Source organism: Rhizomonospora bruguierae, assembly GCF_018397995.1.
In the GTDB taxonomy this organism is placed as follows: domain Bacteria; phylum Actinomycetota; class Actinomycetes; order Mycobacteriales; family Micromonosporaceae; genus Rhizomonospora; species Rhizomonospora bruguierae.
In genome coordinates this window covers 1-50,792 of sequence record NZ_BBQH01000044.1, presented here as the reverse complement: position 1 = coordinate 50,792, position 50,792 = coordinate 1, and the positions used below count along the sequence as shown (strand labels likewise).

Genomic DNA, 50,792 nt, shown 5'->3' with positions numbered 1-50,792 from the left:
GAGGCTAATCCGACGCGACCACACCGGCCGGTCATCGGCGGCGCGTTCCTGCCCTAGATCCATGCGCGCACAACCTTCCGTCCTTAGTCGGTGACATCAATTGGTGACAAGTGGCTGTCCCCACGGTGTGCCATCCAGCATCCCATCGGGGATGTCGATGTGGAGCTACGCTGACCGCAGGTGGGGGCCGGAGTAGAGGACGGCACCCCACCACCCAGTCCTCTACCTGGGATGGTGACCGGCAATGTCCCGCTCCGCCCTACCCACCGAAGCGACGATGGGGGATCGCCTGCGCCGCCTACGCAGCGAGCGCGGCATGACGCAGGAAGAACTTGCCCGGCACGCCGACGTGTCCGTGGACGTGGTGAAGAAGCTCGAACAGGGCCAGCGGGCCAGCGCCCGCCTCACCACGATGACCGCCCTCGCGAGCGCCTTGGACGTCAGCCTCTCCGAGTTGACCGACAAGCGGCCACGCCTCGACGGTGGTGGTGACCGCTTGGTCCTCGGGCTCCGCGACGCATTGCAGGACTCGACCCTGTTGCCCGGCATCGACCCCCAGCACGACGCGGGCGAGGCAACCCCACTGCCCGCCCTGACCCGGGCTGTAGACGCGGCGTGGCGGGACTACTGGTCCGGCAACTTCGTGGCGCTCGCCCGCACCCTGCCGGCCCTGCTTGGCGAGGCGAGGGTGAGCGCCAGCGCGAACGGGGCGGCGACGGCGGCCCTGGCGCAGACGTACCAGATCGCGGCGGACCTGCTCGTCCACCTCGGCCGCGACGACCTCGCCGCAGTGGGCGCCGAACGGGCCATCGCCGCAGCGGCGGGCGGTGAGGACGAACTTCAGTCGGCCACCCTTTACGGCACCTTCGCCTGGGTGATGCTGCACCAGGGCCGCCCCGCCGAGTCCGCTGCCCTTGCGACCCGGATCGCCGAACAGGTAGAACCGCGGATGGGCAGCGCGCCCCAGCAGCACATCATCGTGTGGGGTGGCCTGGTGGTCACGGCGATGGCATCGGCGGCTGCGGCGCAACAGGACGTTGATGAGTTGATCGGGTGGGCGCGTGCTGGTACGGCCCGACTCGGCTCCGACCGCCGCGGGTACCAGATCACCTTCGGGCCGACGCAGTTGGCAGTGCAGACCACCCACACGCGGGTGATGCTGGGCCAGCCTGACAAGGCGCTGGCGGCGGCGGACGGGGTGGACCGGTCCGATCTGCTCACGGTCGAGTACGGGCGGCACCTGGTGGATGTAGCGCAGGCTTACGCGGATATGCGGCGACACTCGCAGGCCGGTGAGGTGCTGCATCAGGCAAAGGATCTGGCGCCGGTGTGGTTTCGGCACCAGGGCCCGGCGCGGAGCTTGGTGGCCGATCTGGCGGAGCGGCAGACGCGGTTGTCGCCAATGCTGCGAGATCTTGTGCGGTCGTTGGACGCGCGCTGAAGCTCGCGTTGGTAGGACGTGCTGTCCTCTTTTGACACTCAAGGGCGGTGAAGGGGGACGCGTTGTCCCTGTTCTCTGACGCTGTGTGACGGGACTCTTACGCACACCGGTGCGCCGGTTCGGCTCCCATCCGTACCAGCACGCCGCATCCCGTTGCCGCCCTGGAGGACACGATGATGCACAAGCCGATACGCCGCTGGTGGGCGCCGTGGCGCCGGGTCTGCTCGTGTGGCCTGGAAGGCTTCCCCTGCGCCGTGGTGCTGATGCGCGAGCATCTGAACCGGAAGCCGTCGTGGTCGCAGCAGACGACCAGGCGGTACCCCACCGTGAACCCGCCCCCGGGCCAGTTGGACATGGACCCGCCGTTGATGACCCGGGGTGCGTGGTGGCGGGCGACCGGCCAGTGACGGCTCACCCCACGATCGTGCCGAGCCGGCGGCGGCCGAATACCTGCGGGTGCGCCCGCCCGCTGATCTGGGACACCCGGCAGAGGCTGTGGCGGCACGTCGGTGACCTGACGCCGTGCAGCCCTCCCGCGCCCTGATCCCCTGCTCCCATCCCCTCTTTCGATTCGTGGAGCCTTGATGCCCCCACATCCCCACCGTCCACCCTCGCTTGAGTGGCAGGTGTTCTACGGCAGCGACGCGGTCCGCGCCGGCCTGCTGACCGAGCACCAACTACGAAGCCAGGCATGGATACGGCTTCTGCAGAACGTGTACGCCGACGCGCGCCTACCCCGCGATCGCAAGCTGATGTGTCAGGCCGCCGCCCTGCGTCTGCCGACGGGCACCCTGGTCGCCGGACCGTCGGCGGCGGCGTTGCTGGGTGTGGAGAACGCTGCCTCGTTCTGTGACCCGGTGCATGTCATCGCGCCGGAGGAGGGACGGGTCAGCGCGCAACGTCAGGTCCGCGTCCGCGTCACGCAACTGAGCCCCGACGACGTCCAGCCCGGCGGCGACCCGCCGCACACCACCCCGGCCCGTACCGCCTGGGACGTGGCGACGTGGCTGCCCACCATTGACGCGGTGGCCATCGTGGACACGATGCTTCGTGGCGGGTTCGTGACCCGCCGGGACCTGGACCAGGTACTCGCCAGGCATCAGCGTAAGCGCGGCAGCCGGCAGGCTCGCCTCGTGTTCGAGATCGCCGACGGCATCCCCGTGGACCAGTTCGTGTCGTGCCTGCGTACGCGGCTGATGCTGGCCGGTCTCCCACGGCCGCAGTTGCGCTACCCGCTGCGATACTCCTCCGGCGTGGAAGTGGTGGCGGAGATGGCGTGGCCGGAGCAGCGGGTCACGCTTGAACTCACCATGCACGCGACGATGCTGCTGACCTCCAGAGGGTGGCTGGTTCTGTATGCGCCGCGGGGGAGGATCCGCCGCGACTTCCCCGCTGTACTCAAAGAGGTGCGCCAGGCGTTGACGCGGCGCGGCGCGCACCTGGAGGCATGGGACGCACCGCCGTAACAACCGCCGGTGACGACGAGGCCGATTGCAGGGGTGTGGGTTGCGGGATCCGGAGACGCGAAGTGCGCCTCCGGCGCGGTTGGTCAGGCGAAGACGGGGCGGAGGAAGAAGTAGGTGATGATGGCGAGGACGCCGGCGCCGGGGAACGTCAGGATCCAGGCCATGACGATGTTGCCGGCCACCCCCCAGCGCACCGCGGCCATCTTGCGGGTGGCGCCCACGCCCATGATCGCGGACGTGATCGTGTGCGTGGTGGAGATGGGCGCGCCGAGGACCAGGGCGTTGAAGTAGAGCACGCTGCTGGCCACCGCCTCGGCCGCGAAGCCCTGCGGCGGGTCCAGGTCGATGACCTTCCGGCCGAGGGTCCGGATGATGCGCCAGCCACCGGCGTAGGTGCCGGCGGCGAGGACGGCGGCCGAGGTCCAGAACACCCACCACGGGATGTGGGTATTGCTGCTCTGCAGGCCGCCGGTGTAGAGCGCCAGGACGATGATGCCCATGGTCTTGGCGGCGTCCTGCATGCCGTGGCCGACGGACATGGCGGCGGCCGACGCGGTCTGCGCCCAGCGGAAGCCGCGGTTGAGCCTGCTCGGGTTGCCCCGCCGAAAGATCCACATGACAGCGATCATCACGAGGCCGCCGAGCAGGAAGCCGACGATCGGCGAGAGCACCATCGGGATGATGACCTTGTCGAGAATGCCGTGCCAGAGCACCGTGCCGCCGTTGGCGAACAGGGTGGCGCCGACCAGGCCGCCGAACAGCGCGTGCGAGGACGAGGACGGGATCCCGAAGTACCAGGTGAGCAGATTCCAGCCGATCGCGCCGAGCACGCCGGAGAAGACCACGCCGAGGCTGGCCAGGCCGGTGGGGAGGCTGACCAGGCCGCTGCCGACCGTCCTGGCCACCTGCTCGCCGAAGTGGGTGCCCACGAAGTTGCCGAGGGCCGCCATGGCCAGCGCGGTGCGCGGGGTCAACGCCCGGGTGGAGACGCTGGTGGCGATCGCGTTCGCGGCATCGTGGAAGCCGTTGGTGTAGTCGAACGCCATCGCGGCGAGGATCACCGCGAGCGCGGCGAAGGTGGTGACGCTCACGCTGTCAGGACTCCTTGACAGCGATCGTCTCGACCGCGTTCGAGACGTGCTCGAAGGCGTCGCAGGCGGCCTCCAGCTCGTCCGCGACCTCCTTCATCTTCAGCACGGTGAGCGCGTCGTACTCGCCGGAGAAGAGCCGGACCAGCAGCATCCGGTACGCCCGGTCGCCGTCGTTCTCCAATCGATTGATCTCTACCCAGTAGTCGCTGAGGTCCTTGAGCGAGCGCAGCCGGGGCATCGCCTCGGCGGTCAGCTTGGCCTGCTGGTCGAGCACGTCGACCAGTTCGTGCATCTCCCGGGGGAGGGCGGGGAGCTTGGTCAGCCCGTAGAGGTAGACCAGGCTGCCGACGCCTTCGAGGTGGTCCATCACGTCGTCGAGCAGCGAGCCGAGCCGGTATATGTCCTCCCGGTCGAACGGCGTGATGAAGGTCGAGTTGATCTTCTTGAAGATCTCGTGGGTGATCGAGTCGCTGTCGTGCTCCACCTCGACCAGGCGCTCGCTGACCGCCTGCACATCGGCACCGGGCAGCGCGAGTTCCGTGAGCAGTTCGGTGCCTCGGACGAGGTTCTGCGCCGCCCGGGTGAACAGCTCGAAGAATGCCCCCTCGACGGGGCGGAACGAAAACTTCACGGTGACCTCGGTGTCGACGAGGGGACGGGACCAGGCGAATGCTAGGTAACGGCCCGTACCCGCTCACAGGCGAGTACCCCCGGTTGGGTGACGTTCATCTTCAGTTCATGCAGCGTTTACCGGACATGAGTTTGCCGTGATGGAGGGGCGACGTTCGGTAGCCACGACGAAGCTGGTTCGCCCGATATTCCCGTCCGCCCGGCGCACAGCGGCGCACCCGAGAGCATGAGGGGATCATCACCCGTCGACCTCGGTTCCGCCGCCGGTGCGCGGACGCCAGAATGGCCCGGTGGGCGACGAGTTCGAGGCGGAGCGCGACCACCTGATGGCCGTCGCGTACCGGATGCTGGGCAGCCGGGGCGAGGCGGAGGACGCCGTGCAGGAGGCCTGGCTGCGCTACGCGGGCGCCGACCGCGACGAGATCCGCGACCTGAGCGGCTGGCTGACCACCACCACCGCCCGCATCTGCCTGGACCAGTTGCGCTCGGCCCGCGTCCGCCGGGCGGCGTACGTCGGGCCGTGGCTGCCGGAGCCGTTGGTCACCCGGCTGCCGGGCGGGGCGCCCGACCCGGGCGAGCGGGCGGCCCGCGCCGACGAGGTGGGCCTGGCCCTGCTGGTCGTGCTGGAGCGGCTCACCCCCGAGCAGCGGGTCGCGTTCGTGCTGCACGACGTGTTCGCGGTGCCGTTCGAGGAGATCGCTACCGCGCTCGGCAGCACCCCCGCGGCGGCCCGCCAGCTCGCCACCCGGGCCCGCCGGGCGGTCGCGGCGGGGCGGGCCCGGCACACCGCCGACCTGGCCGAGCAGCGCCGGGTGCTGCGGGCGTTCGTGGCGGCGGCCGAATCCGGGGACCTGACCGGCCTGCTCGCCGTGCTCGCCCCGGACGTCGTGATGGTCGGCGACGGCGGCGGCCTCGCGCCGGCCGCCCGCAAGATCCTCACCGGCCCGGACCGGGTGGCGGCGCTCGTCCAGGGGCTGTTCCGGCTGGCCGGCACCCAGCTCGCGGAGGTGCACGCGGAGCTCGCCCTGGTCAACGGCGCGCTGGGCTTCATCGCCGACGCCCGCTACCCGGACGGCTCCGAGCAGCGCATGGTGCTGGCCTTCGCCGTCGCCGACGGCCGGATCACGGCCATCTACGACCAGCTCAACCCCGGCAAGCTGACGCGGGTGCCCCGGCCCGATCCCGCAGCCCCCTGGCCGCCCGCCTGAGCCCGGTCCCGCAGCCCGCCCGACCGGGCCTCGTGGGCTTCTTCGGACCCGCCCGCGGCCGGTGCCTCAGAGCGCGGCCCGGCGACTCGGGGCCGCAGCCTCTCGACCGTGGCCTGGTGGCTCGGCCGGGCCCGGGCTGGCCCAGGCGGGGCCAGGCTGGCTCGGCGGGGGCGGGCCGGCTCAGGCGGGGGCGGGCCGGCTCAGGCGGGGGCGACGGTGGCCAGCCACTGCCGGTACTGCGAGGCGAACGGCTGCGTGCCGTCGCCCAGCGCGGCGAACAGCCACTTCGCCGCGGCGTGCGCCGCCAGGACCAGCTCGGGCGGGTACCCGAACAGGCCCCGGTGCTCCTCGAACTCGTCCTCGTCCAGCAACTGGACCAGGCCGGTGTTCCGCCGGCGCACCACGTCCAGATCCAGGTCGACGAGGTGGACCTCCTCCTCGCCCAGCCAGCGGGCCGGCGTGGCGATGTCGCAGTACACCTCGCTGGTGCGCGGCGGCGGGTTGAACATGGCGGTCCACCACGCGTCGTGCGGGACCAGCAGCACGAACGGGATCTTCTCCACCGACGGCCGGCCGTGGTACACGGAGGCGGTGCCGGCGGGGACGCCGAGCCAGGTGCCCACCTCATCGGTGGACAGGCGCCGCGCCGGATAATCCCGGTGCTGCGCCCCGTCGTACTTGCGGTACTGGACCCGCACGACGTCGCTCGACATTCCCGCACTCTAACCAGTCACCCGGGGTCATCGCGCGGGCTGCCACTCCACCTGTGGACAAACTCGTAGGGTGTGGATAACCAGCACCCGGGCGGCGGGGACGGGTACGGTCGCTGGGTGACCGCCGCCCCTGCCGTCCCCGCCGCACCGCCGGCCCCGCGCCGGTCCCGCACCGGTAGCCCCGGTACCGATGATCTGCTCGCGGCGGCGGTCGGCGCGGTCCCCGGCGGGGTCGGGCGCCCCGGCCAGCAGGCCATGTCGGCGGCGATCGACCGGGCGGTGGCCGAGCACCGGCACCTGCTCGTGCAGGCGGGCACCGGCACCGGCAAGTCCCTGGCGTACCTGGCGCCCTCGCTCACCGTGGACGGTCCGGTGGTGGTCTCCACGGCCACGCTGGCGCTGCAGTCCCAGCTCGTCGACCACGACCTGCCCCGGCTGGCGGACGCGGCGGAGCCGCTGCTCGGCCGGCGGCCGACGTTCGCCGTCCTGAAGGGGCGGCACCACTACCTGTGTCTGGCCCGGCTGGAGGCCACCGCGGAGGATGAGCCGGAGGATGGCCTGTTCGAGGTGGCGCAGCGCCCGGCGGGCGGGGTCCGCTGGCTGGGCGAGGCGGGCCGGCTCGGCAAGCAGTTGCAGCGGCTGCGCGAGTGGGCGCTCGAGTCCGATACCGGCGACCGGGACGAGCTGGACCCGGGCGTGGACGACCAGGCGTGGCGGCTGGTCTCGATGCCCGCGCGGGAGTGCGTGGGCGCGCAGAAGTGCCCGTACGGCGCGGAGTGCTTCGCCGAGGCGTCCCGCGCCCGGGCCCGCGAGGCGGACATCGTCGTCACCAACCACAGCCTGCTCGCGGTGGACATGCTCGCCGGGCGGCACATCGTCCCGCCGCACAAGCTGCTGGTGGTGGACGAGGCGCACGAGCTGGCCGACCGGGTCTCGTCCGCGTCGCAGGCGGAGCTGGTCCCGGAGCTGATCGAGCGGGCGGCCCGGCGGGCCCGCACGCTCATCGAGGGGGAGTCCTACGAGGCGCTCATGGAGGCGGGCGACGCGCTCACCGTCGGGCTGGCCGGGGCGCCGCCCGGGCGGCTGGTGACCGGCCTGCCGGCGCCGCTGGCGGAGCCGTGCCGGCTGCTCGACGCCGCCACCCGGCAGGCGCTCACCCAGATCGGCGAGATCAAGGCCGACGACCCGGAGGCGGTCCGCAAGCAGCAGGCCAAGGCGGTGGTGGACGAGCTGTCCAAGACCTCCCAGCGGCTGCTGGCCGGCAACGACTCCGACGTGGCCTGGGTGGAGAAGCCGACCCACGGCGCGGGCGGCCGGCAGGCGCTCGTGGTGGCGCCGCTGTCCGTGGCCGGCACGCTCGCCACCCACCTGTACACCGAACGCACGGTCGTCGCCACGTCGGCCACGCTGGCGCTGGGCGGGCGCTTCGACACGGTTGCCCGGTCACTGGGGCTGCTGGAGGCGCCCGCGGGCGGCGACAGCGGGGCGGAGCCCACCACCCAGGGCCCGGACTGGGATTCCCTCGACGTGGGCTCGCCGTTCGACTACGCCCGCCAGGGCATCCTGTACGTGGCGGCGCACCTGCCCCGGCCGACCGCGTCGGGGCTCTCCGAGGCCGCCGCCGAGGAGCTGCTGACCCTGGTCACCGCGCTGGGCGGCGCCACGCTGGGGCTGTTCTCGTCCCGGCGGGCGGCGCAGCAGGCGGCGGACCTGCTCCGGGCGCGGGCCGACCTGCCCGTGCTGCTCCAGGGTGAGGAGGCGCTGCCGCTGCTGGTCCGCCGGTTCCGGGAGGAGCGGTCCAGCTGCCTGCTCGGCGTCATGTCGCTCTGGCAGGGGGTGGACGTGCCGGGTGAGGCCTGCCAACTCGTGGTCATCGACCGGCTGCCGTTCCCCCGCCCGGACGAGCCGCTGGCCGCCGCCCGGGCCGCCGCCGTGGACGTGGCCGGCGGCTCCGGCTTCGCCTCGGTCAGCGTGCCGATCGCGGCGGTCCGGCTGGCCCAGGGGGCCGGCCGGCTCATCCGCTCGCAGGGGGACCGCGGGGTCGTGGCGGTGCTGGATTCGCGGCTGGAGACGGCGCGCGGGTACGGGGCGTTCCTGCGCCAGTCGCTGCCGCCGTTCTGGTACACGACGCGCCGCGAGGTCGCCCTCGGCGCCCTCACCCGCCTGCGCGCCGCCTGACCGAGCGGTCTAGCCGGGCGGCTCGGCGGCGGCGACCACCGGATCGGGTGGCGGCTTGGCGGCGCCGGCGCGGGCCGCAAGACGGCGCACGCCCGTGTTGAGCACCGCCACCAGCGGGACGGCCACCAGCGCGCCGACGATCCCGGCCAGCACCACACCGGTCGTGATCGCCACGATCACCGCCAGCGGGTGGATCGCCACGGCCCGGCCCATGATGATCGGCTGGAGGACGTGCCCCTCCAACTGCTGCACCGCGATCACGGCGAGGAGCACCATCAGCGCGGTGACCCAGCCCTTGCCCACCAGCGCGATCAGCACCGCGACCACGCCCGAGACCGTGGCCCCGACGATCGGGATGAACGCGCCGATGAAGACGAGCGCGGCGAGCGGGAAGGCGAACGGCACCCGGAGGATCACCAGGGCCAGGCCGATGCCGACCGCGTCGATGAACGCCACCAGGACCGTGGCGCGCACGTACGACCCGAGGGTCACCCAGGAGGCGTAGCCGGCGACGTGGACGTGCTCGCGCGCCCCGCGGGGCAGCAACGTGACGATGAAGGACCAGATGCGCTTGCCGTCGCGGAGGAAGAAGAACGTCGCGAACAGCACGAGCAGCGCCCCGGTGAGCACCTCGAACACCGTGGCGGCGGTGGAGACCGCGCCGCTGGTCAGCGACTCGGTGTGCTCGTCCAGCCACCTCTGGGCGGCGGTGACCGCGCCGTCGAGTTGGTTGTCGGACATGTGCAGGGGGCCGTTGCGCAGCCAGTCCTGGATCTGTCGGATGCCCTTGGTGGTGTTGCTGGACAGGTCCGGCACGCCGGCGATGAGCTGATTGATCACCAGGGTGAGCGTGGCCACCACGGCGGCGATGCCGCCCACCAGGACCACGGCGGTGGCCAACGACCGGGGCACCCGGGCCCGGAACAGCACACCCACCGCGGGGGCCAGCAGGGCGGAAAGCAGCAGCGCGATGGTCAGCGGCACGACCACCAGCTGGAGCTGCCCGACCACCCGGATGATCGCCCAGCCGAGCAGGCCGAGGAGGATGATCCGCCAGGCCCACGCGGCGGCGATGCGCAGCCCGTGCGGCACGTCGGCGTCGTCCCGGCTGACGGTCGACTCCTGCATCACCACCTGGGGCGGTTCGGTCACGACGAAGTCGGAGCGGACATCGCCCGCCGGGGCGTCGCCCTCGGCTAGCTCCGCCCGCGCCTCCCGGACGGCCGTGCGGACGCGCGCGCCCTGCACCGCCCGGCGGAAGTTCGCCCGCATCTGCTCCAACCGGTTCAACCGCACCCCCTCGGCACTCGGTGTGAACGTTCCCCCACCGTAGCGGCCGGGGCCGCCCGGCACCCGCCGACTCCGGCCCTGAATCGTCCCCGAGTTTCCCTGCCCGCACGGCCGCCGGCGGCGGGAGGTACGGTCTGCCGGTGACCGCCGAAGCTTCCGTCGAGGCCGGGCTGCCGATCCGGCTGCTGCACGACCGTGTCCTGGTTCGGGTGGAGGGGCCCGAGGGCGAGCGCCGCTCCACGGCGGGCATTGTGATCCCGGCCACCGCCTCGGTGGGGCGCCGCCTGTCCTGGGCGACCGCGGTCGGCGTCGGGCCGAACGTGCGGTCCATCGTGGCCGGTGACCGGGTGCTCTTCGACCCGGACGACCGCTCCGAGGTGGAGCTACACGGCCGTGAATACGTGCTGCTGCGGGAGCGGGACCTGCACGCGGTCGCCGCGCGGCGGGTGGAGGCCGAGGCGACCGGCCTCTACCTGTAGGCCATCGGGTACGGCGGCGGTGGGGGCGGCGCGGGCGGCAGCGGCACCGGGATCGGCACGACCGGCTCCGCGGGCGGCGGCATGCTGCGGCGGCTGCCGTCGGGGAATGTGATGTGGTATTGGGTGCCGTCCCACAGCGCGTTCGGGGCGGCCGGGTCGCGGCCGACGAACGCCGCGCGGCTGGCGGCGATGCCCGCCAGCAGGGTGCGTTCCTCGGTGCCGATCCGGGCCAACTCGGCCGGGTTCCGGTCCAGGCCGCGTTCGAGGCCGTCGCGGAGCACGGCGAGGCGGGTCGCGGCGGTCTGGTAGTGCCGCATGGCGCGCAGACCGGGCTCCCCGGCGACCCGGCGGGCCCACCTGCGGGCGGAGTGCCGGCGGGCCAGGCTACCCAGCGCCGCCACCTCGGGCGGTGAGAACCAGCCGAGCCGGACGTACCGGGGCAGCATCCGCTCGGTGAGCCGCCCCTCCCGGGCCCGCACCCAGATCGCCAGCCCGATCATGCCCAGGAACACCGGCACCATCAGCCCGATGAACCCGTACAGGAAGAACAGGCCCTCGCCGGTGATGGCGGACAGGGTCGGCATGAGGTTCCAGGTGGCGTGCAGCAGCATCGCCAGCAGCAGCCCACCGATCGGCGCGAAGATCTGCACGGAGCGCCGGGGCGAGCGCAGCGCGATGCCGAGCCCGATGCCGGTCATCGAGGTGAACAGCGGGTGCGCGAAGCCGGTGAGCAGGATCCGGCCGATGAAGATCACAACGAGGCTCTGCGCGCCGCTGGCCGGGCCGTACTTCTCCACGCCGGTGGCGTAGCCGTGGCCGCCCAGGTACAGGATGTTCTCCACCATGGCGAAGCCGACCGCGGACAGGCCGCAGTAGACCAGGCCGTCGGTGATGCCGCTGACCTCCCGGCGGCGGAAGAACACCAGCAGCAGCGCCGGGCCGAGGGCCTTCATCGTCTCCTCGATCACCGGCGCCACGCCGACCGCGACGAAGTTCTCCGACCAGCCGAACCGGTCGAACAGGTAGGCGGCGCCGGTGTTGACGGCCAGCGCCGCCCCGGTGGCGACGCACGCCCCCCAGAAGAACGTCAGTGCCAGGAACCCGGCCGGCTCCGGGCCGTACCGGTCCAGCCAGAGGTAGCAGGTGACCAGCACCGGTACCGGCAGCACCGCGGCGACCAGGCCGATCACCAGCGCCTGCCAGCCGATGTTGAAGCCGAGGTACAGCAGCAGGGTGATCGCGGAGAGGGTGATCACCACCACGAACGCCGCGAACCCGATGGTCCGCCCCACGTTCCTGCGCGGTCGGGACTCCTGCTGCGGCACCGGAACCGGCTCGGTCATGCGGTCAGCCTAGTCAGGGGCGGCCCCGTGCGTCGGTCCCTGGCCGCTATGCTGTCGGCAGGTCACGAGCGCCAGCGTGAAGCCCCGGCTTGCTGGCCGGCAACCCTTCGGTCGCGATGGGGTGCCCCGGGTGAGGACCGGGCCCGCGCCGCGGTGGCACGGGCAAGCGCCGACCCGGAGGTGTCCGTTGACCACCCCTCTCAGCCACCCCACCGGTCCTGCCACCACGGTGGTCGCCCGGCCCGAGCCGCCGACCGTGCTCGGCATCCCCGGCGAGATCAACCTGGATTACGCGGCCAGCGCGCCGTGCGCGACCGCCGCCGCCGACGCCGTGGCCGAACTGCTGCCCTGGTACGCGAGCGTGCACCGGGGCGCGGGGGCGCTGTCGCGGCGCTGCACGCTGGCGTACGAGCGGGCCCGGCAGGCGGTCGGGGACTTCCTCGGCTGCACCGCCGAGCACGAGGTGATCTTCACCCGGAACACCACCGACGCGCTGAACCTGCTGGCCCGCGCGCTGCCCGCCGGTACCGGCGTGGTCACGTTCGCCGGGGAGCACCACGCCAACCTGCTCCCCTGGCCGAACCCGGTGCGCCTGCCGGTGCCCTCGTCGCCCGACGCCGCGCTCCGCTCCCTGGCGGCGGCCCTGCGGGAACTGCGCCGCGGCGCGGACCCGTCCCGCCCGCTGCTGGTGGCGGTGACCGGCGCCGGCAACGTGACCGGCGAGTTGTACCCGGTCGCCGACCTGGCCGCGGTGGCCCACCGGCACGGCGCCCGGCTGGCCCTGGACGCCGCCCAACTGGCCCCGCACGCCCCGGTCCACCTGGGGGATCTCGGCGCCGACTACGTCGCCCTCTCCGGTCACAAGCTGTACGCACCGTTCGGCGCCGGGGTGCTCGCCGGCCGCTCCGACTGGCTGGACGCGGCCGAGCCGTACCTGGCCGGCGGGGGCGCGACCCGCCACGTCGGCGCCGCGACCCACGACGTGCGCTGGGCCGGCGGGCCGGCCCGCCACGAGGCCGGCACCCCGAACCTGCTCGGCGCGGTGGCGCTCGGTGCGGTCTGCGAGACCCTCGCGGCGGCCGACCGGGCGGCCCTGCACGCTCACGAGCAGGCGCTGCTCAGCCGGCTCCGCGCCGGGCTGGCGGCCATCGAGGGCGTGGCGGAACTGCGGCAGTTCGACGCCGGCGCGCAGCGCGTGGGCATTGTCTCGTTCGCGCTGGCGCCCGCCACAACGGCACCCGGGAAGACAGCGCCCCCGAAGACCGCGCCCGGGAAGACCGCGGGCGGAAGGGCCGCAGCCGGGGCGACGGCGCCCGCCGGCCGGGACGCCGCCGAGGTGACCGCCGCGCTGGCCCGCGACCACGGCATCGGCGTGCGGGACGGGCTGTTCTGCGCGCACCCGCTCGCCCGGCGGCTGCTCGACGAGGCGGCGGCGCGCGCCGGTTGGCCCGCGGCGCCGGCCAGCGCCATCCGGGCCAGCATCGGCCTCGGCAGCACGGCCGAGCACGTCGACCGGCTGATCGCCGCCCTCCGGGAGATCATGGCGGCATGATCGGTGGGTGGCTGGCCGCGACCGCGGGCGCGGGTGCGACCGCCCCGGAGGTGACCCTCGCGGTCGCCGGGCAGTCCCTGCTCGACCGGTGGGCGGAGCCGCACCGGCACTACCACGACACCGCGCACCTGGCCGCCGTGCTGGCCATAGTGGACCGGCACGCGGCAGCGGCCCCGGACCCGGACGCGGTCCGGCTCGCCGCCTGGTGCCACGACGCCGTGTACGACCCGGCAGCGGCGGGCGACGCCAACGAGCGGGCGAGCGCCGCGCTCGCCGGGCACCTGCTCGCCCGGCTGGGCGTGCCGGTGCGGGTGGTGGCCGAGGTGCGCCGCCTGGTCCTGCTCACCGCCGGTCACGCCGCCGCGCCCGGCGACACCGGCGGCGCGCTGCTCTGCGACGCCGACCTGTCGATCCTGGCCGCCGAGCCGGCCGCGTACGACCGGTACGCGGCGGCGATCCGGCGCGAATACGCGCACGTGCCGCCGGAGGCGTACCGGACGGGCCGGGCGGCCGTGCTGCGCCGCCTGCTCGACCTGCCCGCCCTCTACCGGCTGCCCGATCTGCACGCGGCCTGGGAGGGCGCCGCGCGGGACAACATCGAGCGGGAACTGGCCACGCTGGCCGGGTCGGGCTGACGGGCGCCCGTCGCACCACCGGCGACGGGGCGTGCCAGGTGCTTCGGGCGGCGCAGGCCGGCGGCGCGGAGCCGGCGGGCGATCTCCCGGGTCGGCACCACCGTGGCGCCCAGCCACACGGCCGCCGGGAACCGCTCCGCCGGGATGTCGTAGTGGTCCCGCTCGAACCCGCGCCGGGGCGCGCCGAGCAGCTCCGCGAACGCGTGCAGTTCCGTCAGCGACACGTCACTGATCAGGTGCGACCACAGCCGGCCGCGGGCGGGCCAGGCCGGCGGATCGACATACAGCATGGTGGCCAGGGTAACCGGCGGTTAGGTTCTGACCCATGACGATCGCCACCGCGCTCGCCGCTGCCCTCCCCGAGGGCACCGTGCTGACCGACCCCGACCTGCTCGCCGGGTACCGCCGGGACGAGGCGGACCTGGTCCCGGCCGGCACGCCGGTCGCCGTGGTCCGGCCGCGCAGCACGGCGGAGGTCGCCACGGCGGTGCGGGTCGCGGCCGGGCACGGCGTCCCCGTGGTGCCGCAGGGTGCCCGTACCGGGCTGGCCGGCGCGGCGAACGCCGTGGAGGGCTGCGTTGTCATCGCCATGACCGGCATGGACCGGATCCTCGCCATCGACCCGGTGAACCGGACCGCCGTGGTGCAGCCCGGCGTGGTCAACGCCGTCCTGGCCAAGGCGGTCGCCGCCGAGGGCCTGCGCTACCCGCCGGACCCCGGCTCCTGGGAGTCCTGCACGATCGGCGGCAACGTCGCCACCAACGCCGGCGGCATGTGCTGCGTGAAGTACGGCGTGACCACCGAGTACGTGCTCGGCCTGGAGGTCGTGCTGGCGACCGGCGAGGTGCTGCGCACCGGCCGGCGCACCGCGAAGGGGGTCGCCGGTTACGACCTGACCCGGCTGTTCGTCGGCTCGGAGGGCACCCTCGGGATCATCACCGAGGTCACCGTGGCGCTCCGCCCGCCGGCCGAGGCGGCGCTCACCGCGGTCGCCGTCTTCCCGACCACGGCCGCCGCCGGCGCGGCCGTCGCCGCCATCGCCGGCGAGGGGCTCAGCCCCAGCCTGCTCGAACTGCTGGACGCCACCCACCTCGCCGCCATCGAGGCGTACCGGCCGATGGGGCTGCGCACGGACGCCCGGGCGCTGCTGCTGGCCGCGGCGGACACCGGTACCCGCGCGGCGGATGACCTGGCGGCGATCGCGGCGCTGTGCGAGCGCTCCGGCGCCGACGAGGTGTTCGCCGCGACCGACGTGACCGAGGCGGCGGCGCTGCTGGAGGCACGGCGCCTGGCCCACCCCGCGATGGAGAAGCTGGCGCTGGAGTCGTTCCCCGGCGGCAACGGCGGCCTGATCATCGACGACGTGGCCGTGCCCCGCGCCCGCCTGGCGGAACTGCTCGACGGCGTGGACCGGATCGCCGCCGAGCACGGCGTGGCGATCGGCGTGGTCGGCCACGCCGGCGACGGCAACATGCACCCGAACATCGTGGTGGACCGCGCCGACCCGGCCAGCCTGGAGCGGGGCCGGCGCGCGTTCGACGCGATCATGCGGCTCGGCCTGGACCTCGGCGGCACCTGCACCGGCGAGCACGGCGTGGGGCTGCTCAAGCGCGAGTGGCTGGCCCGCGAGGTCGGACCGGTCGGCATGCGCGTGCAGCACGCGATCAAGCAGGCGCTGGACCCGGCGAACCTGCTGAACCCGGGCAAGATCCTGTAGCGGCGCCCACGCGCCACCGCACGCACCCCGCGCGGTGCCGGGGTGTCAGGCGGCGGCGGGGTCGGTGGCGAAGCCGCGCACGTCGGGGGCACCGAGGCGGGCGGCGTCGGCGGTGAGGTCGTCCGGCATCCGTTGCGACTCCCGCTCCGCGGCCACCCGGGCCAGGTAGTGCTGCACCTCGCGGTCGCGGGTGGCCGCGTCCCAGCCGAGCACCTTGCCCAGCACCTCGGCCGCGTGCCGAGCCGACTCGGCGCCCCGGTGCGCGGTCTCGATGGAGATGCGGGTGCGGCGGGTCAGCACGTCCTCCAGGTGCAGGGCGCCCTCGGCGCTGGCCGCGTAGGCCAGTTCCACCGCCAGGTACTCGGGCGCCCCGGTGACGGCGAGCGCCAGGCTCGGGTCGGCGCGCATCATCTCCAGCAGGTGCACGGTCAGCGTGCCGTACCGCTCCAGCAGGTGCTCCACCGCGCCGCCGGAGACGCCGTGCCGGCGGGCCAGGTCGGCGCGGTCCCGCCAGGCGGCCGCGTACCCGTCCGCGCCCAGCAGCGGCAACTGCCCGGTACGCGAGGGCGGCACCCCGCCGCCCAGCCGGCGGGCGGCCCGGTCCACCACGTCCGCCGCCATCACCCGGTATGTCGTGTACTTGCCGCCCGCGACGAGCATGAGCCCGAGCATCGGCTCGACCACGGCGTGCTCGCGGGACAGCTTCGAGGTGGTCTCCTGCTCGCCGGACAGCAGCGGGCGCAGGCCGGCGTAGACGCCCTCGATGTCGTCCGTGCTCAGCGGCCGGTCCAGCACGGTGTTGACCTGGGCCAGCAGGTACGCGATGTCGCTGGCCGAGGCCGCCGGGTGGGCCCGGTCGAGGCGCCAGTCGGTGTCGGTGGTGCCGATGATCCAGTGCCCGCCCCAGGGGATCACGAACAGCACCGAGCTGGGCGTGCGCAGGATGAGCCCGACCTCGCCGGTGATCGCCGACCGGGGCACCACCAGGTGCACCCCCTTGGAGGCGCGCACCCGCAGGCCGGGCCGGCCGCCCTTGTCGCCGAGCAGCGCGGAGATGTCGTTGCTCCACACGCCGGTCGCCGCGATCACCGTGCGCGCCTTCACCTCGAACTCGGCGTCCGGGTCACCCGGCCGGGCCTCCATGTCCCGGACCCGGACGCCGGTCACCTCGCGCGCCTGGCGGGTGAGGCCGACGACCCGGGCGCTGGTCACCACGGCGGCGCCGAGGCTGGCCGCCGTGCGGGCCAGGGTCACCACGAGCCGGGCGTCGTCGACCTGGCCGTCGTAGTACTCGATGGCCCCGGCGAGCGTGTCGGCCCGGAGGCTGGGGAACAGCCGGCGGGCGCCGTGCCGGCTCAGGTGCCGGTGCGTGGGCATGCCCCGCCGACCGCCGAACACACCCGCGAAGGCGTCGTACGCGGCGACGCCGGCGCCGTAGTACAGCCGGTGCCAGGCCCGCGCGGGCATCGGCGCCGCCGCCAGCGGTACCAGGAACGGCACCGGGCGGACCAGGTGCGGCGCCAGCCGGGTGGCCAGCAGACCCCGCTCGGTCAGCGCCTCGTGCACCAGGGAGAACTCCAGCTGCTCCAGGTACCGCAGGCCGCCGTGGATGAGCTTGCTGGACCTGCTGGACGTGCCGGCCGCCAGATCGCGCGCCTCGATCAGGGCGACCTTCAGCCCCCGGGACGCGGCGTCCAGGGCCGCGCCGGCCCCGGTGACGCCACCACCGATGACGAGCACGTCGAACCGCTCACCGCGCAGCCGGCGCAGGTCGGCGGCGCGCCGGACCGGCGATAGCTGCCCGGCGGTGTACCGGGAAACCGCTGGGTCACGCACCCCCATACGGTAACCACTACTGTGCGGGGATGAGCCGCCCAGCCGTCGAGGCGACACCGCGCGGCGGCGCCGGCGCGGTCGTGGCCACAGTCTTCGTGGCGCTGTGGGTGGTCGGAGTGACCGTGGTCACCCAGGTCGCCGGCTGGTTCGTCGAGCAGGCCCGGCTGGTCTCCGGCCTGCCCCACCCGAGCACGCAGTGGCTGTTCGTCGCGGCCATCCCGGCCGTGCTGGCCGGCGCGCCGGCGGCGCTGCTCGCCTCGGTACCGCGCTCGTCGGCGGTCCGGGCGGCCGGGCGGGCCTGGCTGTGCGCGGCGGTGGCCGGTGGGCTGCTCGGCGCCTGGCGGGCGGTGCCGGCCGTCCAGCACGAGTGGTACCTGGCCGGTCTGGCCGCCACCGCGGCCGTCATGGCCAGCCTCCTGGCCCGCCGCGGCCGCGCCCACGCCCACCACCCCAGCGCCCGCACCCCCAACGCCCAGAGCGACAGCAGCCCCAGCGCCAACGCACCGGCCGACAGCGAACCCAGCGCCGGCACCAGGCCCGGCAGCGCCCGCAGCGCCAGCGCACCCGCCGACGCGGGCCGGCCGGCATCGGCGGCCGGGTGGTTCGCGGTCGCCGCCGGCCTGGTCGTGCTGCTGCCGTGGCTGTGGATCGGCGCGCTCGGCGGCCTGGCGGAGACGCTGCTCGCCGCCCTCGCCGCCGCCTCGGTCGGGTGGCTCGCCGCGCGCGTCCTCGACGAGCGGCTCTGGGCGCCGTACCGGCGCGGCCGGGCGCGGTTGATCCTGCTGGGCGGGCTGGTGGCGGGCGTCGCGCTGGTCCCGCTCGCGGCCGGGACGGGCGGCCCCGGCGCGCACCTGGCGGCGCTGCTCGTCCTGCCGCCGCTCGGCTTCGCCGCCGCCGCGCTGCACCCCCTCGCCACCCACCAGGACACCGCTCGCCAGCACACCGCTAGCCAGGGCGCCGCTAGCCAGGGCGCCGGCTCCGGCGGCACCGCGACGGGCGGCGCCCCGACCGACGACGCCGCGACCGGCTACCTTCCGGCCGGCTCGGATGCCGCGATGGAAGCCACCCGACCGCCGTGGCCCAGCGCGCCGGTCGGGTGGCTCGTCGGGGTGGTGGCGTTCGGTCCCCTCGCCTTCGTCGACCCGGAGGAGGTCACGCTGCTGCTCGCGGGCGGCGCCGACACGCCGGTCTGGGTCGGCGGAGCGGCTCTCGCGTCGCTGCTGCTCGCGGTCCTCGTGGCGCTCGTGTACGGGCTGGCGCTCGCCCGGCGCCGCTTCCGCACCGGCATCGCCGCCGCCGTGACCGTGGTGGTCGCGCTCGCCGGCGGCACCGTGTACGCGACCGCGGGCCAGCCGGGCCTGCACGGCGAGCGCCTGTTCGTGGTGATGCGGGAGCAGGCGGACCTGAGCGACATCACCGCGGGCGGCCGCACCGGGCAGGCCGGCCGGGACGCCCGCGCCCGCGAGGTGTACCAGCGGCTGACCGAGCACGCCCGGCGCACCCAGGCCGGGCTGCGCGCCGAACTGGACCGTCTACGCCTGCCGTACACGCCGTACTACCTGGTCAACGGCGTCGAGGTACATGCCGGCGGCCCGGTGCTGCGGACGCTGCTGGGCCGCCGGTCCGATGTGGACCGGGTACTCCTGGACCAGCGCCCGCGCCCGCTGCCGGAGCCGCCGGCCCCGATGCGCGGCCACGACCCGCCGCCCACGTCCCCGATGTGGAACCTGACCCTGCTGCGCGCACCACAGGCGTGGGCGGCGGGCGCGACCGGCGCGGGCATCGTGGTGGGCAGCTCCGACTCGGGCGTGGACGGCGCGCACCCCGCCCTCGCCGCCGGCTTCCGGGGCGGCCAGGACTCCTGGTACGACCCGTGGAACGGCACCCGGTCGCCGGTGGACGTCAACGGGCACGGGACGCACACGCTGGCCAGCGCGGTCGGCCACGCGAACGTGGGGGTGGCGCCCGGCGCCCGCTGGACCGGCTGCGTCAACCTCGCCCGCAACCTCGGCAACCCGGCGCGTTATCTGGACTGCCTCCAGTTCATGCTGGCGCCGTTCCCGCCCGGCGCCGACCCGTTCACCGCCGGGCGCCCGGAGCGGGCACCGCACGTGCTCACCAACTCGTGGGGCTGCGCCACGGTCGAGGGGTGCGACGCGCAGGCGCTGCTGCCGGCGGTCCACGCGATCGCCGCCGCGGGCATCTTCTTCGTCGTCGCCGCCGGCAACACCGGACCGTACTGCGGCTCCATCGCCGAACCGCCGGCCGGCTACCCGGACGCCTTCACCGTGGGCGCCGTCGACCGGAGCGGCACGGTCGCCGCGTTCTCCAGTCGCGGGCCGGTACCGGGCGCCAGCAAGCCGGACGTGGTCGCGCCCGGGTCGCAGGTGCTCTCCGCCCTCCCCGGCGGCGGCTACGGCACCCTGAGCGGCACGTCCATGGCCGCGCCGCACGTCGCCGGCCTGGTGGCCCTGCTCTGGTCGAAGAACCCGGAGCTGATCGGGGACCTGTTCCGCACCCGCCGGCTGATCCAGGACAGCACCCGGCCCGCCCGGCCCTCCTACCGCTCGCGTAACCCGGCCGACGCCTGCGGCACCCCGGCGAACATCACCGGCGCCGGCATCCCGGATGCGGACGCGTCGACCCGCGCGGCGATGTCCGTTGGTTAGTTGACCCGGTGGAGCCGGCCGGCGCCGATCCGCGTCCCGCAGCGGAAGCGGCGGTAAACCGACTATTCGGGTGGACCGCGGGAACCAGTCCCCCATGGTCATGCAGATGTCGCGGGCGGTGCAGGACGTGGTCCGCGTCTCGGCGGCCGCGGCGCTCGGCGGTTTCCTGTTCGGGTACGACACCGGCGTCGTCAACGGCAGCGTGCCGGCGATCAGCAGAGCCTTCGCGATCCACCCGGGGACGCTCGGTTTCGTGATCGCCGCGGCGCTGCTCGGCGCCGCCGTGGGCGCCTGGTTCGCGGGTCCGTTCGCGGACCGGGTGGGGCGGCGGCGGGTCATGCTGCTCGGCGGGCTGCTGTTCGCGGTCGGTTCGATCGGCGCGGCGCTGGCGCTGGGGCCGCTGACCCTGACCTACTGGCGGGTGATCCAGGGGCTCGGGTTCGGCGCGACGAGTGTGATGGCGGCGGCCTACATCGCGGAGATAGCCCCGGCCCACCTGCGGGGCCGGCTCGGCACGATGATGCAACTGGCCATCGTCGCCGGGATCGCGCTGTCGCTGCTGATCAGCCTCGTGATCAGCGAGGCCGCCGGGCTGCCGCACAACCCGGGCCGCTGGCGCTGGCTGTACGCCTTCGAGGCGATACCGGGGCTGGTCTTCGCGTACCTGTCGACCCGCATCCCGGAGTCCCCCAGATACCTGGTGGAACAGGGCCGCGACAACGAGGCGCGCGCGGTCCTGGACCGGTTCGAGGGCGGTGACGTGGATGCCCGCGTCGAGCAGATCCGGCGGTCGAGCCAGGGTGGCGGCGACCGGGTGTCGGACGACGTGCGCGAACTGCGCGGTCCCCGGCTCGGCCTGCAACCGGTGATCTGGGTCGGCATCCTGCTGGCCGCGTTCCAGCAACTCGTCGGCATCAACGTGGTGTTCTACTACTCGACCACCGTCTGGGAGACCGTCGGGTTCCGGCCCGGCCAGGCGCTGTTCACCAGCTTCATCACCGGGTTGCTGAACCTCGCCGCGACGGTGGTCGCCGTGCTGCTCATCGACCGGGTGGGGCGGCGCCCGCTGCTGCTGGCCGGCTCCACCGGGATGGCGGTGACCCTGCTCGTGCTGGCGCTCACCTTCCGCGGGCACGTCGAGGGGCAGCCCACCCGGCTCGGCCCGGTGGCCGGCGGCATCGCGCTGATCGCGTTCAACCTGTTCGTGGTGTCGTTCGCGGTGAGCTGGGGACCGGTCATGTGGGTCCTGCTCGGCGAGATGTTCCCGAACCGGATCCGCGCGATCGCCCTCGCCGTCGCGACCGGCGTCAACTGGGTGGCGAACTGGCTGATCTCCGCCACGTTCCCGGCGCTGGCCTCGGCCGGGCTGCCGGTGGCGTACGGGATCTTCACGGCGTTCGCGATCCTGTCGCTGCTGTTCGTGCTCCGCTCCGTGCGGGAAACCCGGGGCCTGCAGCTAGAGCAGATGTGACGGGTCGTCCATGGTGGCCAGGGACGGACCGCGCCGCGGCCGGGCTGCCCGCGCCGCGGCCTCCGACTCGCGGAGCACCCGCACCGCGTTGTGCCACGTCAGCCCCGCCAGGTCGGCGTCGGACCAGCCGCGCCCGGCCAGTTCGGCGAGCAACGCCGGGTACCCGGAGACGTCCGGCAGCCCGTCCGGTGTGGTGACGACGCCGTCGAAGTCGCCGCCCAGGCCGACCGCGTCCACGCCGGCCACCGCGCGGACGTGCTCCACGTGGTCCGCCACGTCGGCGACCCCGCACGGCGGGCGCGGGTTCGCGGCCACCCACGCCGCCTGCGCGGTCGCGTAGGCGGCGCTGTCCTCCGGGTACCGGGCGACCAGCCGTTCCTCCTCGGTGGCCAGTTCGCCCATCCAGGAGCGGCACGCCTCGGTCAGGAAGCCGGGCACGAAGGTCACCATGACCACGCCGCCGCTGTCCCGGACCCGCCGCAGTACGTCGTCGGGCACGTTACGGGGGTGGTCGCAGAGCGCCCGGGCGCTGGAGTGCGAGAAGAACGCCGGCGCGGTGGACGTGTCCAGGGCGGCGTGCATGGTCGCGGGCGCCACGTGGGACAGGTCCACGAGCATGCCGAGCCGGTTCATCTCGCGGACCACCTCGTGCCCGAACGGGGAGAGCCCGCCCACGGCGGGGGCGTCGGTGGCGCTGTCGGCCCAGGGTGTGTTGCGGATGTGGGTAAGCGTCATGTACCGGGCGCCGAGTTCGTACATCATCCGCAGCGCGCCGAGCGACCCGGCGATGCTGTGCCCGCCCTCCATCCCGATCAGGCTGGCCAGCCGCCCGGACCGGTGCGCCGCCTCGACCTCGTCCGCCGTGGTGGCCAGGACCAGCCGGTCCGGGTGGGTGGCGACCCAGCGCCGCACGAAGTCGATCTGTTCGAGGGTGGCCGCGACCGCGTGGTCGCCGAGCCGGTGGCTGACGAACACCGACCAGAACTGTCCGCCCACCCCGCCGGCCGCGAGCCGGGCCAGGTCGGTGTGCAGCCCCGGGACCTCCTCCCGGCGGTACCGGGTGCGGGTGCGCAGCGCCCACGGCAGGTCGTTGTGGCCGTCCAGGACGGGTGCCCGGGCGAGCAGGTCACGGATGCGGTCGGTGCTCATGATCGGTCAGGGTAGTCCGGACGGCGGCAGGCGGGACATCGCGGCCGATACTCCCGTTCCGCCCCGCGCCGGCCCCGGCGGACCCTAGCGTGACCCTCGAAGGGAGGGGCCATGGCGAAGCAGGAACGCGTCGACGATTCCCCGACGAGGCAGCGGTCCCGGTTCGACGACGAGGGCGTGGCCGAGGCCGCCGCGGAAGCCATCCGGGAGGACGACGTGGACATCGACGAGCGGCTGGATGCGAAGCTGCGCGGCGAGCGCGGGGGCGGGACCGACGGCGAGCGGCGCGACCGGTTCCGGCGCTGACGTTCGGGGCGAAGGCGAAGGGGCGGACCGCGTCGCGGCCCGCCCCTTCGGTCGTCCTGGGAGGGGTTGGATCAGAAGTCCATGTCCCCGCCGCCCGGCGCACCGGCCGGGGCCTTCTCCTTCTCCGGCTTGTCCGCCACCACGGCCTCCGTGGTGAGGAACAGGGCCGCGATCGAGGCCGCGTTCTGCAGCGCCGACCGGGTCACCTTGGCCGGGTCGATGATGCCCGTGGCCAGCAGGTCCACGTACTCGCCGTTCGCGGCGTTGAGGCCGTGCCCCGGCTCGAGGCCGCGGACCTTCTCCACCACGACGCCGCCCTCGAGGCCGGCGTTCACGGCGATCTGGCGCAGCGGCGCGTCCAGCGCGACCTTGACGATCGTGGCACCGGTGGCCTCGTCGCCGGCCAGGTCGAGCTTGTCGAACGCGGTCTTGCCGGCCTGCACCAGCGCCACGCCACCGCCGGGGACGATGCCCTCCTCGACGGCGGCCCGGGCGTTGCGCACCGCGTCCTCGATGCGGTGCTTGCGCTCCTTCAGCTCGACCTCGGTGGCCGCGCCGACCTTGATGACCGCGACGCCGCCGGCCAGCTTGGCCAGCCGCTCCTGCAGCTTCTCGCGGTCGTAGTCGGAGTCGCTCTTCTCGATCTCGGCCCGGATCTGGTTCACCCGGCCCTGGATCTGGTCGGCGTCACCGGAGCCGTCGACGATGGTGGTCTCGTTCTGGGTGATGACCACCTTGCGGGCCTTGCCCAGCATGTCGAGGCCGACGGCGTCCAGCTTGAGGCCGACCTCCTCGCTGATGACCTGGCCACCGGTCAGGATCGCGATGTCCTGCAGCATGGCCTTGCGGCGGTCGCCGAAGCCCGGCGCCTTGACCGCGACCGACTTGAAGGTGCCGCGCACCTTGTTGACGATCAGGGTCGCCAGCGCCTCGCCCTCGACATCCTCGGCGATGATCACCAGCGGCTTGCCACTCTGCATGACCTTCTCCAGCACCGGGAGCAGGTCCTTGACCGCCGAGATCTTGCTGTTGGCGATCAGCAGGTACGGCTCGTCGAAGACGGCCTCCATGCGCTCCGGGTCGGTCATGAAGTACGCGGAGATGTAGCCCTTGTCGAAGCGCATACCCTCGGTGAGCTCCAGCTCCAGGCCGAAGGTGTTGCTCTCCTCGACGGTGATGACGCCTTCCTTGCCGACCTTGTCCATCGCCTCGGCGATGATCTCGCCGACCGACGGGTCCGCGGCCGAGATGGAGGCGGTGGAGGCGATCTGCTCCTTGGTCTCCACGTCCTTGGCGAGCTTGGCGAGTTCCTCCGCGACGTTCGCCACGGCCGCCTCGATGCCCCGCTTCAGGGCCATCGGGTTCGCGCCCGCCGCGACGTTGCGCAGACCCTCGCGGACCAGCGCCTGGGCCAGGACGGTCGCCGTGGTCGTGCCGTCACCGGCGACGTCGTCGGTCTTCTTCGCGACCTCCTTGACCAGCTCGGCACCGATCTTCTCGTACGGGTCCTCGAGCTCGATCTCCTTGGCGATGCTCACACCATCGTTGGTGATGGTGGGCGCACCCCACTTCTTCTCGAGCACGACGTTGCGGCCCTTCGGGCCCAGCGTCACCTTGACGGCGTCGGCGAGGGTGTTCATGCCCCGCTCGAGACCGCGGCGCGCCTCCTCGTCGAACGCGATAATTTTGGCCATACGGCGTTGTCCTCCTGGACACTCACGGCCACCCGCGCCTGTCTGACGACGGGCGTGCCGCCTGCTTGACGCACCTTCGGACGCCGTCCGCGCTCACGGACGCCGCCCGCCGGCCGGGCCGGATAAGCCCGCGACGACCGGCCACAGCAGCGCACCGTCACCGGCACGCGGCGGTGGCCCCACCGCCCCGACCATTGGCACTCACGGGCTGCGAGTGCCAATAACTTGTTTAGCACTCTGGCAGGGCGAGTGCAAGCGCGTGGGCCGGGCGCCACCCACCCGGGGGCGGGTCGCGACGGCGGGATTCACGGGAGGGGCAACGGGAAATGACAAGGCGCCGACCCTCACCGCGGTGAGGACCGGCGCCAGTGGTGCGAAGGAGCGAGGGGTGGGTATGGGTGGTCCCGCTCAGGCGATCACGCGCACCTGTTCCGCCTGCGGACCCTTCTGACCCTGCGCGATCTCGAACTCCACGCGCTGTCCGTCGTCCAGCGCCTTGTACCCGTCCATCTGGATGGCGGAGAAGTGGACGAAGACGTCCTGCCCCCCGTCCACCGCGATGAACCCGTAGCCCTTTTCGCTGTTGAACCACTTGACGGTGCCCTGTGCCACGGTGCACTTCCTCACTTCGAGCTGTGCCGACCCCCGGCCGGTGCGTTTACGCGGCCGGGGCCGCCGCCCCACCGGTCACTTTCGCAACAGTGGGTCACGTCGACCGAATTCGCACGCTACACGAGGCGTGCGGCCCGCGCACTACCCTAAAACGGACAGGAAGGCCGGGTTCGGGCACGGAAAAAGGAGCGAATAACCCTTAACGGAATGTGCATCGTTGCACGGAGCGTGATCAAATTCGGGTACCTCTGGGTACTGATCGGCACGGCCGGCCAACCCGCGCCGGGTGTGCCAGCATGACCCCCGTGGTACCGACAACCGTCGTCCGCCGGGTCCAGCCGCAGGACGCGGCCCGGATGCGCGCCCTGCGGATCGAGATGCTCGCCGACGCCCCGCTGGCCTTCCTGGAAACCGTCGCCGAGGCCGCCGCCCGCCCGCACGCCGAGTACGCCGCGCGGATCGCCCAGGTCTCCCGGGGCGGCTTCACGGCGCAGTTCGTGGCAGAGGTGGACGGCTGCCTGGTCGGTCACGCCGGCGGGGTCGCGTCGCCCGAGCACCCCGACACCACGATCATCTTCGCCGTGTACATCCAGCCCGCCCACCGCGGTACCGGGGTGCTCAAGGCCCTGGTGGACGCGGTGGCGCACTGGTCGCGCGCCGCCGGCCGCGCCACCCTCCTGCTGGAGGTCGTGGTGGGCAACGACCGGGCGGTGCGCGCGTACCGCAAGCTCGGCTTCGCCGAGAACGGGGTGCACCAACCGCACCCGCGCATCCCGACGCTGCTCGAACTCCAGATGACCCGCCCCGCGTAGGCGGGCGTCAGGCGGTCGCCGGCGCGTGGCGCCGGGACTGGACGATGCGGAACCGGTTGGCCACGTAGGCACCGTCGGTCAGGGCGGCGTTCGCGGCCGGGTTGGCGCCGCTGGCGTGGAAGTCGGAGAACGCCGCGGACTGGTTCACGAACACCCCGCCGGTCAGGTTGCACGACAGGTGCACGCCGACCGCCAGCGCGGCCTCCTCGACCGCGGCCAGCACCTGCGGGTCGGTGGCGTAGACCGAGGCGGTCAGGGCGCCCCGCTCGCCGACGGTGGCCCGGAAGATCTCCAGGCTCCGCGCGGTCGACCCGGTGGCGATCACGAACGAGATCGGCCCGAACCACTCCCGGCCGTAGGTCTGCGCGGCGTCCGCGTCGAGCTTCACGATCAGCGGGGTACGCACCAGGGCGTCGGCGTACTCCGGGTGGGTGACCGCGCGGGACGCCAGCACCACCTCGCCCTCGCCGGCGGCCCGCGCCAGCCGCTCCAGCACCCCGTCGTTGACGATCGCGCCGGTGAGCTCGACGCCCCGGGCCGGGTCCGCGGTGAGCCGGCCGACCGCGGCCGCGATGCCCCCGGCCACCTCGGCGAAGCTCTTGTGCCCCTGGTCGGTCTCGATCCCGTCCGCCGGCACCAGCACGTTCTGCGGCGTGGTGCACATCTGTCCGCTGTAGAGGGTCAGGGAGAAGCCGATGTTCCGGCACATCCCGGCGAAGTCGTCCGTGCCGTCCACGATGACCGTGTTCACGCCGGCCTTCTCGGTGTAGACGGTCGCCTGCCGGGCGTTGGCCTCCAGCCAGTCCCCGTACTCGGTCGAGCCGGTGAAGTCCACGATCCGCACCTCGGGCCGGGTGGCCAGGCTGGACGCCAGCGCCTCGCCGGGCGCCTCGGCGGCCAACTGGATCAGGTCCGCCTCGAAGCCCGCCTCGGCCAGCACCTGCCGGGCGTACCGGACGCTGATCGCCAGCGGCAGCACGGCCCGCGGGTGCGGCTTGACGACGACCGGGTTGCCGGTCGCGAGGCTGGCGAACAGGCCCGGGTACGAGTTCCAGGTCGGGAACGTGGTGCAGCCGACGACGAGCGCCACCCCGCGCGGGACGACGTGGAACGTCTTCACCATGCGCAGCGGCTCGCCCCTGCCGGCCGGCTTCTCCCACGCGGCGGTGCCCGGGTGCCGGGTCTGCTCCGCGTACGCGTAGGCGACCGCCTCCAGGGCCCGGTCCAGCGCGTGCGCGCCGCCGGCCTGGAAGGCCATCACGAACGCCTGGCCGGTGGTGAACTGGACGGCGTTGGCCAACTCGAAGATGTGCGCGTGCAGCCGGGCGAGGATCTCCAGGCAGACGCCCGCGCGGGTGGCCGGCCCCGCGTCCCGCCAGGCGGGCAGGGCGGCGGTCGCGGCGGCGATCAACCGGTCGGGGTCGGCCCGGGGGTACCGGACGCCCAGCGGCACGCCGAACGGGCTCGCCTCGGTGGCGACCGGCTCGCCGGTGCCGGGCTGGTCCAGCGGGAAGTCGGTGCCGAGGTACGCCTCGTACGCCGCGCGCCCCTCGGCGGCGGCGTGCTCGCCGTAGACCCGGGGGCTCGGCGACTCGGGGTACGCGGACCAGAAGTCGCGCTCGGCGATGGCCTTCAGCGCCCGGGCCAGGGTGTCGGCATGCCGGGCGTACAGCGGGTGCGGGGTCTCCGTCATGCGCCCATCATGCCGGACCCCCCGCCCACCGCTCAGGGCCGATCGCCGGACGGCCGGTCGCCGCGGGGTCCATCGCTCAGAGGTCGATCTGCCAGTTGTTCCAGGCGTCGACCGCCCGGAAGCCGAGCACCTCGTTGATCGAGATCATGTGCTTGTTGCTGGCCGCGTTCCAGGTGTTGATCGCCACGAACTCCGGCTCGTGGGCCAGCGCGTGGTACAGGTTCTCGATCTTCACGATCGTGCCGAGCCGGTGGCCGCGGTGGTCCGGATCGACGATGGTGATCCACTGGTAGCCGTGCGTGCGACGGTCCTGGGCGCGCCCGATCGTAGTCCAGGCGGCCAGCCGGCCGGTGGCGTCGTGCCGCACCCCGGCGTGGTACGCCGTGCGCCGGTGCCGGGCGAGCGCGGCCTCGTTCGCCCGCACCCGGGAGGCGTCCACCTTCTGCGGCTCCCAGGCCAGGTCGCCCATCGGCGCGTCCTGGATCAGCCGGCCGTCCAGGTAGGCCACGTCGGCGACGAGATCCTCCGGCGTGGCGCCGCGCCACCGCACCAGCGAGTACCCCTTCGCCCGGGACCAGGCCCGCGTGAGCAGATCGTCGAGGACGGCCCGGTCGATGGCGGTGACGTCCAGCCGGCGGCGCACCTCGGCGAGCGCCATGCTGAAGCCCGCCGCCTTGGCGAACGCGGCGCCGGCGCCGGCCCGCCCGGGACCGCCCGGCAACTGTTCGACCGCCATCCCGGCCAGGTGCTTGCGGCCCAGCGCGCGGGCCCGGTCGAGGAGCGCGGCAAGCAGCGCCCGGCCGGCACCGCGGCGGCGGTGCGCCGGGTCCACCTCGATCTCGGCCTCGGCGATGGTCAGGTTGTCCAGCACCGGCAGGTCCAGCTTCGCGTAGCCGAGGACGGTGCCCGCCGCGTCGCGGGCCACGAAATGCTCCCGGTCATTGCCGGGCCAGGGCTCGCGGAGGTTCAGCGAGAAGCTGTGCTGGTCCGGTGGGGGGAGGTCCGGCAGGTCCGCCGCGGTCACCGCGGCGCTGATCTCCCACAGCCGATCGGCGAGCGCGGCGTCGCCGGTGTCCAGGGGCGTGACGGTGATACTCATGCCCGCCAGGGTCCACTCCGGCGGCGCGGCACCGCGACCGAATTACCCCGGAAGAATTGGTCGGGAGGACGCTCCGCACAGCGCCTCCGGCGCTGGGTCGTAGGGCGCCCGAGTGGAGATTGTTGCCAAGCTCGGCCGGGGTCCTTAACGGCGATGCGTCCTCCCGCACGGAGCATCTTGCGCGGCCGACGCGCGGTGGTCAAGTCACGGATTGTCCGAAACTCGACCGTCGGCTCGGTATCGATTACTCAGAGCAACGATCACGGTTCTCGATCAACGCCCGCACCGGGCCGGTGACGCGGCGCACACCCGCCCGCCCGAGCGGATGCGCGCCCCACGAAGCGACCACGCACAGTGATGCGACCCGCCGAAAATTTAAGGGAATTCTCAGCCGAGCAGGCCCGCCTCGCGCGCGTCGCGCAGCGACGCCTTGATTCGGTGCGTGGGCCCGACCAGGCCATCCACCGCCTCCAGCGTCTTGAGCCCCTCGCCGGTGTTGAACACGACCGTCTCGGCGGACGGATCCAGCTTGCCGCTCGCCACCAGCTTGCCGAGGACCGCGGTGGTCACCCCGCCGGCCGTCTCGGCGAAGATCCCGGTGGTCGACGCCAGCAGCCGGATCGCCGCCTGGATCTCGTCGTCGTCGGCGTAGTCCATCCAGCCGCCGGTGCGCCGCACCGCCTCCAACGCGTACAGCCCGGCCGCCGGGTCACCGATGTTGAGGCTCTTGGCGATGCCGGTCGGCCGGACCGGGGTGATCACGTCGGTGCCCGCGTGCAGCGCCACGGCGATCGGATTGCACCCCGCCGACTGGGCGCCGAACACCCGCCAGCCGCCGGCCGGCGCCTCCGCCAGTCCGATCTCGACCAGCTCGGCGAACGCCTTGTCCACCTTCGTCAGCAGCTCACCGCTGGCCATCGGGATCACCACCTGCGCCGGGATCCGCCAGCCGAGCTGCTCGGCCACCTCGTAGCCGAGGGTCTTGGAGCCCTCCGCGTAGTACGGCCGCACGTTCACGTTGACGAACGCGGTGTCCTCGAACTCGTCGGTCTCCACCAGCTCACCGCAGAGCCGGTTCACGTCGTCGTACGAGCCGTCGATCGCCACCAGGTCCCCGCCGTACACCGCGCTTGTGATGATCTTCCCCGGCTCCAGGTCGGACGGGATGAACACGACCGAGGGAACCCCCGCGTGGGCGGCGTGCGCGGCCACCGAGTTGGCCAGGTTCCCGGTCGAGGCGCAGCCGAAGCGGGCGAAGCCCATCCCCTTGGCCGCGGTCAGCGCCACGGACACGACCCGGTCCTTGAACGAGTGCGTCGGGTTGGCGCTGTCGTCCTTGACATAGAGCGGACCGGTGAGCCCCAGCGCGGCGGCGAGCCGGTCCGCCCGCAGCAGCGGGGTGAGCCCCGGGTTCAACGTGACCCGCGATGCCGGGTCCTGGCCGACCGGCAGCAGCCCCGCATACCGCCAGATGTTCGCCGGACCCGCCTCGATCCGCTCCCGGGTGACCCGCCGCAGCGCGTCCACGTCGTAGCCGATCTCGAGCGGGCCGAAACACTCGTAACAGGCGTGCTGGGCGACGAGCGGGTACTGGGCGCCGCAGCCGCGACAGACCAGGTGGCGGGCGGGGCTGTCGATGGCGGGGGTCGGATCGGCGGTGATCGTCATAGCGACGTCCTCTCTCATCTTTCCCGGGCCGCGGGCCGCGCCTGGGACGGAATTGGCACCTGCCTGCCGCCGCTCGCCGTCGAGTGCGGGGTGGTTGCCGGGGCTTCATCGGGCCGTTCCCTCTGCCCCTCTGGATGAGGTATTCAGTTGTTTCTCGCCGACCACTCTACGGGCCGGCGCGGATCATGTCCCCGATCCTTCCCAAGGTGTGAACCGGCCCACTGGGCACAGCGTCAGGAGACGATGTCCTTGCGGAGGAAGCGCCACCAGGCGAGGGACCAGAAGACGGCCGCGTAGGCGATGCCGGAGATGGCGCCCTTGACCACGTCATCCAGCTGCACGGGCGTGCTGAGCAGCCCGAGCCAGGCCGACGAGAAGTGGGTCGGCAGGAGGTTGCGCAGCACCCCCAGCGCGGTGATCTGGTCCAGGATGCTGGACAGGATCGACAGCAGCACCGCGCCGCCGACGGCGCCCAGCGGCGCGTCGGTGGCCACCGAGAGCAGGAACGCCAGGCCGGCCACGACCAGCAGACCCACGGCGAGGTACCCGAGGACCGCCAGCAGCCGCAGCACCCCCTGCCCCGGGGAGAGGTCGGCGGCGATGGTGCTGCGCAACGGGTGCCAGCCGTACCGGAGGGTGCCGACCGTGAGCGCGGTGCCGGCGAGCAGCAGCAGGGAGAGGGCGGAGTAGCCCAGGGCCACGACGAGTTTGACGCCGAGCAGCCGGGAGCGGGGCACCGGGATCGCCAGCAGGTACCGCAGGCTGCCCCAGCTCGCCTCGCTGGCCACCGTGTCACCGCAGAACAGCGCCACCACGACGACCAGCAGGAACGAGGCGCTGACGAAGATGGTGAACAGGGTGAAGTTCAGCCCGCCGGTGGTGGCCAGGTCGACCATGCTGCCGAACTCGCCGCCGCCGTTGGTGTCGTCCCCGCCGTTGCCGAACTGGAAGGCGGCCAGCACGATCAGCGGGAGCAGGACCATGAAGCCCAGCGCCACCTGGGTGCGGCGCCGGGAGAGCTGGCGCCGCCACTCGGCACGCACCGACAGGGTCGCGCCCGGCCGGTAGCCGGCCGCCGCGCCCGTGGCGCCCGGCCGGCGCCCCGCCGCCACGTCCGTCGCGCTCATCGGTCACCACTCCCCCGCGAAGACTCGCCGACCAGGGCCAGGAAGGCGTCCTCCAGGCGGCGCCGGGGCACCACCCGGTCCACCCCGACGCCGGCGCGGACCAGCTCCGCGACCAGTTCGCTGCGCGGCGTGCCGTTCACGTCCACCACCAGGCCGGCGCCGTCCGCGGCCACCGAGCGCACGCCCAGCCGGTCCAGGACCGCGGCGGCCGCGTCCACGTCGGACACGTCCAGCTGGACGCTCGGCGACTCGCCGACGATCTGGTCGACCGGCCCGGCGGCGACCACCTCGCCCTTGTGCACCACGACCACGTCCGTGCAGGTCTGCTCCACCTCCGCGAGCAGGTGACTGGAGACCAGGACGGCCCGCCCGTCGGTGGCGTACCGGCGCAGGACGCGGCGCATCTCGGCGATCTGCGGCGGGTCCAGTCCGTCGGTGGGCTCGTCGAGCACCAACAGTTCCGGCAGGCCGAGCATGGCCTGGGCGATCGCGAGCCGCTGCCGCATGCCGTGGCTGTAGGTGCGCACCTTCCGGTGGACCGACTCGCCGAGGCCGGCGATCTCCAGCGCCTCGGGGAACCGGGCGTCCCCGGCCGCCCGACCGGTGCTGCGCCAGTACATCCGCAGGTTCTCCAGGCCGGTGAGGTGCGGCAGGAAGCCGGGCCCCTCGACCAGGGCCCCGATCCGGGAGAGCACCGGCGCGCCCGGGGTGAGCCGGTGACCGAAGACCAGCGCGTCGCCGGCCGTCGGCCGGGTGAGGCCCATGAGCACCCGCAGGGTGGTGGTCTTGCCGGCACCGTTCGGCCCGAGCAGGCCCACCACCTGGCCGCGCCGGACCTCGAAGTCCACCCGGGACACCGCGACGAAGCCGTCCGCGTACGCCTTGCGCAGGCCGCGCACGACCAGCGGGACGTCCGCGTACGCGTCGTCGACGCGGGTCCGGGGGGCGCGGCGCCGGCGGCGCGCGACGAACAGCACCACCGCGAGCCCGACCGCCAGCGCCACCACCAGCCCCAGCAGGACCCAGCGCCAGACCGCCGCCGGGGACGCGATCGGCGTACCGGAGATCGTGGGTACCGTGAGCCGCCCGTCGCCCAGCGCCACCGTGTACACGGTCGGCTCGACCGGCCCGGCGTACGCCTGGTCCGCGGTGGCGACCGTGACCCGCAACCGGTGCCCCGCCTCGATCCGCCGGACGACCCCGGGCAGCGTGACCGTGACGGGGCCGGCCTCGGCGATGTCGGCCGGCAGGCCGGTCAGCCGGACCGGGGCCACCTGGCCGCCGGGCAGGCTGGCGGTGCCGTCCGGGGCCACGTCGTACAGCTTCAGGAACAGCACCGCGGAGCCGGTCGGCGAGGCGGCACGGATCGACACCCGCGGCGCGCCGGCGATCTCCAGCGGGCGTTCGACCGGCGCGGAGACGAAGTCGGCGTGCTGGCCGGGCACGTCCCGGACCACGCCGTTGACGAACGAGGACAGCGCGCCGGCGAGCGGGATCGAGGACAGCGCCGCCGGGGTGCCGGCGGGCGGGTTCGCGGCGGGCTGCGGCGGCCCGCTCAGCTCCACGATGGTGGTACCGCTGCCGGCGAGGCCCGGGTACCGGTCGGTCTGGTAGCCGTTGGTGACGTAGCCGCGGTCGAGCGCGTCGAAGCCGCTGATCCGGGACCAGGTGAAACCGGTCGACGGCACCGGCCCCTCGCCCTTGAGGTAGTGGTCGAGCCACTGCGCGGTGAGGAACTTCAGCCGGTCCTGGTCGGTCTGCGGGCCGGCGCCGCCGTCGTGGCCGCCGGTGAACCAGGCGACCCGCACCGGCGTGCCGTGTGCGGCGATCCCGGCCGCGTTGGCGTCCGCCTCGGTCAGCGGAAACAGTGAGTCCGCCAGGCCCTGGATCAGCAGCGTCGGCGCGGTGATCCGGTCCAGCACCGTGGCCGGGCTGGACCGGCGCAGCAGGTCGACCCCCGCGGGGGTGCCGCGGCCGGTGGTGGCGATCGACAGGTACGCCCGGCAGACATCCTCGGCGAAGCGCCCGCAGGTGGGGTCCACGCCGTCGGGCGCCCCGATGCCGCCCGGCCCGGGACCCGTCGCGCCCGAGCCGGAGCCGGCGATGCCGGTCTGGCCGCCGGGGCCGGCGCTGCCGCTGCCGAAGAACAGGCCGGCCCACGCCCGCTTGAACACGCCGTCCACCGGGGCGCCGCCGCCCGCGTCCGGCAGGAAGGCCCGGGACAGGTCGTTCCACGTGATCATCGGAACGATCGCGTCGACCCGCCGGTCCAGGCCGGCGAGCATGAGCGCCAGGCCGCCGCCGTACGAGCCGCCGACCACGCCCACCCGCGGGTCGCCGGGGCCGTCCTGGCGCACCTCCGGGCGGGTCGCCAGCCAGTCCAGCAGGCGCTGGGCGTCGCGCACCTCGTAGTCCGGCGCGTTCAGGTGGATCTTGTCGCCGCTGCGGCCGAAGCCCCGCGCGGTCCAGGTCAGCACCGCGTAGCCGCGGTCGGCGAGCGTCTTCGCGTCCTCGCCCACCGTCTCCTTGGTACCGCCGAAGCCGTGCGCCAGCAGCACCGCGGGCACCGGCCGGCCGGACTTGGGCGCGTAGTACCGGGTATCCAACCGGACCGGGGTGTTCCCGTCCGGACCGGAGCGCACCGTCAGCATCGCATCGCTCACCCGGTACGACGCGGGCCTCGGGACGAGGACGACGGCGAGGGCGGCGATCAGGACGAGCGCGACGGCACCGGCGCCGGCGGCGCGGCGGCGGGTCATCCTCGGCAGGGCGCGGCGCAACCGCGCCACCAGCGCAGTGGCCACGCCGCCACGCTACGGGGCGTCACCTGAGCGGTGTCTGAGAGGCCGGCGCTTGCGCCCGGGGTCGCCGCTCTGGCATACGCTCGTCCGCGTGGTTGACCCGCGACCCGCGCTGACGCTCACCGCCAGCCTCCGCCCGGCCGCCCTGGACGCCCGCCGGGGCATCGTCCGCCTGCACCCCGAGGTGCTCGCCGCGCTCGGGCTGAACCCGGGCGACCCGGTACGGCTGACCGGCCGGCGCACCACCGCCGGCATCGCGGCCCGGGCCGGCGAGGGCAGCAGCCGCGCCCTGCTCTACGCCGACGACCTGATCCTCGGCAACCTCGGCGTCCGCGACGGCGGCGAGGTGGTGGTGACCCCGGCCCCGGTGACCGCCGCGCGGCGGGTCACCCTGGACGGTCCCGCCGAGGTGGTGGCGCTGGTCTCGCCGGAGACGCTCCGGCTGGCCCTGCTCGGCAAGGTGGTGACCGTCGAGGACGACGTCTCCCTGCTCCCGCAGGACGTGCTGCCCGACTCGGCGATCCGGGCGCTGGTCGAGGCGGCGCGCCGCAGCCTGGCCAACACCGTCGGGTACGCGTGGACCAGCACCCTGCTGACCGTGACGGAGGCGGAGCCGGCGGAGGCGGCGCTGGTCACGACCGACACCGTGGTCGGGTGGCGGGGCGGGTACGCCACCCGCGCGCCCGGCGAGCCCGTCGGCACCGCCCCGCCGGCCCGGACGACGCCGGGCGGGTCGATGCCGGCGTTGACGCCCGGTCCGGCGTTGACGCCCGGTCCGGCGCCGGCGCCCGTCGAGGCACCCGAGACGCCGGTGCCCAGCATCGACGATCTTCCGGGGCTGCGGAACGAGGCGCGGCAGCTCACCGAGCTGCTCGACCTCGGGTACAACCACCGGGAGGTGCTCACCCAGCTCGGCACCTCGGTCTCTCTCGGCGTGCTGATCAGCGGTCCGGCCGGCTCCGGCAAGTCGATCCTGGTCCGCTCCGTCGCCGCCGTCGTGGACGCCGAGGTGGTGGCGCTGTGGGGCCCCGAGATCGCCGCGCTCGCCAACGACGCCGCCGCCGCGCGCCTGCGCGCCGCCGCCGACCGCGCCCGCGCCGGCGGACCCACCGTCCTGCTCGTCTCCGACGTCGAGGCGCTCGCCCCGCGCGAGGAACCCGGGCCGCTCGGCACCGTCTTCCGCCAACTCGTCCGGGACCTCGTGCGGGTCGGCATCGCCGTCGCCTGCACCACCAGCCGCCCCGAGGCGGTGGACCCCGCCCTGCGCGCCCCGGAGCTGCTGGCCACCCAGCTCACCGTCCCGCTGCCGGACGCCGCCCTGCGCCGGGAGCAGCTGGCCGTGCTCACCCGCGGCATGCCGCTGGCCGAGGACGTGCGCCTGGAGGACATCGCCGGGCGCGCCCCCGGCTTCGTCGCCGCCGACCTCGCCGCGCTCACCCGGGAGGCGGGCGTGCGCGCCGCGCTGCGCCAGATGGCCGAGCCCGAGGACACCCCGGCCGTGGTCATGGCCGACTTCGACGAGGCGCTGGAGGTGGTCCGCCCCACCACGATGGCGGAATCCACCCTGGAACTGGCCGCCGTCACCCTCGACGACGTGGGCGACATGACCGAGGTGAAGCAGGTGCTCACCGAGTCGGTGCTGTGGCCGCTCACCTACCCCGACACGTTCGCCCGGCTCGGCATCCAGCCCCCGCGCGGCGTCCTGCTCTACGGCCCGCCCGGCTGCGGCAAGACGTACCTGGTCAAGGCCGTCGCCGGGACCGGTAGGGCGAACGTGCTCTCGGTCAAGGGCGCGGAGCTGCTCAGCAAGTGGGTCGGCGAGAGCGAGCGCGCCGTCCGGGAACTGTTCCGGCGCGCCCGCGAGGCCGCACCCACCCTCGTCTTCCTCGACGAGGTGGACGCGCTCGCCCCGATGCGCGGCCAGGCCAGCGACGGCGGCACCACCGACCGGGTGGTCGCCTCGCTGCTGACCGAACTGGACGGTGTCGAGGCGCTGCGCAACGTGGTCGTGGTCGCCGCCACCAACCGCCCCGACCTGGTGGATCCCGCCCTGCTGCGCCCCGGCCGCCTGGAACGCCTGGTGTATGTGCCGCCGCCGGACGCCGAGGCGCGCACGGAGATCCTGCGCGCCGCCGCCCGCAGCGTGCCGCTCGCGCCGGATGTGGACCTCGCCGCGCTCGCCGCCGAGCTGGGCAACTTCTCGGCCGCCGACTGCGCCGCCCTGGTCCGCGAGGCGGCCCTGGCCGCGATGCGCGAATCCCTGGACGCGGCGACCGTCACCGCCGGGCACGTGGCGGCGGCCCGCGCCCGGGTCCGGCCCTCCCTCGACCCGATCCAGGTGGCGTACCTGGCCACCTACGCCGAGAAGCACACGCCGTAGCGGGAGCCGGGTGGTCTCTACTCCCCCGGCCGCTGGGCCGGGGCGCCACGCGAGCGGGACCGGAGCCGGCGCAGGCGGCGCACCGTCACCGCGTCCTCCACGAGCGCCGCCGGCTTGTCCAGCAACGCGTTGAGCAGCTGGTAGTACCGGGTGGCGGAGAGATCGAAGCGCTCCCGGATCGCCTGATCCTTGGCGCCGGCCCGCCGCCACCACCGCCCCTCGAACGCGAGCATCTCCCGCTCCCGTTCGGTGAGCGGCGGTGGCCCGGCCGGCGGCGCCGGCGGCTCCGCCCTGCCCGCCGCCGGCTCGACCTCGTCAACGCGAGACTCGTCGATATCTGATTGGTCGATATCGGACTGGTCGATCTCAGGCATGGCGGACCCGCTCCGCGGTCATTAGCACGTCAGTACGAAGCGAGCCTACCCTACGCGACGTCCCGCCGCCGCATCGTCCATAGTGTCGCCAGCAGCACCAGCGCGGTGCCGGCCGCGAAGACGATCGCCGAGTGCTGCCAGGTGATCGTGAACTCCTTCGGCACGCAGCCGTTGACCGGGTCGAACGCGCAGGACTGGACGTCGATCAGGGTCCACTTCTTGTTGAACCAGGCCAGCGCGTACGAGGACAGGATCCAGCGGCCCGGGAACGGCACGCCGATGACGCTCGTGGCGATGCGCAGCCCGGCCTCGCTGATGACGCCGACCGCGACCGCGGCACCGAGCGCCATCGCGGTGTGCCGGCCGAGCGAGGCCAGGCCGAAGCCCACGGTGGTGACGGCGAGGACCAGCCCGAGTCCCCGGGCGCCGTCCAGCGCGAAGGAGCGCCAGACGCCCGGCGTCATGCCGCCGAGGGTGCCGTCGTACCGGCCGATCAGCCAGAACGCGACCGTCCACAGCGCGCCGAGCAGCAGCCCGGTCGCGAGCACGCCGGTGAGCACCGCGCCCAGCTTGGTAAGCAGCACGGTCAGCCGCTTGGGCCGCCACAGCAGCAGGTTCGTCATGCCGCCGCTGCTCCACTCGGCGCCGACGAAGGACGCGGCGACCAGGTACGCGGCCAACGCGAGGATGCCGGCGAACACCGCGATGAAGATCGGGAACAGCTCCCGGAAGTCCAACTCGAACGGCAGGTAGTGCTCCACACTGAACCACTCGCGCTGGGGCGGGGTGATCTCCGCGCAGTCGGTCGGCATGCCCTGCTGCTGCGAGGTACCCGCCTCCTTCGCCGCCTCGCATCGCGCGACGAACTGCCGGTGGTACCCCATCTGCTCCTGGTAGTCAGCCTCGGCGGCGACCTCCGCCTTGGCCTTCGCCGCCGGCCCGCTCTTCTGGCTGGACGCCGTCATTGCGACGACGATCGCGCCGAGGCCGAGGATCAGCAGCACCAGGACGAACCGGGTGAGCCGGCGCTTGCCGAGCCGCCGCAGCTCCGCCAGATAGAGACTCACGCGTGCCCTCCCACAACGACGGATTCGTCGACCTGCCGGGCCTGGCCGGCCACCGGCGCGGTGCCGGTCAGTTCCAGGAAGACGCTTTCGAGGTCCACGGTGATCGGCGCCAGCTCGCTGACGTAGAGGCCGCGATCGGCGAGCGTGCGGGTGATCCAGGCCGGCCGCTCGGCCGCGACGAGCAGGTGGTCCGGGAGGCTGGTGACCTGGCCGCCCGCCTCGGTGAGCGCCGCCGCCGCCCGGGGCAGGTCGTCGGCCGCCTCCAGCCGCACCCGCACCGACGCGGCGCTGTGCGCGCGGAGCACCTCCTCGACCGGGCCGGCGGCGACCCGCCGGCCGAGCGAGATGATCGTGACGGAGTCGCAAATCTGCTGGATCTCGCCGAGGATGTGGCTGGACAGCAACACGGTCATGCCGTCGGCCGCCAGCGAGCGCATGAGGTCGCGCATCTCCCGGATGCCGCCCGGGTCCAGCCCGTTCGCCGGCTCGTCGAGGATCAGCAGCTCGGGGCGCTTGAGCAGGGCGGAGGCGACGGCCACCCGCTGCTTCATGCCGAGCGAGTAGGTGCGGATCCGGTCCTTGGCGCGGTCGCGCAGACCGACCAGCTCCAGCACCTCACCGACCCTGGTCCGCGGCACGTCACCCGCGTCCGCGAGCAGGCTGAGGGTGTCGCGGGCGGAGAAGTGCGGGAAAAACTGCGGGCTCTCGACGATCGCGCCGACCCGGCCGGCCACCTCGGCCAGCCGCTCCGGCACCGGCTGGCCGAGCAGGCGCATCTCGCCGCCGTCCGGCCGGATCAGGCCGAGCAGGGTGCGCAGCGTGGTGGTCTTGCCCGAGCCGTTGGGGCCGAGGAAGCCGTGCACCTCGCCGGCCGCCACGGTCATGTCGAAGCCGGCGAGCGCCTGGCGGCGGCCGCGCCGCAGCGTGCGGTAGGTCTTGCTAAGATCCCTTATCTCCAGGACGGCGGTCACGCGCGCACCCTACCCGGTATGCATCCCGCCGTGGGGGCGCCACCCCTAGGCGACGATGACACTCAGCCCGGCGGCGCGCAGGGCGGCGAGCGTGGCCGGGTCGGCGCCGGAGTCGGTGACCAGCGTCTCAACCCGATCGATCGGGCAGATCCGGGCGAACGCGTGACCGCCCAGCTTGGACCCGTCCGCGATGATCACGACGCGGCGGGCCCGGGCGACCATCAGCGCGTTCATCGCCGCCTCGCCCTCGTGGTGCGCGGCGGCGCCGAGGTGCACGTCCAGCGCGTCGACGCCGAGCAGCGTGATGTCCAGGGTCACCTCGCGCAGCAGGGCGCCGCCCAGCGGCCCGACCAGTTCGAACGACTGCGGCCGGACCACCCCACCGGCCACCACGATCTTCATCCGGGACCGGACCAGCAGTTCGTTCGCGATGTTCAGCGCGTTCGTGACGACGGTGAGCTGGGCGCCCTCGGCACCGGTGTTGAGGTCGGGGCGTACCGCCAGGGCGCGGGCCACCTCGGTCATCGTGGTGCCGCCGTTGAGCCCGACCACCATTCCGGGTTCGACCAGGGCGGCGGCGGCCGCCCCTATGCGCTGCTTCTCCGCCGAGTGCTTGGCGGTCTTGTACCGCAGGGGCAGGTCGTACGAGACGCCGTTGGCGACCGCGCCGCCCCGGGTCCGGGTGATCATCTGCTGCTGGGCGAGCTGATCGAAGTCCCGGCGGATGGTCGCCTGGGAGACGTTCAGCCGGTTCGCCGCGTCCTCCACGCTGATCCGCCCGGTCTCGGTCAGCAGCTCCAGCAGCGAGTTCCAGCGCGCGTACCGGTCCATCGCCACCCTCCGATCGCACAAATTCTGAGCGAATGCGTGCACAGTAATGCGTAAAAAGCCCCCTGGCAAAAGCCGGGGCTGCGCGAAACCGGGGCGGCGAGCCGGTACGGTTGACCAGTCCGCGCGCCGCCTTGCACAATTGCGCGCGAAAGTCCTGCCAAGTAAGCGCATATGCGCAGCCGATCGGGAGGGCCCTGGCATCGTGACCGTGGTCGTGGCCCTGGACGTGGGCGGCACCGGCATCAAGGCGGCCCTGGTCCGTCCGCCCGGCGAGATCGTCCGGCTGGAGCGGCACGCCACCGGCGCGCGGCGCGGCCCCGAGGCGGTCATCGAGACGATCCTCGCCGTCGCCGGCGGGCTGGCCGACACCGCCCGCGCCGCCGGCGAGACCCCGCTGGCGGTCGGCCTCGCGGTCCCCGGGGTGGTGGACGAGGCCAACGGCACGGCGGTGTGGTCGGCGAATCTGGGCTTCCGCGACGTACCCCTGCGCGAACTCGCCGCGCAGCGGCTGAACCTGCCGGCGGCGCTCGGCCACGACGTACGCGCCGGCGGCGCGGCGGAGGCTCGGCTCGGTGCGGCGCGCGGCGTGCGGCACGTCCTGTTCGTGGCGGTCGGCACCGGCATCGCGGCCGCGCACGTCGTGGACGGGCGGGCCGGCGGAGGCGCGCACGGCGCGGCCGGCGAACTGGGCCACGTGGTCGTCCGCCCCGGCGGCACCCCCTGCTTCTGCGGCAACCGCGGCTGCCTGGAAACGGTCGCCTCGGCCGCCGCGATCGCCCGCGCCTACCCGACCGTGACCGGCGACCCGATCACCGCCGCCGACGTGGCCGCCCGCGCCGCCGAGGGCGACGAGGCCGCCGTCCGGGTCTGGCGGGACGCCACCGCCGCCCTCGCCGACGGCCTGCTCACCGCCCAGGCGCTGTACGACGTGGCGGACATGGTGATCGGCGGCGGGCTGGCCGAGGCCGGCGAGGCGCTGTTCGCCCCGCTGCGCGCCGCGCTGCGCGAGCGGATCACATTCCACCGCGAGCCGCGCCTGCTCCCGGCCGCGCTCGGGGACCGCGCCGGCTGCCTCGGCGCCGCCCTTCTCGCCCTGGACCTGCTCGGATGAGGCTCACCGGGCGCGTGGTCACGCCCTCCGGGGTGATCGAGGACGGGTACGTCGACATCGACGGCGGCCTCATCGCCGAGGTGGGCGACGCCGCGCACGGCGAGCCGCAGATGGGCGGCGACCCGCACGGCGAGCCGCAGCGGGGTGAGCGACAGTGGATCGTGCCCGGCTTCGTGGACATGCACAACCACGGCGGTGGCGGCCACACGTTCACCACCGGCGACGCCGACTCCGCCCGCGCCGCCGCCGCCTTCCACCTCCGCCACGGCACGACGACCGTGCTGGCCAGCCTGGTCAGCGCGCCGTTCCCGCTGATGCGCGCCGCGACCGCCGGGTACGCGCCGCTGGTCGCCGAGGGCGTCATCGCCGGCGTCCACTACGAGGGCCCGTACCTGTCCGAGCCGCGCTGCGGCGCGCAGAACCCGGCGCACCTGCGGGACCCGTCCCTGGCGGAACTCGCCGAACTGATCGACCTCGGCGCCGGGGTGGTCCGCATGGTCACCCTGGCGCCGGAGCGCCGCGGCGCACTGGACGCGATCGGGTTGCTCGTGGACCGGGGCGTGATCGCCGCGGTCGGGCACACGGACGCGTCGTACGAGCAGACCATGGCCGCCGTGGCGGCGGGCGCGACGGTCGGCACCCACCTGTTCAACGGCATGCCCGCGCCGCACCACCGCACCCCGGGGCCGGTGTTCGCGCTGCTTGGCGCGGCGGGCGTCACCTGCGAACTGATCCCGGACGGCGTGCACCTGCACGACGGCACGCTGGCCTTCGCCGCCTTCGCCGCCGGCCCGGACCGCGCCGCCCTGATCACGGACGCGATGGCCGCCGCCGGGATGCCCGACGGCGCCTACGAACTCGGCGGCCAGGAGGTGGTCGTGGCCGACCGGGTGGCCCGCCTGGCCCGGGACGGCTCGATCGCCGGCAGCACCCTCACCATGGACGCCGGACTGCGCCGGGCCGTCCACGCGGGTCTGTCCATCGTGGCTGCCTGCCGGGCCGCGGCCCTGGTGCCGGCGCGCGCCCTCGGCCTCACCGACCGCGGCGCCGTGGCCCCCGGCCACCGTGCCGACCTGGTACTGCTGAACCCGGACCTGACCGTTGCCCGGGTGATGCGCGACGGCCGCTGGGCATGACGCCCGTACCCGGTGCGACCGGGTACGGGCGCCGGCAGGGCCCTTGGCACCACGGCCGGCGGGTATCGAGCATCCCGACCGGCCATTGAGGTGGGCGGCCGGCACTCGGCCGGCCGCCCACTGGCATCACTAGGAGCAGGCCGTGCCGTTCAGTGCGAAGTTCGTCGGGTTGCCGTTGGTACCGCTGTAGGTGCCCTGGAACCCGAACGATGTGCTGCCGTTGGCCGGAATGCTGCCGTTGTACGACACGTTCTTGGCCGTCACCGACTGACCGCTCTGCGTCACGGTCGCGTTCCAGGCGCTGGTGATCTGCTGGTTGCCCGGGAACTTGAAGGTGAGCGTCCAGCCGTTGACCGCGCTGCTACCAGCGTTGATCGTGACATCGCCGGTGAACCCGTTGTTCCACGAGTTCGCGGTGTAGGTGACCCGGCACGAGCCACCACCCGGCGGCGGGTTGGTCGGCGGGGGGTTGGTGGGCGGGGGGTTGGTCGGCGGCGGGTTGGTCGGCGGCGGGTTGCTGCCGCCACCGTTCACCGTCGCGGAGAACGAGTTGATCGCGAGCCCGGTGCCGCCGACCCACGGCTCGAAGCCGGCCTGGATGCTGGTCAGGTACCAGGAGTTCTGCGCGTAGCCACGGTTACGCGTCTCGTTGATGAACGACATGACGTTGAAGTTGAAGCTGGTCACCGGCACCGAGGTGGCCACGAACGAGAGCACGTTCCAGCCCGAGTTGCCGTACCAGACGTCCCAGCTACGACCCTCCAGCGTCATCGTGCCGACCTTGGAGCCGACCGGCTGGATCGGGCCCTGCCGGTTCAGCCAGATCATGATCTCGGTCTGGTTCTGCCCGTCCTTGCGCGCGGTCGGGTCCAGCCAGATGTCGTACGCCGCGTCGTAGGTGCCGCTGCTCGGGTAGCTCAGCGAGATGCTGCTGCTCGCGCTGCTGATCTGGCTGATCTGGATCGGCAGGTTCGTACCGGGCGAGCAGTTGGTGTAGTGGCAGCCGATGTAGATCGCCGGGTAGGAGGCCGGCGCACCGTTGGTGGCGTTGTTGTGGGCCGCCTGCGTGACCTGGAACCCGCTGCTGGTGACGTTGATGCACTGCGCCGTGCTGGCGCCCCAGCGGTTGTTCATCACCACGTACTTGCCACCGATGGTGGTGGTCCCGTACTGGGTGCAGATCTCTGTGTCGGCGGAGGCGGTGGGGGCGGTGGCCACGGCGGCCACGGCGCCGCCGGCGACCATGACGGCCGCCAGGGCGATGGCGCGGAGTCGTCTCATGACACTCCTTCGAGGACGGGGGAACGCGGGCTGCGTGGGAGCGCTTCCATCGACAGATGTTGTCGGAAGGCGTCGATGAACGCAAGATTTCGCCGCAGTTTGATTTCCTCCGCGGCCGGTTAGGACACCGGCGCAAATGGCCGTCACGCTGCATGGAAGCGCTTTCCTGAAACCGACTGATCGCACGCCTCCACGCTGAGCCACAGGCCCGTGCCGCCCGCGGAGCGGCCCTCGCCTCACCCGGACGCGCGCCCACCGCCGGCGGTCAGGCGCGGCGCTGACGCAGGGGGAGCCAGACGGCGGCGCCGACGACGAGGACCGCCGCGCCGGCGGCGACGTCGCGCCAGGGCAGGGAGCCGGCCAGTACGAGGCAGCCGACCAGCCCCGCGCCGGCCAACGCCTGGACCGGCAGGCGGCGCCCGGGCTCGCGCCCCAGGGTCAGGGCGGAGAGGTTGGCGATCGCGTAGTACACGAGCACGGTGCAGCTGGAGAAGCCGATCGCGGTGCGCACGTCGCCGAGCGAGGCCAGCGCCAACACGGCCGCCGCCACGGTGACCTCCGCCCGCCGGGGGACCTGGTGCCGGGGCTCGACGGCGGACAGCCAGCGGGGCAGGTCGCCGCGGCGGGCCATGGCCAGGCCGGTGCGGCCCACGCCGGCGACCAGGGCGAGCAGCACGGAGAGCACCGCGATGCCCGCGCCGGCCCGCACGACGGGTTCGAGGCCGGTACCGGCGACCACGTCCGCGAGGGGCGCCGCCGAGCGGGCCAGCCGCGCCGGGCCCAGCACCGCCAGCGCGACCGCCCCGAGCGCCACGTACACGACGAACACGATGGCGAGCGCGAGCGGGATGGCGCGGGGGATGATCCGCTCCGGCGACCTGACCTCCTCGCCGAGCGTGGCGATCCGGGCGTACCCGGCGAAGGCGAAGAACATCAGGCCGGCCGCGCCGAGGACGCCGTGCGGGTTGGCGACGCCGAAGTCGGTGACCGGGGCGACCCGGCTCAGGCCGACCCCGGCCACGACGACGAGCACCACGAGGGTGACGGCCACCAGCACCCGGGTCGCGCGGGCGGTGCGGTGGATGCCGGCCAGGTTCACCGCCGTCACCGCGACGACGGCCAGCACCGCGACCGGCCGGGCCTGGCCCGGCCACAGGTACGCGCCGACGGTCAGCGCCATGGCGGCGCAACTGGCGGTCTTGCCGGCGATGAAGGCCCAGCCCGCCAGGAAGCCGGCGAACCCGTTCAGCCGCTCCCGCCCGTACACGTAGGTGCCGCCGGACTCGGGGTAGCGGGCGGCGAGGCGGGCCGAACTGGTGGCGTTGCACAAGGCGACGAACCCGGCGATGAGCAGGGCGATCAGGACTCCCCCGCCGCCGGCCGCGGCGGTGGCGGGCGCGTACACGACGAAGACGCCGGCGCCGAGCATCGAGCCGAGGCCCACGATCACGGCGTCACCGAGGCCGAGCCGCCGGGCGAGCCGGTTCACGGGGCATCCACCCCGAAGCGGGCGGGCCGCCTCACGAGGCGCCCACGGCAACGCGGGCCGGCCAGCGCCGGGCGAGCCGGTTCACGGGGCGTCCGCGCCGACGTGGGCGGGGCGGCGCCAGGCGCCGAGGAACGGCGGCAGGGGCACGGCGTCCCACCGGACGCGGGCCAGCAGCCGGGCCAGCAGCAGGCCCAGGAGCAGGCCGGCGACCGAGTCGGTGAACCAGTGGAAGTTCAGGAACACCGTGGTGACCCCGACGATCGCGGGCGGCGCCACGCGCAGCCACCGGCGGCCCGCGCGGCTCAGCCAGGGCGCGAGCAGCAGCACCAGAATGGCGTACCAGACGATGGTGTTCACCAGATGACCGGAGGGATACGAATCCGCGTACTCGGTGGGCGGCAGGTGCGGATTGAACAGCTCGACCCGGTCGGCGAGGGTCGAGCGCGGGGCGGCCCGGTCGGTCCACCGCTTGAGCGGCACGATCACGGCGCCGGTCAGCAGGAACGCCGCGACCACGGGCAGCAGCGGCCGGACCGATCTGCGCTGGTACCCCAGCCAGGCGGCCGCCACGGCGGCGAGCGCCGTCAGCGGGCCGCCGTTGCCGAGGAAGTTGAGCCCCCGGGCGAGCGCGTGGGGCAGGCCGTGGTCGTGGCCGAAGCACCAGCGCGAGACGGCGGTGTCCACGCCGAGCAGGGCACCGGCGGCGAGCGCCGCGGTCAGCGCAACGAAGCCGGCCAGGAGCAGCGCCTCCGGCCACCACCCCGATGGCCGCCCCGCGCCCGAATCCCGCAACCGCACACCCGAAAGCTACCCGCACCCGCCGACGGTCCCGCCGCCGCCACGGCGCATCGGCCGTACCTCCGCCGGCTCAGATCAGCGACCGGATCCGCTGGTAGATCAGGTCGATTCGCACCCCGGAGTTGGGGCAGCCGCCGAAGTGGTGCAGCGCCACCACCCGGTTGCCGTCCCGGGACAGCACCGGGGAGCCGGACGAGCCGGCCTCGGTGTCGCAGTAGTACGAGACGTCGGTGCCGGCGGCGTACCCGTCGTAGGTCGGATCGCTGATCGCGCAGGTGCCCGCGCGGCTCTCGTCGCTGCTCATCGCGATGACGGTCGGGTCGCCGCCGGGGTGCTGCGGGATGTAGACCTCCTGGCCGGCGCGGGGCCGGGCCGGGTCGATCTCCAGGTACCCGAAGCGCTGGATCCGGGCGAAGTCCTCGACGTCGAACAGCGTGTAGTCGAGGGTGGCGTCGGTGTCGAGGACCCGGTTGCCCCACACCTTGGTCGGCCGGAACGTCTCATAGCCGCCGCAGACCGCGCACTGGTAGTCGAACCAGACCTCGGTGTTGTACGCCTCGTGCGAGGTCGTGAAGCAGTGGTGGTTGGTCATCAGGCGGTTGTGCGGCCCGATCCGCCAGCCGGTGCACAGGTCCGTGCCGTTGATGAGCAACCGGACGACCGCCTTGGACCGGGCGTACGCGACCGGGTCGGCGCTGCGGTAGCAGACCGCGTCGGCGGAGTCGTTGCGCCCACAGATGCTCTCCTCGCGGCCCGTGGCGCCCGGCCGGGTCGCCTCCCGGGCGCGCTGCCGGTCCGCGCGCGCCCGGCGCTCGTCCACCGTCAGGCCGCGGGCCACCCGGTCGACGTGGACGCCCAGCGCGGCGGCGCCCAGCACGCCGAGCAGCCTGCGGGCGGCGGAGTGGACGGTCACCACGGCCGTGTCGCCGCTGATCGACATGGCCCACCGGCCCGCCTCGGCGGCCGGGTACCGGTAGCTCTCCACGCCCTTCGGATCGGACACGGTCACGTAGTCCCCGGGCAGCAGCAGCACCCGCTCGAAGTGGACCTTCACGTAGTCCGCGCCCGGGTACCGGAACGTCCGGGTGCTCGGCCCGGTCAGGTACCCGAGCAGGCCGTTCACCTCGTCGATGACGCCGACCGGCAGGGTGTCCGGCGCCTCGACGCCGCGACCGGCGGGCGGGTCCGGCCGGGTCGTGGTGGCGCCCGCCACCCCGGCCAGGACCACCACCGTGCACAGGCCCGTCACCAGGGCAACCGTTCGCCGCATCCGCACTCCCACAATCTCCCCGTGACTCCTCAATGGGACATTTCGCCCCGGCTCGCCTGTGTAACGAGCCACGCCGGGCAGCGACGCGGCACCCGGAACCGGCATGCTTGATCCGTGCGGATCACTTCGGCCCTGGTCGACCCGGCGCTACTGGACCTGCCGTGGTCCATCCCGCTGGAGCAGTGGCCGGCGGACCAACTGGTCGCGTTGCCGCGGGGCATCTCCCGGCACGTGGTCCGGTTCGTCCGCCTGGCCGGGACGGTCTACGCGGTGAAGGAGACCGGCGAGCGGATAGCCGAGCGCGAGTACGACCTGCTGCGCGCGCTGGAGCGGATCGACTTCCCCGCCGTGCAGGCGGTGGCCATCGTCGGCGACCGCGTCGACGCCGACGGCGAGCCGCTCGACCCCGTACTGATCACGCGGCACCTGCAATTCTCCCTGCCGTACCGGGCCCTGTTCTCGCACACGCTGCGCCCCGAAACGATGAACCGCCTGCTCGACGCGCTCGCCGCGCTGCTGGTCCGGATGCACCTGACCGGCTTCTTCTGGGGCGACTGCTCGCTGTCCAACACCCTGTTCCGCCGGGACGCGGGCGCCTTCGCCGCGTACCTCGTGGACGCCGAAACCGGCGCCCTGCGCCCGAGCCTGTCCAACGGCCAGCGCGGCGAGGACCTGGAGATCGCCCGGGTCAACATCTTCGGCGAGGCGCTGGACCTGCAGGCCGCCGGGCTGCTACACGAGGCCATCGACCCCGAGCACGTGGCCGACGAGGTGGCCCAGCGGTACGAACGGCTCTGGCACGAGATCACCTACGAGCAGCACGTCACCCGCGACGCCCGACACGACATCGAGGGCCGCATCCGCCGCCTGAACGAACTCGGCTTCGACGTGGCCGAGGTGTCGATGGCGACCGTCGGCCCGGACGTGGGCGCCGTCCTGGTCCGCCCGAAGGTGGTGGACGCCGGGTACCACACCCGCCGGCTGATGCGGCTGACCGGGCTGGACGCGGAGGAGAACCAGGCCCGCCGGCTGCTCAACGACCTGGACACGTACCGGGCGGAGAGCGACCTGGTCGACGAGCAGCAGGCGGCGCACCGCTGGCTGACCGAGGTGTTCGAGCCGGTCGTCCGCGCGGTGCCGGCCCACCTGCGCCACAAGTTGGAGCCGACCGAGTTGTTCACCCAGGTGATCGAGCACCGGTGGTACATGTCCGAGCGGGCGGGGCGCGACGTGGGTCTGGCGCCGACGGTCCAGTCCTATCTGGAGACGGTCCTGGCCCACCGCCCGGACGAGCAGGCCGTGCTGGGCCAGGAGATCACCGCCGCCTAGCCCGCGGCCAGCGGCTCCGTCCCGCCATCGGCTCGGCCTAGGCGGGCACCGTCGTCGTTGGCTCCTCCGGCTCCGGCGGCGGGCTGGCCTGGTCGAGCAGGCGGGTCAGCCCGGCCCGCCGCGCCACCACCGTCAGCCGGTCGCCCGCCGCGATCTTGTACCCGGGAGCCGGCACCCAGATCGGGCGCGGCTCCCCGAACCGGGCCAGCGCGATCAGGCGTACCCAGTTCGGCTGGTTGACCGCGACCGCCGGTCCACCCTCCAGCGGCGAACCGGCGGCGACCGTGACCTCCGCGACCAGCAGGACGTGCCGGTCCAGCGGGATGGTGGCGAGCACCTCGCGCTTGATCAGCGCGCCGGCGAAGGCCGGCGCGGCCAGGTAGGACACGCTGCGCGAGGTGGCGATGTTGAACGCCTTCTCGATCTTCTCGGCGAAGTCGCCGTCGAACAGCCGCATCACCACCCGCAGGTCCCGCTGGAGCGCCCGGCCGTGCAGCGCCGTCTGCAGGTTCGTCACGTCGTCCGTGGACGCGATCACCAGCGCCTGGCAGTCCTGCACGTACGCGTCCCGCAGGACCTGCTCGCTCGCGGCGTCCCCGACCAGGAACGGGATGCCCAGTTCGCGGGCGACCGCGGCGCCCCTGGCCGTCTCGCTCTTGTCGATCGCCACCACCTCGACGCCGAGGTCGTACAACTGGCGGATGACCCTGGTCCCCACGTTGCCGAGGCCGACCACCACCACGTGGTTGCTGCGCGGCGCCCGATCCCGCCCCATCGCCACCGCCAACCGGGCGCGCACGATCGCCTCGACCACCGCCGCCGTGATCAGCGGGATCAGCGCCAGCCCGGCGACCGTCAGCAGCACCTGGAGGATCTCCACCCGGAGCGGCTGCCCCTTCTCCGGCTCGGCACCGCTGATGGTGGTCAGCACCGTCAGGTACAGCCCGTCGACGAAGTCCACGCTCTCGTATCGGGACAGCCCGATACCGGCGAACACCACCACGGCCGCGATGGCCAAGCCGGTCAGGCCGATCTTCCGGGTGACCATCGCGCGGGCCACCCGGGTCAGCCCCCGCAGCGGCCGGCTCCGCTGCCCGCGGACCCGCCCCCGCCGCTTGGTCGCCTCCGGCGGGGCGCCGGGTGACGGGGTGGCCGCCTCCGCGAGGACCACGTCCGCGGTGTCCTGGTTCTCCGGAAGGATCGCCAGCCGGCTCGGGTCACCGGTGTCCGCCAGCCCGCACACGACGTCGACGTCGCGCACGTCCGCCCGCCGGGCGACCCGCAGCACCCGCCCGTACAGCCAGATGTCGTCCTGCTCCACCTCGCCCAGTGCCGCCGCCGCGAACGCCGGCGCCGCCATCGCCGCGTCCGACATCACCGCGCAGTCCGCGAACAGCCGCTTGATCCCCTCACCCAGTTGCGCGTTGAAGATCCGGATGACCAGCCGCAGGTCCGGGTTGACCTGCTGGGCGCGCAGCGCGGCATGGATGTTGCCCACATCGTCCTGCTGCATCAGCGCCAGGCCAAGCGCCGTGTTGAGCCGCGCCTTGCGGAACGTCTCCTCGTCCAGCCGGTCCGAGATCACCACCCGGACACCCTCGATGTCGCAGATGTCCGGCACGTCGCTCCGCCGTCGGCTGCCGGCGATCACGGTCACCTGCGTACCGGGCTCCCGCAGCAACTCGTTGACCAACCGGTACGCGAGCGGATCACTCCCGCAGACCACGTAGTGCGCCTCCGCCGACCCGATGACCCAGCGCCCGCCCCGCAGTCGCGACACGGTCCGCCGGGCGCGACTGTGCCAGGGGTCGGTCGTGGCCATGCCCGGATCGTATCGACGCCCGGCACCCCTCCCCGCCCCATTCAGCCCCCACACCCCCGCCAATCTTGAAGCTGTGGTGCCCGAGTTATGGCGGTACGGAGCCTTTTGGCGCCGCCACAACTCCAAGATCGGCACGATCGGGCGGGGGTAGCGCCGGGAGAGGACGGGTGCACACGGCCCGATGTGGCCGGGGCCAGGCTGAGCGGGCGGGCGGGGCCGGGACGCGCGGGGCTGGGATGGGATGGGATGGGCC

The 50,792-nt window shown here is 73.7% G+C and carries 41 protein-coding genes and 2 riboswitches; of the genes, 17 read left to right on the top strand and 24 right to left on the bottom strand.

The genetic code is table 11. The features are described from left to right. Window positions 1–244: 244 nt before the first annotated feature. From KJS59_RS21850 to KJS59_RS21840, 3 genes are all read left to right on the top strand, one after another. Window positions 245–1,441, top strand: coding sequence for a helix-turn-helix domain-containing protein (locus KJS59_RS21850; RefSeq protein WP_213454822.1), 1,197 nt, complete (start codon window positions 245–247; stop codon window positions 1,439–1,441). 176 nt (window positions 1,442–1,617) lie between these two features. Then, entirely contained in the window at window positions 1,618–1,848 is a 231-nt protein-coding gene (locus KJS59_RS21845; protein ID WP_213454821.1) for a hypothetical protein, read from the top strand. A gap of 177 nt (window positions 1,849–2,025) precedes the next feature. Further along, window positions 2,026–2,907, top strand: a complete 882-nt coding sequence (locus KJS59_RS21840) for a hypothetical protein (RefSeq protein ID WP_213454820.1) — start codon at window positions 2,026–2,028, stop codon at window positions 2,905–2,907. An 83-nt stretch (window positions 2,908–2,990) separates the two neighbouring features. Here KJS59_RS21840 and KJS59_RS21835 read toward each other — a convergent pair whose 3' ends face one another. Together KJS59_RS21835 and KJS59_RS21830 are read right to left on the bottom strand one after the other, a co-directional pair. Then, a complete protein-coding gene (locus KJS59_RS21835; RefSeq protein WP_213454828.1) occupies window positions 2,991–3,953 on the bottom strand; it encodes an inorganic phosphate transporter in 963 nt (320 codons plus the stop codon). 49 nt (window positions 3,954–4,002) lie between these two features. After that, window positions 4,003–4,629: a DUF47 domain-containing protein gene (locus KJS59_RS21830; RefSeq protein WP_213454819.1), complete on the bottom strand. Its 627-nt coding sequence runs from the start codon at window positions 4,627–4,629 to the stop codon at window positions 4,003–4,005. Between the two features lie 289 nt (window positions 4,630–4,918). Between KJS59_RS21830 and sigJ the strand changes: the two genes are divergently transcribed. Continuing rightward, entirely contained in the window at window positions 4,919–5,836 is a 918-nt protein-coding gene (gene sigJ, locus KJS59_RS21825; RefSeq protein ID WP_213454818.1) for an RNA polymerase sigma factor SigJ, read from the top strand. Between the two features lie 200 nt (window positions 5,837–6,036). Here sigJ and KJS59_RS21820 read toward each other — a convergent pair whose 3' ends face one another. Next, a complete protein-coding gene (locus tag KJS59_RS21820) occupies window positions 6,037–6,549 on the bottom strand; it encodes a DUF402 domain-containing protein (RefSeq protein WP_213454817.1) in 513 nt (170 codons plus the stop codon). 255 nt (window positions 6,550–6,804) lie between these two features. Between KJS59_RS21820 and KJS59_RS21815 the strand changes: the two genes are divergently transcribed. Continuing rightward, window positions 6,805–8,727, top strand: coding sequence for an ATP-dependent DNA helicase (locus tag KJS59_RS21815; RefSeq protein WP_249714662.1), 1,923 nt, complete (start codon window positions 6,805–6,807; stop codon window positions 8,725–8,727). Window positions 8,728–8,736: 9 nt separating this feature from the next. On the opposite strand, the gene KJS59_RS21810 is transcribed toward KJS59_RS21815, so the two are convergent. After that, window positions 8,737–9,999 carry an AI-2E family transporter gene (locus KJS59_RS21810; protein ID WP_213454827.1) on the bottom strand — a complete coding sequence of 421 codons (1,263 nt, stop codon included), beginning with the start codon at window positions 9,997–9,999 and terminating at the stop codon, window positions 8,737–8,739. A gap of 158 nt (window positions 10,000–10,157) precedes the next feature. Between KJS59_RS21810 and KJS59_RS21805 the strand changes: the two genes are divergently transcribed. Continuing rightward, on the top strand, window positions 10,158–10,496 hold the full coding sequence (locus KJS59_RS21805; protein WP_213454815.1) for a GroES family chaperonin: 339 nt from the start codon (window positions 10,158–10,160) through the stop codon (window positions 10,494–10,496). Here KJS59_RS21805 and KJS59_RS21800 read toward each other — a convergent pair. Next, window positions 10,487–11,839: a PrsW family intramembrane metalloprotease gene (locus KJS59_RS21800; protein WP_213454814.1), complete on the bottom strand. Its 1,353-nt coding sequence runs from the start codon at window positions 11,837–11,839 to the stop codon at window positions 10,487–10,489. The two genes, KJS59_RS21805 and KJS59_RS21800, sit on opposite strands and share 10 nt — an antisense overlap. Before the next feature lie 60 nt (window positions 11,840–11,899). Beyond that, window positions 11,900–12,014: riboswitch (SAM riboswitch) on the top strand. A 12-nt stretch (window positions 12,015–12,026) separates the two neighbouring features. Here KJS59_RS21800 and KJS59_RS21795 point away from each other — a divergent pair. Beyond that, the gene (locus tag KJS59_RS21795; RefSeq protein WP_376771234.1) at window positions 12,027–13,391 is read left to right on the top strand and encodes an aminotransferase class V-fold PLP-dependent enzyme; all 1,365 of its coding nucleotides are present in this window, start codon (window positions 12,027–12,029) and stop codon (window positions 13,389–13,391) included. Then, window positions 13,388–14,026 carry an HD domain-containing protein gene (locus KJS59_RS21790; RefSeq protein ID WP_213454813.1) on the top strand — a complete coding sequence of 213 codons (639 nt, stop codon included), beginning with the start codon at window positions 13,388–13,390 and terminating at the stop codon, window positions 14,024–14,026. Before KJS59_RS21795 ends, KJS59_RS21790 begins: the two co-directional genes overlap by 4 nt. On the opposite strand, the gene KJS59_RS21785 is transcribed toward KJS59_RS21790, so the two are convergent. Next, entirely contained in the window at window positions 13,936–14,316 is a 381-nt protein-coding gene (locus KJS59_RS21785; protein ID WP_213454812.1) for a DUF4031 domain-containing protein, read from the bottom strand. The genes KJS59_RS21790 and KJS59_RS21785 overlap by 91 nt on opposite strands. 35 nt (window positions 14,317–14,351) lie before the next feature. Here KJS59_RS21785 and KJS59_RS21780 point away from each other — a divergent pair, with 35 nt between their 5' ends. Beyond that, on the top strand, window positions 14,352–15,743 hold the full coding sequence (locus KJS59_RS21780; RefSeq protein WP_213454811.1) for an FAD-binding oxidoreductase: 1,392 nt from the start codon (window positions 14,352–14,354) through the stop codon (window positions 15,741–15,743). A gap of 45 nt (window positions 15,744–15,788) precedes the next feature. Here the strand turns inward: KJS59_RS21780 and KJS59_RS21775 are convergent, their stop codons facing one another. Next, a complete protein-coding gene (locus tag KJS59_RS21775; RefSeq protein ID WP_213454810.1) occupies window positions 15,789–17,579 on the bottom strand; it encodes a glycerol-3-phosphate dehydrogenase/oxidase in 1,791 nt (596 codons plus the stop codon). Window positions 17,580–17,608: 29 nt separating this feature from the next. Here KJS59_RS21775 and KJS59_RS21770 point away from each other — a divergent pair, with 29 nt between their 5' ends. Beyond that, window positions 17,609–20,248 (top strand): S8 family serine peptidase, encoded by a 2,640-nt coding sequence (locus KJS59_RS21770; RefSeq protein WP_213454809.1) that lies wholly within the window; start codon window positions 17,609–17,611, stop codon window positions 20,246–20,248. Between the two features lie 94 nt (window positions 20,249–20,342). Next, window positions 20,343–21,719, top strand: coding sequence for a sugar porter family MFS transporter (locus tag KJS59_RS21765; RefSeq protein ID WP_249714659.1), 1,377 nt, complete (start codon window positions 20,343–20,345; stop codon window positions 21,717–21,719). Here the strand turns inward: KJS59_RS21765 and KJS59_RS21760 are convergent. Further along, the gene (locus KJS59_RS21760) at window positions 21,705–22,868 is read right to left on the bottom strand and encodes a dipeptidase (protein WP_213454808.1); all 1,164 of its coding nucleotides are present in this window, start codon (window positions 22,866–22,868) and stop codon (window positions 21,705–21,707) included. The two genes, KJS59_RS21765 and KJS59_RS21760, sit on opposite strands and share 15 nt — an antisense overlap. Before the next feature lie 111 nt (window positions 22,869–22,979). On the opposite strand from KJS59_RS21760, the gene KJS59_RS21755 reads away from it, so the two are divergent. Next, a complete protein-coding gene (locus KJS59_RS21755) occupies window positions 22,980–23,174 on the top strand; it encodes a hypothetical protein (RefSeq protein WP_213454807.1) in 195 nt (64 codons plus the stop codon). A gap of 71 nt (window positions 23,175–23,245) precedes the next feature. Here KJS59_RS21755 and groL read toward each other — a convergent pair whose 3' ends face one another. Continuing rightward, complete coding sequence (gene groL / locus KJS59_RS21750) at window positions 23,246–24,868, bottom strand: chaperonin GroEL (protein WP_213454806.1); 1,623 nt, start codon at window positions 24,866–24,868, stop codon at window positions 23,246–23,248. A gap of 408 nt (window positions 24,869–25,276) precedes the next feature. Then, window positions 25,277–25,480, bottom strand: a complete 204-nt coding sequence (locus KJS59_RS21745) for a cold-shock protein (protein WP_095568160.1) — start codon at window positions 25,478–25,480, stop codon at window positions 25,277–25,279. Window positions 25,481–25,776: 296 nt separating this feature from the next. Between KJS59_RS21745 and KJS59_RS21740 the strand changes: the two genes are divergently transcribed. Continuing rightward, window positions 25,777–26,292, top strand: coding sequence for a GNAT family N-acetyltransferase (locus KJS59_RS21740; protein ID WP_213454805.1), 516 nt, complete (start codon window positions 25,777–25,779; stop codon window positions 26,290–26,292). Between the two features lie 7 nt (window positions 26,293–26,299). On the opposite strand, the gene paaN is transcribed toward KJS59_RS21740, so the two are convergent. From paaN to KJS59_RS21715, 5 genes are all read right to left on the bottom strand, one after another. Beyond that, a complete protein-coding gene (gene paaN / locus KJS59_RS21735; RefSeq protein ID WP_213454804.1) occupies window positions 26,300–27,985 on the bottom strand; it encodes a phenylacetic acid degradation protein PaaN in 1,686 nt (561 codons plus the stop codon). Window positions 27,986–28,061: 76 nt separating this feature from the next. Then, on the bottom strand, window positions 28,062–29,084 hold the full coding sequence (locus KJS59_RS21730; RefSeq protein WP_213454803.1) for a GNAT family N-acetyltransferase: 1,023 nt from the start codon (window positions 29,082–29,084) through the stop codon (window positions 28,062–28,064). Window positions 29,085–29,471: 387 nt separating this feature from the next. Continuing rightward, window positions 29,472–30,752, bottom strand: coding sequence for a threonine synthase (gene thrC, locus KJS59_RS21725; RefSeq protein ID WP_213454802.1), 1,281 nt, complete (start codon window positions 30,750–30,752; stop codon window positions 29,472–29,474). Window positions 30,753–30,763: 11 nt separating this feature from the next. Further along, window positions 30,764–30,893: riboswitch (SAM riboswitch) on the bottom strand. A 92-nt stretch (window positions 30,894–30,985) separates the two neighbouring features. Then, window positions 30,986–31,879 (bottom strand): ABC transporter permease, encoded by an 894-nt coding sequence (locus KJS59_RS21720; protein ID WP_213454801.1) that lies wholly within the window; start codon window positions 31,877–31,879, stop codon window positions 30,986–30,988. After that, a complete protein-coding gene (locus tag KJS59_RS21715) occupies window positions 31,876–34,638 on the bottom strand; it encodes an alpha/beta fold hydrolase (RefSeq protein ID WP_213454824.1) in 2,763 nt (920 codons plus the stop codon). The genes KJS59_RS21720 and KJS59_RS21715 overlap by 4 nt, the downstream gene beginning before the upstream one ends. Window positions 34,639–34,771: 133 nt before the next feature. On the opposite strand from KJS59_RS21715, the gene KJS59_RS21710 reads away from it, so the two are divergent. Continuing rightward, window positions 34,772–37,060 carry an AAA family ATPase gene (locus KJS59_RS21710; protein ID WP_249714657.1) on the top strand — a complete coding sequence of 763 codons (2,289 nt, stop codon included), beginning with the start codon at window positions 34,772–34,774 and terminating at the stop codon, window positions 37,058–37,060. 17 nt (window positions 37,061–37,077) lie between these two features. On the opposite strand, the gene KJS59_RS21705 is transcribed toward KJS59_RS21710, so the two are convergent. Genes KJS59_RS21705 through KJS59_RS21690 form a run of 4 tightly spaced genes read right to left on the bottom strand, consistent with a single transcriptional unit; the run spans window position 37,078 to window position 40,303 of the window. Further along, window positions 37,078–37,434 (bottom strand): DUF3263 domain-containing protein, encoded by a 357-nt coding sequence (locus tag KJS59_RS21705; protein ID WP_213454800.1) that lies wholly within the window; start codon window positions 37,432–37,434, stop codon window positions 37,078–37,080. A 50-nt stretch (window positions 37,435–37,484) separates the two neighbouring features. After that, window positions 37,485–38,501 carry an ABC transporter permease subunit gene (locus tag KJS59_RS21700; protein ID WP_213454799.1) on the bottom strand — a complete coding sequence of 339 codons (1,017 nt, stop codon included), beginning with the start codon at window positions 38,499–38,501 and terminating at the stop codon, window positions 37,485–37,487. Next, window positions 38,498–39,472, bottom strand: coding sequence for an ATP-binding cassette domain-containing protein (locus KJS59_RS21695; protein ID WP_213454798.1), 975 nt, complete (start codon window positions 39,470–39,472; stop codon window positions 38,498–38,500). Before KJS59_RS21695 ends, KJS59_RS21700 begins: the two co-directional genes overlap by 4 nt. Window positions 39,473–39,517: 45 nt before the next feature. Next, window positions 39,518–40,303 carry a DeoR/GlpR family DNA-binding transcription regulator gene (locus tag KJS59_RS21690; RefSeq protein ID WP_213454797.1) on the bottom strand — a complete coding sequence of 262 codons (786 nt, stop codon included), beginning with the start codon at window positions 40,301–40,303 and terminating at the stop codon, window positions 39,518–39,520. A gap of 154 nt (window positions 40,304–40,457) precedes the next feature. Between KJS59_RS21690 and KJS59_RS21685 the strand changes: the two genes are divergently transcribed. Both KJS59_RS21685 and nagA read left to right on the top strand, forming a co-directional pair. After that, window positions 40,458–41,414: an ROK family protein gene (locus KJS59_RS21685; protein WP_376771235.1), complete on the top strand. Its 957-nt coding sequence runs from the start codon at window positions 40,458–40,460 to the stop codon at window positions 41,412–41,414. Continuing rightward, window positions 41,411–42,550 (top strand): N-acetylglucosamine-6-phosphate deacetylase, encoded by a 1,140-nt coding sequence (gene nagA, locus KJS59_RS21680; RefSeq protein WP_213454795.1) that lies wholly within the window; start codon window positions 41,411–41,413, stop codon window positions 42,548–42,550. The genes KJS59_RS21685 and nagA overlap by 4 nt, the downstream gene beginning before the upstream one ends. A 129-nt stretch (window positions 42,551–42,679) precedes the next feature. On the opposite strand, the gene KJS59_RS21675 is transcribed toward nagA, so the two are convergent. The 4 genes from KJS59_RS21675 to KJS59_RS21660 form a co-directional block, all read right to left on the bottom strand. Further along, window positions 42,680–43,831 carry a GH12 family glycosyl hydrolase domain-containing protein gene (locus KJS59_RS21675; protein ID WP_213454794.1) on the bottom strand — a complete coding sequence of 384 codons (1,152 nt, stop codon included), beginning with the start codon at window positions 43,829–43,831 and terminating at the stop codon, window positions 42,680–42,682. A gap of 265 nt (window positions 43,832–44,096) precedes the next feature. Then, window positions 44,097–45,320 (bottom strand): APC family permease, encoded by a 1,224-nt coding sequence (locus KJS59_RS21670; protein ID WP_213454793.1) that lies wholly within the window; start codon window positions 45,318–45,320, stop codon window positions 44,097–44,099. Window positions 45,321–45,401: 81 nt separating this feature from the next. Further along, complete coding sequence (locus tag KJS59_RS21665) at window positions 45,402–46,118, bottom strand: phosphatase PAP2 family protein (protein WP_213454792.1); 717 nt, start codon at window positions 46,116–46,118, stop codon at window positions 45,402–45,404. Between the two features lie 70 nt (window positions 46,119–46,188). Then, the gene (locus KJS59_RS21660; protein WP_213454791.1) at window positions 46,189–47,388 is read right to left on the bottom strand and encodes a trypsin-like serine peptidase; all 1,200 of its coding nucleotides are present in this window, start codon (window positions 47,386–47,388) and stop codon (window positions 46,189–46,191) included. Between the two features lie 114 nt (window positions 47,389–47,502). Between KJS59_RS21660 and KJS59_RS21655 the strand changes: the two genes are divergently transcribed. Next, window positions 47,503–48,717: a DUF4032 domain-containing protein gene (locus KJS59_RS21655; protein ID WP_213454790.1), complete on the top strand. Its 1,215-nt coding sequence runs from the start codon at window positions 47,503–47,505 to the stop codon at window positions 48,715–48,717. Window positions 48,718–48,754: 37 nt separating this feature from the next. On the opposite strand, the gene KJS59_RS21650 is transcribed toward KJS59_RS21655, so the two are convergent. Beyond that, window positions 48,755–50,539 (bottom strand): NAD-binding protein, encoded by a 1,785-nt coding sequence (locus KJS59_RS21650; protein WP_213454789.1) that lies wholly within the window; start codon window positions 50,537–50,539, stop codon window positions 48,755–48,757. Window positions 50,540–50,792: the final 253 nt, after the last annotated feature.

Excerpts from the sequence above, each read along its gene's own strand:
- KJS59_RS21730 (WP_213454803.1), bottom strand. The coding sequence starts at position 29,084 with ATGAGTATCACCGTCACGCCCCTGGACACCGGCGACGCCGCGCTCGCC.
- KJS59_RS21760 (WP_213454808.1), bottom strand. The coding sequence starts at position 22,868 with ATGAGCACCGACCGCATCCGTGACCTGCTCGCCCGGGCACCCGTCCTG.
- KJS59_RS21660 (WP_213454791.1), bottom strand. The coding sequence starts at position 47,388 with ATGCGGCGAACGGTTGCCCTGGTGACGGGCCTGTGCACGGTGGTGGTC.
- KJS59_RS21785 (WP_213454812.1), bottom strand. The coding sequence starts at position 14,316 with ATGCTGTATGTCGATCCGCCGGCCTGGCCCGCCCGCGGCCGGCTGTGG.
- groL (WP_213454806.1), bottom strand. The coding sequence starts at position 24,868 with ATGGCCAAAATTATCGCGTTCGACGAGGAGGCGCGCCGCGGTCTCGAG.
- KJS59_RS21755 (WP_213454807.1), top strand. The coding sequence starts at position 22,980 with ATGGCGAAGCAGGAACGCGTCGACGATTCCCCGACGAGGCAGCGGTCC.
- KJS59_RS21835 (WP_213454828.1), bottom strand. The coding sequence starts at position 3,953 with ATGGCGTTCGACTACACCAACGGCTTCCACGATGCCGCGAACGCGATC.
- KJS59_RS21840 (WP_213454820.1), top strand. The coding sequence starts at position 2,026 with ATGCCCCCACATCCCCACCGTCCACCCTCGCTTGAGTGGCAGGTGTTC.
- paaN (WP_213454804.1), bottom strand. The coding sequence starts at position 27,985 with ATGACGGAGACCCCGCACCCGCTGTACGCCCGGCATGCCGACACCCTG.
- nagA (WP_213454795.1), top strand. The coding sequence starts at position 41,411 with ATGAGGCTCACCGGGCGCGTGGTCACGCCCTCCGGGGTGATCGAGGAC.
- KJS59_RS21650 (WP_213454789.1), bottom strand. The coding sequence starts at position 50,539 with ATGGCCACGACCGACCCCTGGCACAGTCGCGCCCGGCGGACCGTGTCG.
- KJS59_RS21675 (WP_213454794.1), bottom strand. The coding sequence starts at position 43,831 with ATGAGACGACTCCGCGCCATCGCCCTGGCGGCCGTCATGGTCGCCGGC.
- KJS59_RS21740 (WP_213454805.1), top strand. The coding sequence starts at position 25,777 with ATGACCCCCGTGGTACCGACAACCGTCGTCCGCCGGGTCCAGCCGCAG.
- KJS59_RS21815 (WP_249714662.1), top strand. The coding sequence starts at position 6,805 with ATGTCGGCGGCGATCGACCGGGCGGTGGCCGAGCACCGGCACCTGCTC.
- KJS59_RS21790 (WP_213454813.1), top strand. The coding sequence starts at position 13,388 with ATGATCGGTGGGTGGCTGGCCGCGACCGCGGGCGCGGGTGCGACCGCC.
- KJS59_RS21705 (WP_213454800.1), bottom strand. The coding sequence starts at position 37,434 with ATGCCTGAGATCGACCAGTCCGATATCGACCAATCAGATATCGACGAG.
- KJS59_RS21845 (WP_213454821.1), top strand. The coding sequence starts at position 1,618 with ATGCACAAGCCGATACGCCGCTGGTGGGCGCCGTGGCGCCGGGTCTGC.
- KJS59_RS21850 (WP_213454822.1), top strand. The coding sequence starts at position 245 with ATGTCCCGCTCCGCCCTACCCACCGAAGCGACGATGGGGGATCGCCTG.
- KJS59_RS21820 (WP_213454817.1), bottom strand. The coding sequence starts at position 6,549 with ATGTCGAGCGACGTCGTGCGGGTCCAGTACCGCAAGTACGACGGGGCG.
- KJS59_RS21800 (WP_213454814.1), bottom strand. The coding sequence starts at position 11,839 with ATGACCGAGCCGGTTCCGGTGCCGCAGCAGGAGTCCCGACCGCGCAGG.
- KJS59_RS21720 (WP_213454801.1), bottom strand. The coding sequence starts at position 31,879 with ATGAGCGCGACGGACGTGGCGGCGGGGCGCCGGCCGGGCGCCACGGGC.
- KJS59_RS21780 (WP_213454811.1), top strand. The coding sequence starts at position 14,352 with ATGACGATCGCCACCGCGCTCGCCGCTGCCCTCCCCGAGGGCACCGTG.
- thrC (WP_213454802.1), bottom strand. The coding sequence starts at position 30,752 with ATGACGATCACCGCCGATCCGACCCCCGCCATCGACAGCCCCGCCCGC.
- KJS59_RS21715 (WP_213454824.1), bottom strand. The coding sequence starts at position 34,638 with ATGACCCGCCGCCGCGCCGCCGGCGCCGGTGCCGTCGCGCTCGTCCTG.
- KJS59_RS21810 (WP_213454827.1), bottom strand. The coding sequence starts at position 9,999 with ATGCGGGCGAACTTCCGCCGGGCGGTGCAGGGCGCGCGCGTCCGCACG.
- KJS59_RS21765 (WP_249714659.1), top strand. The coding sequence starts at position 20,343 with ATGGTCATGCAGATGTCGCGGGCGGTGCAGGACGTGGTCCGCGTCTCG.
- KJS59_RS21770 (WP_213454809.1), top strand. The coding sequence starts at position 17,609 with ATGAGCCGCCCAGCCGTCGAGGCGACACCGCGCGGCGGCGCCGGCGCG.
- KJS59_RS21690 (WP_213454797.1), bottom strand. The coding sequence starts at position 40,303 with ATGGACCGGTACGCGCGCTGGAACTCGCTGCTGGAGCTGCTGACCGAG.